The 54,122-nt window shown below is 33.2% G+C and carries 43 protein-coding genes, 2 tRNA genes and 1 riboswitch; of the genes, 33 read left to right on the top strand and 12 right to left on the bottom strand.

Going from position 1 to position 54,122, the window contains the following annotated elements:
* The 7 genes from BMX53_RS15465 to BMX53_RS15435 all read left to right on the top strand — a co-directional run bounded on the left by BMX53_RS15465 (position 1) and on the right by BMX53_RS15435 (position 9,238).
* A tRNA-Val gene (locus BMX53_RS15465) sits at positions 1-75 on the top strand.
* A 794-nt stretch (positions 76-869) separates the two neighbouring features.
* Complete coding sequence (locus BMX53_RS15460) at positions 870-1,280, top strand: hypothetical protein (RefSeq protein WP_063175396.1); 411 nt, start codon at positions 870-872, stop codon at positions 1,278-1,280.
* A 63-nt stretch (positions 1,281-1,343) separates the two neighbouring features.
* On the top strand, positions 1,344-2,567 hold the full coding sequence (locus BMX53_RS15455) for a hypothetical protein (RefSeq protein WP_063175397.1): 1,224 nt from the start codon (positions 1,344-1,346) through the stop codon (positions 2,565-2,567).
* 293 nt (positions 2,568-2,860) lie between these two features.
* Complete coding sequence (gene argS, locus BMX53_RS15450) at positions 2,861-4,639, top strand: arginine--tRNA ligase (protein WP_074747412.1); 1,779 nt, start codon at positions 2,861-2,863, stop codon at positions 4,637-4,639.
* Between the two features lie 64 nt (positions 4,640-4,703).
* On the top strand, positions 4,704-6,152 hold the full coding sequence (locus BMX53_RS15445) for an SGNH/GDSL hydrolase family protein (protein WP_074747409.1): 1,449 nt from the start codon (positions 4,704-4,706) through the stop codon (positions 6,150-6,152).
* Complete coding sequence (locus BMX53_RS15440) at positions 6,139-7,563, top strand: LysM peptidoglycan-binding domain-containing protein (RefSeq protein ID WP_074747406.1); 1,425 nt, start codon at positions 6,139-6,141, stop codon at positions 7,561-7,563. Before BMX53_RS15445 ends, BMX53_RS15440 begins: the two co-directional genes overlap by 14 nt.
* Positions 7,564-7,576: 13 nt before the next feature.
* Positions 7,577-9,238, top strand: coding sequence for an MBOAT family O-acyltransferase (locus tag BMX53_RS15435; protein ID WP_038987061.1), 1,662 nt, complete (start codon positions 7,577-7,579; stop codon positions 9,236-9,238).
* Between the two features lie 88 nt (positions 9,239-9,326).
* Here BMX53_RS15435 and BMX53_RS15430 read toward each other — a convergent pair whose 3' ends face one another.
* Together BMX53_RS15430 and BMX53_RS15425 are read right to left on the bottom strand one after the other, a co-directional pair.
* Positions 9,327-9,800, bottom strand: a complete 474-nt coding sequence (locus BMX53_RS15430) for a DUF4265 domain-containing protein (RefSeq protein ID WP_038987060.1) — start codon at positions 9,798-9,800, stop codon at positions 9,327-9,329.
* Positions 9,801-9,917: 117 nt separating this feature from the next.
* Entirely contained in the window at positions 9,918-10,889 is a 972-nt protein-coding gene (locus BMX53_RS15425) for an SMP-30/gluconolactonase/LRE family protein (protein WP_063175401.1), read from the bottom strand.
* A 200-nt stretch (positions 10,890-11,089) separates the two neighbouring features.
* Between BMX53_RS15425 and BMX53_RS15420 the strand changes: the two genes are divergently transcribed.
* The 5 genes from BMX53_RS15420 (at position 11,090) to BMX53_RS15400 (ending at position 15,092) form a co-directional block, all read left to right on the top strand.
* Entirely contained in the window at positions 11,090-12,217 is a 1,128-nt protein-coding gene (locus BMX53_RS15420; protein WP_074747403.1) for an SPFH domain-containing protein, read from the top strand.
* Between the two features lie 139 nt (positions 12,218-12,356).
* Positions 12,357-13,445, top strand: coding sequence for a TFIIB-type zinc ribbon-containing protein (locus tag BMX53_RS15415; RefSeq protein ID WP_063175403.1), 1,089 nt, complete (start codon positions 12,357-12,359; stop codon positions 13,443-13,445).
* A 30-nt stretch (positions 13,446-13,475) separates the two neighbouring features.
* Positions 13,476-13,934: a hypothetical protein gene (locus BMX53_RS15410; RefSeq protein WP_063175404.1), complete on the top strand. Its 459-nt coding sequence runs from the start codon at positions 13,476-13,478 to the stop codon at positions 13,932-13,934.
* A 143-nt stretch (positions 13,935-14,077) separates the two neighbouring features.
* The gene (locus BMX53_RS15405; RefSeq protein ID WP_063175405.1) at positions 14,078-14,374 is read left to right on the top strand and encodes a DUF6922 domain-containing protein; all 297 of its coding nucleotides are present in this window, start codon (positions 14,078-14,080) and stop codon (positions 14,372-14,374) included.
* 1 nt (position 14,375) lies between these two features.
* Entirely contained in the window at positions 14,376-15,092 is a 717-nt protein-coding gene (locus BMX53_RS15400) for a nucleotidyl transferase AbiEii/AbiGii toxin family protein (RefSeq protein ID WP_063175406.1), read from the top strand.
* Positions 15,093-15,136: 44 nt separating this feature from the next.
* On the opposite strand, the gene purL is transcribed toward BMX53_RS15400, so the two are convergent.
* Positions 15,137-18,808, bottom strand: coding sequence for a phosphoribosylformylglycinamidine synthase (purL, locus tag BMX53_RS15395; RefSeq protein WP_063175407.1), 3,672 nt, complete (start codon positions 18,806-18,808; stop codon positions 15,137-15,139).
* A gap of 194 nt (positions 18,809-19,002) precedes the next feature.
* Between purL and BMX53_RS15390 the strand changes: the two genes are divergently transcribed.
* Positions 19,003-19,707 (top strand): polysaccharide deacetylase family protein, encoded by a 705-nt coding sequence (locus tag BMX53_RS15390; RefSeq protein ID WP_074747397.1) that lies wholly within the window; start codon positions 19,003-19,005, stop codon positions 19,705-19,707.
* On the opposite strand, the gene BMX53_RS15385 is transcribed toward BMX53_RS15390, so the two are convergent.
* From BMX53_RS15385 to BMX53_RS15365, 5 genes are read right to left on the bottom strand one after another with little or no spacing between them, the layout of a single operon-like run.
* Entirely contained in the window at positions 19,699-20,784 is a 1,086-nt protein-coding gene (locus BMX53_RS15385) for a glycosyltransferase (RefSeq protein ID WP_063175409.1), read from the bottom strand. The two genes, BMX53_RS15390 and BMX53_RS15385, sit on opposite strands and share 9 nt — an antisense overlap.
* Positions 20,784-21,893, bottom strand: a complete 1,110-nt coding sequence (locus tag BMX53_RS15380) for a glycosyltransferase family 4 protein (RefSeq protein ID WP_063175410.1) — start codon at positions 21,891-21,893, stop codon at positions 20,784-20,786. The genes BMX53_RS15385 and BMX53_RS15380 overlap by 1 nt, the downstream gene beginning before the upstream one ends.
* A gap of 3 nt (positions 21,894-21,896) precedes the next feature.
* Positions 21,897-22,661 carry a glycosyltransferase family 2 protein gene (locus tag BMX53_RS15375; protein WP_038987052.1) on the bottom strand — a complete coding sequence of 255 codons (765 nt, stop codon included), beginning with the start codon at positions 22,659-22,661 and terminating at the stop codon, positions 21,897-21,899.
* A gap of 16 nt (positions 22,662-22,677) precedes the next feature.
* Positions 22,678-23,493: a 2,3,4,5-tetrahydropyridine-2,6-dicarboxylate N-succinyltransferase gene (locus tag BMX53_RS15370; protein ID WP_038987051.1), complete on the bottom strand. Its 816-nt coding sequence runs from the start codon at positions 23,491-23,493 to the stop codon at positions 22,678-22,680.
* 31 nt (positions 23,494-23,524) lie between these two features.
* Positions 23,525-24,364 carry an NAD(P)-dependent oxidoreductase gene (locus tag BMX53_RS15365; RefSeq protein ID WP_063175412.1) on the bottom strand — a complete coding sequence of 280 codons (840 nt, stop codon included), beginning with the start codon at positions 24,362-24,364 and terminating at the stop codon, positions 23,525-23,527.
* A 197-nt stretch (positions 24,365-24,561) separates the two neighbouring features.
* On the opposite strand from BMX53_RS15365, the gene BMX53_RS15360 reads away from it, so the two are divergent.
* The 4 genes from BMX53_RS15360 to BMX53_RS15345 all read left to right on the top strand — a co-directional run bounded on the left by BMX53_RS15360 (position 24,562) and on the right by BMX53_RS15345 (position 31,872).
* Positions 24,562-25,425: a helix-turn-helix domain-containing protein gene (locus BMX53_RS15360; protein WP_063175413.1), complete on the top strand. Its 864-nt coding sequence runs from the start codon at positions 24,562-24,564 to the stop codon at positions 25,423-25,425.
* 692 nt (positions 25,426-26,117) lie between these two features.
* Positions 26,118-27,239, top strand: coding sequence for an efflux RND transporter periplasmic adaptor subunit (locus BMX53_RS15355; RefSeq protein WP_074747394.1), 1,122 nt, complete (start codon positions 26,118-26,120; stop codon positions 27,237-27,239).
* 12 nt (positions 27,240-27,251) lie between these two features.
* The gene (locus BMX53_RS15350) at positions 27,252-30,386 is read left to right on the top strand and encodes an efflux RND transporter permease subunit (RefSeq protein WP_063175415.1); all 3,135 of its coding nucleotides are present in this window, start codon (positions 27,252-27,254) and stop codon (positions 30,384-30,386) included.
* 94 nt (positions 30,387-30,480) lie between these two features.
* The gene (locus BMX53_RS15345; protein WP_063175416.1) at positions 30,481-31,872 is read left to right on the top strand and encodes a TolC family protein; all 1,392 of its coding nucleotides are present in this window, start codon (positions 30,481-30,483) and stop codon (positions 31,870-31,872) included.
* 286 nt (positions 31,873-32,158) lie between these two features.
* On the opposite strand, the gene BMX53_RS15340 is transcribed toward BMX53_RS15345, so the two are convergent.
* The gene (locus BMX53_RS15340; protein WP_063175417.1) at positions 32,159-32,620 is read right to left on the bottom strand and encodes an Lrp/AsnC family transcriptional regulator; all 462 of its coding nucleotides are present in this window, start codon (positions 32,618-32,620) and stop codon (positions 32,159-32,161) included.
* Between the two features lie 162 nt (positions 32,621-32,782).
* Positions 32,783-32,970, top strand: a riboswitch (cobalamin riboswitch).
* 179 nt (positions 32,971-33,149) lie between these two features.
* On the opposite strand from BMX53_RS15340, the gene metE reads away from it, so the two are divergent.
* Positions 33,150-35,459, top strand: a complete 2,310-nt coding sequence (gene metE, locus BMX53_RS15335; protein ID WP_074747391.1) for a 5-methyltetrahydropteroyltriglutamate--homocysteine S-methyltransferase — start codon at positions 33,150-33,152, stop codon at positions 35,457-35,459.
* 55 nt (positions 35,460-35,514) lie between these two features.
* Here metE and BMX53_RS15330 read toward each other — a convergent pair whose 3' ends face one another.
* Positions 35,515-36,126 (bottom strand): hypothetical protein, encoded by a 612-nt coding sequence (locus tag BMX53_RS15330; RefSeq protein WP_038987043.1) that lies wholly within the window; start codon positions 36,124-36,126, stop codon positions 35,515-35,517.
* 124 nt (positions 36,127-36,250) lie between these two features.
* A complete protein-coding gene (locus tag BMX53_RS15325; protein ID WP_063175419.1) occupies positions 36,251-37,078 on the bottom strand; it encodes an AraC family transcriptional regulator in 828 nt (275 codons plus the stop codon).
* A 79-nt stretch (positions 37,079-37,157) separates the two neighbouring features.
* On the opposite strand from BMX53_RS15325, the gene BMX53_RS15320 reads away from it, so the two are divergent.
* The 5 genes from BMX53_RS15320 (at position 37,158) to BMX53_RS15300 (ending at position 42,484) form a co-directional block, all read left to right on the top strand.
* Complete coding sequence (locus tag BMX53_RS15320) at positions 37,158-38,108, top strand: NADP-dependent oxidoreductase (protein ID WP_074747389.1); 951 nt, start codon at positions 37,158-37,160, stop codon at positions 38,106-38,108.
* A 214-nt stretch (positions 38,109-38,322) separates the two neighbouring features.
* Complete coding sequence (locus BMX53_RS15315) at positions 38,323-40,668, top strand: WG repeat-containing protein (RefSeq protein ID WP_074747386.1); 2,346 nt, start codon at positions 38,323-38,325, stop codon at positions 40,666-40,668.
* A gap of 281 nt (positions 40,669-40,949) precedes the next feature.
* On the top strand, positions 40,950-41,384 hold the full coding sequence (locus BMX53_RS15310) for a CBS domain-containing protein (RefSeq protein ID WP_074747383.1): 435 nt from the start codon (positions 40,950-40,952) through the stop codon (positions 41,382-41,384).
* Positions 41,385-41,783: 399 nt separating this feature from the next.
* Entirely contained in the window at positions 41,784-41,984 is a 201-nt protein-coding gene (locus BMX53_RS15305) for a hypothetical protein (protein ID WP_038987038.1), read from the top strand.
* 299 nt (positions 41,985-42,283) lie between these two features.
* Positions 42,284-42,484 (top strand): hypothetical protein, encoded by a 201-nt coding sequence (locus tag BMX53_RS15300; RefSeq protein WP_038987037.1) that lies wholly within the window; start codon positions 42,284-42,286, stop codon positions 42,482-42,484.
* A 117-nt stretch (positions 42,485-42,601) separates the two neighbouring features.
* Here the strand turns inward: BMX53_RS15300 and BMX53_RS15295 are convergent, their stop codons facing one another.
* Entirely contained in the window at positions 42,602-43,528 is a 927-nt protein-coding gene (locus tag BMX53_RS15295) for a bestrophin family protein (protein ID WP_074747381.1), read from the bottom strand.
* Between the two features lie 393 nt (positions 43,529-43,921).
* Here BMX53_RS15295 and nhaC point away from each other — a divergent pair, with 393 nt between their 5' ends.
* From nhaC to BMX53_RS15245, 10 genes are all read left to right on the top strand, one after another.
* Positions 43,922-45,376 (top strand): Na+/H+ antiporter NhaC, encoded by a 1,455-nt coding sequence (gene nhaC / locus BMX53_RS15290; protein WP_074747378.1) that lies wholly within the window; start codon positions 43,922-43,924, stop codon positions 45,374-45,376.
* Positions 45,377-45,797: 421 nt separating this feature from the next.
* The gene (locus BMX53_RS15285) at positions 45,798-46,436 is read left to right on the top strand and encodes a peroxiredoxin (RefSeq protein ID WP_038987033.1); all 639 of its coding nucleotides are present in this window, start codon (positions 45,798-45,800) and stop codon (positions 46,434-46,436) included.
* Between the two features lie 36 nt (positions 46,437-46,472).
* A complete protein-coding gene (locus BMX53_RS15280; RefSeq protein WP_038987032.1) occupies positions 46,473-46,781 on the top strand; it encodes a thioredoxin family protein in 309 nt (102 codons plus the stop codon).
* 18 nt (positions 46,782-46,799) lie between these two features.
* On the top strand, positions 46,800-47,057 hold the full coding sequence (locus BMX53_RS15275) for a DUF6952 family protein (RefSeq protein WP_038987031.1): 258 nt from the start codon (positions 46,800-46,802) through the stop codon (positions 47,055-47,057).
* A 299-nt stretch (positions 47,058-47,356) separates the two neighbouring features.
* On the top strand, positions 47,357-47,857 hold the full coding sequence (tpx, locus tag BMX53_RS15270) for a thiol peroxidase (protein ID WP_074747375.1): 501 nt from the start codon (positions 47,357-47,359) through the stop codon (positions 47,855-47,857).
* Positions 47,858-47,961: 104 nt separating this feature from the next.
* Positions 47,962-50,478, top strand: coding sequence for an FtsK/SpoIIIE family DNA translocase (locus BMX53_RS15265; RefSeq protein ID WP_074747372.1), 2,517 nt, complete (start codon positions 47,962-47,964; stop codon positions 50,476-50,478).
* 9 nt (positions 50,479-50,487) lie between these two features.
* On the top strand, positions 50,488-51,135 hold the full coding sequence (locus tag BMX53_RS15260; protein ID WP_038987028.1) for an outer membrane lipoprotein periplasmic chaperone LolA1: 648 nt from the start codon (positions 50,488-50,490) through the stop codon (positions 51,133-51,135).
* Positions 51,136-51,144: 9 nt separating this feature from the next.
* Positions 51,145-52,686: an LptF/LptG family permease gene (locus tag BMX53_RS15255; protein WP_074747369.1), complete on the top strand. Its 1,542-nt coding sequence runs from the start codon at positions 51,145-51,147 to the stop codon at positions 52,684-52,686.
* Positions 52,686-53,819 carry a 3,4-dihydroxy-2-butanone-4-phosphate synthase gene (gene ribB, locus BMX53_RS15250; protein ID WP_063175428.1) on the top strand — a complete coding sequence of 378 codons (1,134 nt, stop codon included), beginning with the start codon at positions 52,686-52,688 and terminating at the stop codon, positions 53,817-53,819. The genes BMX53_RS15255 and ribB overlap by 1 nt, the downstream gene beginning before the upstream one ends.
* Before the next feature lie 217 nt (positions 53,820-54,036).
* Positions 54,037-54,121 (top strand) — tRNA-Ser (locus BMX53_RS15245).
* The last annotated feature ends 1 nt before the right edge of the window (position 54,122 follow it).

The raw sequence follows: 54,122 nt of genomic DNA, 5'->3' as shown, positions 1-54,122 counted from the left end.
GGGCGATTAGCTCAGTTGGTTCAGAGCACCTCGTTTACACCGAGGGGGTCGGGGGTTCGAATCCCTCATCGCCCACAAGATAAGCTTCACTATACAGTGAGGCTTTTTTTATACCCGTATTTTAAGGGAAACTTCTCTATTAGTAGTTTTACTATTTTTGTATTCTAATATGCTTTTATCGTATATAAGTATTTCTGTTGTAAGTATATTTATTAGCTGCTTTAAGCTGTTTTGTTAAAAGGATCTATTGCCTTATAAGATATCTCCTCTTAGTTACTAATCCTTTAGGTTGTTTAAAAAAGTATAACTGCTTTTTTGTTTTTACATCTATTATTTTGTTTTTAGATGGGATAAATCGATGCTTTTCTCGTTGTTTTTTTTAAAATAAGCCTTTATATTCATGTTATATACCTGTTTTATAAAAAAAGCAGTATCATTTTTTTATTTTATATATTTAGTTAATATATTGTAAGTTAGTTAATTAAGTGTTTTTTGACTATTTTGCTATATAGTATGAACGCTCCCTCATCCCTTATAAATACTGCTATAGAGATAGATCCTTGGACAATTCATGGACAATAAGCTGAGTTTAGTTGAGTAAGAAGGGCTTTTGTCGAAGGACTGTTCATTAATTGTCTTCTTATTGTCCTTGAAAGGGACATGAGGGGTATGAATAGATGGTCTTGGTGAATGGTGTAAGAGGTAATTTGTTGATATGTAGTGTGTTTGTTTGATTTTGTATATTTAATTAGCTGTAATAATCTTACTTTAGTATATACTAACCTTGTTATATTATGGGGGAGGTCTATTGTAAAGGAATTAGGTGTTTTGTTTTAGAGTATGGATTGAATATTTAGAATTGTATAGTTATGAGAAGGTTTTACTTAGTGATACTTGTATTTATCGGGATGTTTGCTATGCCTAGAGGATATGGGCAGACTATTAATGGGACTAGTCACTTTGCTAGTTCTGCATCAGTAGTGTATCTAAATGGAAATCCTAAAGCGTATTTAGAAGATGTGGAAGTGAGATTTTTTGCTAATTTTAAAACGAAGTACGTTCCTGTTGTATCTAAGAAATATGAAGAGTCAGATGATATAAGAGAGTTGATGCGAAATAAGTATCGCCATTTAAATAGTAATATAGTTTTTAATGGAGGAGTTGTTATAGATGTTTCTGAGTATTCTAAGAAGGAAGAGACTACTAGAGCTTGGCGTGATGATTTTACTTTTTTAGAGAACCTTTTTGTGGATCTGTTATTTGGGTTATTGTCTAATTAATTGTTGTTTATAAGATTTAGTGATTTTAAGATAAATAAGTTTAGTAAGATATGTTATTTTGTTATGAAGGTATTTAAAAGTGTTATCGTAATAGGATTAGGGTTGTTGTGTTTATTAGGATGTACTACACCTCCTAAAGATGGGTATTATAAAGCTGTATCTTTTAGTAAAGTGGATAAGACTCTTATGTGGGGGATGACTTTGGGGTATATGGAATTTATAGGAGAGACTGTACCTTATTTAAGAATCGAAAACGGAGAAGTGATAACTGATTTTCCTATAGAGCATAGAGAACCAATAGAAAGTTTTAAGACTTTTACAGGAGCCACATATGATGATGGGAGGTCTTTATTAGATAGTATTTATAAAATAGATTTAAAGAAAGATACACTTGAGATAACTTTTCATTATGCTGGAACGTCTCAGCCTACTAAAGAATTTGTTTTTAAATATTTATATATATCTAAAGAAGAGTATGATAAAGGAGTTAATAAATTATTTGCCAAACAAGAGGAAGTGAAGAATAGTTTTACTACGATGGATTTGTCTTCATTAGACTATAAACAAAAACGCCCAGCGTATTTAAAAGAATATGAGAGTATGTCAGCAATGAATAAATTGCTTAATGTAGCTAGTGATGAAGATGATCGTATGGAAATAGATTATAGACCAGAAGATTTGAGGATATTCAGAGATACTACATATAATTTCAAAAAGTTTGTAATAAAAAATAGTGATCTTATTGGTAAAACAGTTGCTAATATAGATGAATTTAAGTTTTATAGTTTTGATGTATATGTTGATGAAGAGATGAATACATTGGGAATTATGCTTGAACAGAAAGAAATGAAGAAATCAATTATCAAAGATTTGCTGAATAACCTTAAGGAAAAAAATAGCAATCTAGAGATGTCTGTTTTTGGACTTCCTGAGAAAAAGAGTGATGGAAGTTTACGTGGTCTAGCTGATATATTAGCAGTGAAGTGGTATAGTAATGATAAAGTGGTTACACTTATGATCGATAATACTTCTAATAAAATAGAAGAAGTGAGAAAAGAACAAATTATATCTCTTGTTAATGGAAAAAAAGCAAAAGGAAATATAGATGAGCTTTGGTTTTACCTAAATAAGAGAGATTTGTCTGATATAAAAGTATTTATTATGTCTTCCGATTTTGATCGTGTTATCAAGGCAAATAATATTCATAATCAACGACAAGATTTCTATGGATATCCTAATTTAAAAAGTTATGAATATGTGTGGAGGGGATATTATGATTTTGAATAGACCTTTTTATGTTTATTTAGAGAATATGGATGATTAGATATAATTATTGTACGATTATTTTTTAAAACAGTAAGACGATTTTTAGTGTGTTGTTCTTTGTATTTTAACAGTTATTTACCTGTTTTGCTAGAAAGGGTAGGTTTGTTTATGTGGTTATGTTTTTGTATTTTAGATAGTTAAATATTTTGAATGAAGTTAAATTAATTCTAAATGAAATGTTTAAATTCCTTGTATAGACTTCTTGAAATGACGAAATATAAATTATCTTTGCTTCTTTAATAAAAATAATCAAAATGACATTAAATCAGATTTTAACTCCGCAGATAGAGATGGCGATTCAACAATTATACGGTGCTACCGTAGAGAAAGTTGAGTATCAGGCGACAAGAAAAGAGTTTGAGGGTGATATTACTGTAGTTATCTTTCCTTTTTTAAGACAAATAAAAGGAAACCCGGTAGAAATTGGAACTAAAATAGGTGAGTACTTAGTAGAGAATACATCTGTAATAGAACGGTTTAATGTAGTAAAGGGTTTTTTAAATCTAGTAGTTTCAGATAGTTATTATATCGATTTCTTTAGTGCAATACGCGGTGAAGAACACTTCGGATATGTAACACCTACACCTGGTGATAAAGCAGTGTTAGTAGAATACTCTTCTCCTAATACGAATAAACCTCTTCACTTAGGACACGTTAGAAATAACTTATTGGGATATTCTGTAGCTGAAATTTTAAAGGCTTCTGGAAAAAAAGTTTACAAGACACAAATCATCAATGATAGAGGTATCCATATCTGTAAGTCAATGTTAGCTTGGCAGAAGTATAGTAATGGAGAAACTCCTGAGTCTACAGGGCTTAAAGGAGATAAATTGGTAGGAAACTACTATGTGAAGTTTGACGTAGAATACAAAAGCCAAATCAAAGAATTGATGGAGCAAGGTATGACGGAAGACGAAGCGAAGAAAGAGGCTCCAATTATCAAAGAAGCGAAGCAAATGCTTGTTGATTGGGAACACAATAAACCAGAGGTAATCGAGCTATGGAAGACGATGAACCAATGGGTATATGATGGTTTTGCGGTATCTTATAAAAACTTAGGGGTAGACTTTGATAAAGTGTACTATGAGAGCAATACTTATTTATTAGGTAAAGATGTAGTAGAACAAGGATTAGCACAAGGTGTATTCTTTAAAAAAGAGGATAACTCTGTGTGGATTGATCTTACAGAAGAAGGATTAGACGAGAAATTAGTACTTCGTGGAGATGGTACTTCTGTATATATGACTCAAGATATCGGTACAGCTATACAACGTGTGAATGATTTCGGCGATGTTGGTGGTATGGTATATACAGTAGGTAATGAGCAGGACTATCACTTTAAAGTATTATTCTTAATTCTTAAACGTCTTGGTTTTGACTGGGCAGAGAGTTTATACCACTTATCTTATGGTATGGTAGAACTTCCTTCTGGAAAAATGAAGAGTAGAGAAGGAACTGTAGTAGATGCAGATGACTTAATGCAAGAGATGACAGATACAGCTAAGTCTATATCTGAGGAATTAGGTAAACTAGAAGGATACTCTGAAGAGGAGCGTTCTCAGTTATTTACTACTATAGGATTAGGAGCTCTTAAGTACTTTATGCTTAAGGTAGATCCTCGTAAAGGAATGATGTTTAACCCTAAAGAATCAGTTGATTTCGCAGGTAATACAGGACCGTTTATCCAATATACTTATGCTCGTATTCAATCAATCTTAAGAAAAGCCGATTTTGATTATACAGCTGAGGTAAAAGGCATTACTTTAGATCCTAAAGAAAAAGAATTATTAAAATTACTAGAGGAGTTCCCTGTAGTGATTCAGGATGCTGCACGTACGCATAGCCCAGCTTTAGTGGCTAACTATGTATACGAATTAGTAAGAGAATATAACTCGTTCTACCAAACGGTATCTATCTTAGGAGAAGAAGATACAGTATTGAGAGCGTTTAGAGTACAATTGTCAGAAAAAGTAGGTATGGTGATTAAGGATGCTTTCTCTTTATTAGGGATAGCTGTACCAGACCGAATGTAATCTATTAGTATTTTTTGTGAAAGTAGAGAAATCATATATATACCAGTCACTTGCCATTATAGTAATGGCGAGTGGCTTTTTTTTGTTCTTTAAAGGGAATTTACCAGAGAAGTTATTTAGTGAAGAAGCTATAACTACTGGTAATATAGTAGTGGATAGCCTAATGCTAGAAGCAATAGGTCAAGGAGGTACTGCTGAAGTTACTAAGGATACAATTATAGAGAAGACTATAGGGGAAGGCGATGATAGAGTAATCGTGGTGCCTGAGTCTGCTGTATTGAGTACTGAAGACTCTGAATCCTTTAAAGGAATGGTATATCTAGAGAATTTCTTTGCTAGATTATATGCTCTAGAACAACAAAAAGGTGGACGTGTACGTATCGCGTACTATGGAGACTCTATGACTGATGGAGATTTAATTGTACAAGATTTACGTAAGAAGTATCAAGGTAAATACGGTGGTATGGGAGTGGGATATGTGCCTGTAATGTCTGAGTCTGCTCAGTCTAGACAGTCTGTAATCCATAAGTACTCTAACAACTTTAAGATGCTATCTTACTTAAATGTAAAGAAACCACAGAAACCATTTGGTGTATCTGGACAGGTATACTTCGTTAAAGATACAATCAAACAAAGCTGGGTTAGCTATTCTGGTGGTAAGATGCAGAATATGACAATGCTATATAATCCAACACTTTATTATGGTAGTTCTAATAATAAACGTGGAGAAGTAGTAGTTATAACTAATAAAGATACTATCGTTAGAAAGCTAAATATAAACTCAGAACTGAATAAGTTGAAATTAGCTGAAGGTAGTGTAAAAGATATTAAGGTAACTTTTAAACATGCTGATTCTATTCCTATTTATGGGTTTGACTTTAGTGGAGTAGGAGGTGTACAGGTGGATAACTTCTCTAGTAGAGGTAACTCAGGGCTTCCGCTTTCATTGTTTAAAACTAGCTTAATGCAGAAGTATCAGAATAATCTAGATTATAGTTTGATTGTTCTACATTATGGAGCTAACGTATTAAACTATGGTACATTAGATTACTCATGGTATACAAAGAAAATGGGTGCTGTAGTGCAACATTTAAAACAATGTTTTCCTAATGCTAATATATTGATTATCTCTGCTGCTGATAAATCATCTAAAGTGGATGGAGTGATGCAGACAGATAAGGCTGTAGTACCATTAGTAAAAGCTCAACGTAAGTATGCTATCGAGTCACATGCTGGATTCTTTAACCTGTATGATGATATGGGAGGTAACGGATCTATGGTGAAATGGGTAGAAGAAGGTAAGGCAAATAAAGATTATACACACTTTAATCATAAGGGAGCTACTGTAATTGCTGAAAAAGTGTTCGCTAGATTAGAGGAAGGGTATACAGAATATAAAAAGAAAAAAGGTGGGAGTGTAAGACCTGCTAATAGAACTGACTCTGTACAGCGTGCTAATAATAGTACTGTAGGAGAAAGTGCTAAACAAAAAATAGAAAATGAAAAGGAGTAAAATTGCTGTTTTTGTTGTAGGTGTTTTATTTCATATTAATTCTTTTGGTCAAACCAACTATGGAGGATCGGGTAATTATGAAGCTGATGATAGTGGATTAGTGAATAAAGAAATAATAGGAAATAAGATCTATTATACAGAACAATTAAAAGGTTTCTTTGATAAGATACAACAAGTAACTAAATCAAAGAAAGGAAAGATCAATATAGTTCATATAGGAGACTCCCATATTCAAGCTGATTTTTTTAGTGGGCGAATGAGAGTCTTGTTACAAGATAAGTTTGGTAATGGAGGATTAGGGTTTGCCTTTCCTTATAAATTAGCAAAGACTAATGGTAATGCTCTAGTTAGATATTCATCTAATGCTGAATGGAGTAGTTATAGGAATATATTTCCTGTTAAAGACGCTAATGTTGGACTGAGTGGTATAGCCTTATCTACTGTAGATAAGAATGCTGTAATAGAGCTTAGTGTACGCGATGCTAGTTATGGCTTTTCGCGCATGAAAGTGTTTACGCCTTCTAATACTAAGGACTTTAATGTAGGGACGTCAAGCAGAAAAGTGTTCTTAGAGTCTAGTGCTCCTAAAAAGATTTCACATCAAATCAAAAAAGGAGAGTCTCTGACTGGTATCGCTAATAAATACGGTACTACAGTAGGAGAAATCAAGAAGGCTAACAATATGAAAAGTACGACTATACACCCAGGAAAGAAATTAAATATTCCTAGTAACCAAAAGGTGTCTTCAGCAGTGGCAGTTGGTACAGAAATGTTTAATGAACTTTCAGGAGAGAAGAATGATGTATTTTATACTTTTGAACTAGGAGAGGAGTTAGATCGTATTTATTTCTATTCAAATAAACAGGCTGAGGCATACGATTTGAATGGGGTAGTATTAGAGAATGATAAACCAGGTATCTTATATCATACGATAGGGGTAAACGGTGCTAGGTTCTCTGACTATACAAAATACGACTTGTTCTTTAGACAGTTAAAAGGATTAGAAGCAGATTTAGTAATCGTGTCTATGGGGACTAATGAGTCTTTTGATAGAATGAATGCTAAAGACTTTCAGGCTCAAGTGAATGCTTTTTTGGCTAAGGTGAAAAGGGTAGCTCCTAATGCGAGTGTATTATTAACTACACCACCACCATCTTATTTTTCTAAAGAGAACCCGAATACTGTAGCGGCTGAGTTGTCTAATGAGTTAATCATTAACGGTATCAGTGGTAAGTATGCTATATGGGATTTATATTATAACCTAGGAGGAACGTTAGGACTTTCTTCATTGAGAGAGAACGGTTTACTATCAAAGGATTTAGTACACTATACTGTAAAAGGGTATGAATATACAGGAGACCTGTTTTATGAAGCTCTTTTAGAGGCTTATAACCAATTTGTTAAACAATAGTCTTCTTATTTAAATGAGTCTATTAAATATCGAAATACCAAGTATAACAGCTGAACAAGTTATCAGCTGGTTTACTTTTAATCCTAAAGAGCCGTTATTATTTAATTCGGCTGCGTTCTTAGGAATCTTTATAGTGTTTTATCTCTTCTATATCTTGATGAGAAAAACATTTCACGTTCGCTTGTTATATGTGACATTGTTTTCATTGTTCTTTTATTACAAGTCTAGTGGTATGTACTTTATCATTCTAATAGGATCATCGCTGATGGACTATTATTTTGCGAGTATTATTAATCACACCCATAATACAGCTAAGAAAAAACTGTTGTTGACGATTAGTATTATTGTTAACTTAGGATTGTTAGGGTACTTTAAGTATACAAACTTCTTTCTAGATGGTTTTAACTTCTTCGCTAATACTAAGCTACATTTAGATGATATTATTCTACCTGTAGGTATTTCATTCTTTACCTTCCAGTCTATAAGTTACATTATAGAGATTTATCGTAAAGAAATAGAGCCGACAAAGAATTTCTTAGACTATCTGTTCTTTATTTCGTTTTTCCCGCAGTTAGTAGCAGGGCCTATCGTACGTGCTAAGGACTTTTTGCCACAGATATATAAGAATGTATATGTGTCGAGAGAGTATGTAAATGAGGGACTATTATTAATCATAGGAGGGGTATTAAAGAAAGCTGTAATCTCTGATTATATTTCTATAAACTTTGTAGATCGTGTGTTTGATTCTCCTAATAGTTATACAGCTTTTGAGAATCTAATGGCTTCTTATGGGTATGCTATACAGATATACTGTGATTTCTCGGGATATTCAGATATGGCTATTGGTATTGCATTGTTAATGGGATATAGATTACCAGTTAACTTTAATGTACCTTATCAGTCAGAGTCTATTACAGAGTTCTGGAGAAGATGGCATATCTCACTTTCTACTTGGTTAAAGGATTTCTTATATATCTCAGTAGGAGGAAATAGAAAAGGAAGTTTCGGAGGATTCTTCTTCCCTGGATTATTCTTTGCAGGAATAGTAGGGTGGGGAGTTTATTATATGAATGAGAGTATCATTCCATTGATATTAGCTATTGCATCTATTGTTGTATTTGGACTTACTTTCCTTTTAGCTAAGGACAAGAAGAAGAATATGTACACTAACTTTAACTTATTAACGACAATGTTATTAGGTGGGTTATGGCATGGTGCAAGTTTGCGTTTTATTGTTTGGGGGGCACTTCACGGTATCGCTTTAGCAATACACAAGATTATTATGGAGTTATTCCCAAGAGCAAAAGGTGTAAAACCTAATTTCTTATGGCGTATATTCTCTATATTCTTGACGTTTAACTTTGTTACGTTTTGTTGGATATTCTTTAGAGCAAATTCATTTGATACAGCTCTAGATATTATCAATAATATCGGACAATTAGAGTTTGACTGGAATGCATGGAGTACTATAGCGATGGGGTATAAGAATGCCTTTATGTTAATCGGTATTGGGTTTGTATGGCATTATATTCCTAAGTCATGGATGGAGGTTCCTAATCAGATGTTTAATGTAGCTCCTATGTTTGTTAAAGCTGTTGTGTTAGGATTTGTATTCTGGATTGTATATGCTACAGCAACTGCAGGACCACAACCATTTATTTATTTCCAATTCTAAAGAATAGATAAGTATATATACAAAAATACCCGATTCACTGAATCGGGTATTTTTGTATTGTTACATAAGAGTTATCCTGAGTATCGGATTATTTTTGTCTTAAGTCAGCACTGTGTTTAGGAGAAAGTAATGGTTCTGCGAACTCAATTACTTTTTCTTCTTCTAAAGCTCCTAAGATTGCATATACGTTTTTGTAATCTGTCTTACTCGGAACATTGATAACGAAGTACTGGTCACTACATACTTCTATCTCTGTACCAGAGTAAAGTATTTCGTTGTATAGATCTTCTCTGTTGTATTTGTCTTTTAAGACGATAACTTGTACTGTAGTATTACCAGAAGGAGTAGCTACATGGCGATAAGTTAAACAGTCTTCTGTAGAGTCAAATTCAGCAAATACAATATCATCACATGAAAAGTCAGGACCGTAAAAAGGAATATTATCCACTTGGTATAATCCTTTTTCCTCATCTATTGTCTTTCCCCAAAAAGTCTCGACAGTATTTTCTTCTAAGACATCACTATAATATCTAACTAAGATTTGTTGATATTGCTCTTCCATTGTGTACTAGTATTTGTTTTATTTGTGTTTAATCGGTGAATAGAGAGAATTCGCTATTCGGGCTCAAAGATAAGCCAAACTAGAAAATATATGAGTAAAACAACAGTATTTGTGTGCTTAGTCTCTAAGTTTTAGTTTGAGTACTTTGTCACTGGCAGTAATGTATAGTGTTTTATAATCTTCACTAAATACACAGTCAGTAGCGATTTCTGTAAAATGTACACGAGCTATAAGTTCCATATCTTTATTAAATATCCATAGTCCATTAGGTCCAGCTGTGTATATATTACCAAATTTGTCTGTCTTTAGCCCTCTAGGTTTATCATCTATATCACTTATAAAAGGGGTGTAGTCAAAGACTTTAAATGTATCCTCATTAAGCTTTCCTTTGTTGAGTTCATATCTGTATAGATAGTCTTTTTTCTTATCAGAGTAGGTTATATATATAGCTTTATTGTCTGGAGATAAAGCTATACCTTCAGGAGATAAGTGATTTTCTAATAAGAGTTCTAGTTTATTCTTATTCGATATTCTATATAATCCATATAGAGGCTTTTTAGAAGCTTTAGATTTATTATCTGTTGCAATGGTATCAGTGAAGTAGATATTGCCTAATTTATCCTCTGTAAAGTGTAAAGGAGTGATAAGTTGGTGTTTTTGAGGATTGCTTATCCAGGTGTCAAAGTTGAACTTAGGTTCTCTAATGATGGCATTCATTTTAGCTATCTTGTCTTCTCCATAAAGCATAAGAGTTATCTCTCCAACATTGCTAAATAGGAGAGCACTAGAGTTTAGTTCGCCATTTTTAGTATTTTGACCAATGAAGTCTATATCTTCTAGATAAGTTTTAGGTTCCTTATAATGCTCTTTCCAGTAGTGAATTCGCTTGTTTGGCAAGTCTGTAAACAGTAGTAAGTTTTCGGCTTTAATCCATATTGGAGAGTCTGCGTATTTAAATCCTTGAGCGATTATTTCTACGTAGGCATTGTCCTCAAATACTAATTGAGCTATAGGGTTAATAATTTCGATTTTACCTATTCGCTTACCACTTTTAGTTTCTGTATTATTATGTTTAAGATTCTTATTCATAATAAGTTGCTTGATAGTTATAGTAAATAAATATACTAAAAAATGTTCAGGATATGATAGGATATATAGAATTTATTATAGCCCTATTTATTGTATGGATAGTATAGATTAAAATTAGAAACTATTATCTTTATAAAAATTGTAACACAAAATCTGTTACATTTACTACTGTAATACTACTAATAAGAAAAAGAAAAGATATGAACTTGTTTAGAAAATTAGCGGGTGAATTCATTGATATAATTGAATTCTTAGACCCAACACAGAATACGATAGTACACCGTTTTGAGCGTTATCAAAACGAGATTAAGAATAATGCAAAGTTAGTTGTTCGCGAAGGACAAATGGCTGTGTTTATCAATGAAGGACAATTAGCTGACGTATTTAGTCCTGGTACACATACTTTAAATACACAAAACTTACCAATACTAGCTACATTAAAAGGATGGAAGTATGGATTTAATAGTCCATTTAAGGCTGAGGTGTATTTCGTAAGTACAAAGACTTTTATCGATCAACGTTGGGGAACTAAAAACCCTATTATCTTAAATGATGACCGTTTTGGTATGATTGAAGTTAGATCGTTTGGTACGTATACTTTTAAGATTGCTGATCCAGGTAAGTTTATCAAAGAGATTGTAGGAACGTCAGGTACATTTACTACAGATCAAATTAACGATCAGTTGAGAAGTGCTATTGTTACTCGTTTTACAGATTCTATTGGTGAGGCTAATTTACCTATTGAGACATATGCTGCTAATCTGAATGAGTTGTCTAATGCGATATTCGCTTATATGAAAGACGACTTTGAGGTATATGGTATGGATGTAACGAAGTTCTTAATCGAGAACGTATCTATGCCAGAGGATATCAAAAAAGAGATCTTTGAATTAAGTAGATTAGAGCGCGTTGACTTAAATAAATTAATGCAAATGAAAGCTGCGAAAGCTATGGAAGCTGCTGCTAATAATCCATCAGGTGTAGCAGGAGCGGGAGTAGGTATGGGAGCAGGTTTTGCAATGGCTAATCAGTTTGGTCAAGCTATGGCACAAGGACAAACGTCTACTCAACAACAAGCACAGCAACCAGTAACTAATACACCTCCACCAATACCTGGTGCTGTAGTAGTAAGTTACTTTGTAGCGCTAAATGGTCAGCAAGCAGGTCCTTTTGATTTAGAAGGGTTAAAACAGATGGTTAGCAATGGACAACTGTTAAGAGATACTTTAGTGTGGAAGAACGGCATGGCTAACTGGGATAAAGCAGGAAATCAAGGTGATTTAAACGATGTATGGGGACAAACTCCTCCACCGTTACCAAATATATAGTACAATAGAGAAAGGTACTCCAGAAGGCTTTAAATCTTCTTTAGTACCTTTTTTTATATAAGTGTACAAGTTGTTTTAATGAAAGCAGGATAACTTGCAGTTTTTAAAGGGAATACAGATCTATTAATTAGTATAGAAAGTGTCGTCAGGAGAAGAAATAAAATTAAATACATCAGAGGCTACACCATGTAGTTCATGTGGTGGACCAATGTCATATAAACCAAGTGCTCAAGCTTTAGTTTGCGAGTACTGTGGTAATGTCAAAGAAATAGAGCAAGGAGAATTAGAGCTAAAAGAGCACGACTTTGTTAGCTTTATGGAGAGTTATGAGAAGGAGAGTTTTAGTACAACTAAGGTAGTGGAGTGTAGTAGTTGTCACGCTACTGCTACTGTAGATGAAAACTTAAAGTCAATGGCTTGTCCATATTGTGCTAATCCACTTGTAGAACAAGATATACATGAAGAGCGTTATATTAAACCTGAATACGTAGCTCCTTTTGCTGTGGATAGAAATCAAGTGGCAGGAATATTACAAAAGTGGATTAAAGACCTTTGGTTTGCACCAAATAAAATACAAAGAGGAATATTCTCTGCTGATAATTTAAGGGGAGTATATGTACCTTTTTGGACATATGATATGCAAACTTATACGCAGTATCGCGGAGAGCGTGGAGATGCTTATTATGTAACTGTTGGTAGTGGAGATAATAAGAGAAGAGAACGCAGAGTATCTTGGTCAAGAGTGAATGGTACAGTGTCAAACTTCTATGACGATGTATTAGTAACAGGTAGTAAAACACTTAAGATGGATTTGCTTAATTCCATTTCTACTGGATGGGATCCTAAAGCTGTACAAAAGATAAAACCTGATTATCTAAGTGGATTTATTACAGAAAAATATCAAGTTGACTTAAAAGAGGGATATGATAGAGCTCGAGATATTGTTGCTCAATATGAAAGAGAAAGCGTAAAGAGAGATATAGGAGGTGATGAGCAACGCGTACACAACATGGATACGGAGTTGTCTAATATGACATTTAAACATATTCTATTGCCTTTATACGTTAGTTCATTTGCTTATGGAAGTAAACAATATACATTCTATGTAAATGGTGTTACTGGTAGAATTACAGGAGAACGCCCTTATAGTGCGTGGAAGATCGCTTTTGCGTGTTTTATTGGTTTGGTAATACTGATATTCCTTATTTTCTTGTTTAAAGATGCTTAGTATTGAAATAAAAGAGGTAACTGGAAAGTCATGAGAAAGTTTTTAATATGGAGTATAAAGGGAGTATCTTTTTTATTACTACTGATTGTATTTGTAGTAATTGCTCGGATTGGTTATTTAGCTTATTTAGAACGTTCTATACAACCTAAAATATTATCAAATAAGGAAGAGGTTATTAATGTGATGTATGTCAACTGGGCCTGTGATTGCGCTAACTTTATTGATGTATCACTACTTCAAGAAGGAAAGGATATTGACGAAAATGATTGTATATTCATAGAGCCAAATGCAGATGAGTTAACTATAAATTCAGATACCCTATATCACAAACAGTTTGATTACTACCTAAGGCTAAAAGGTCAATATTATATCGATGAAGGTGTACCAAGTAGTTATGAACGCAAAATAGTAGAACCATTGATGGCTCCTAATAAAGCAAAGGTGTTTAGATATACAGCTTATGAGTTTATAAAAAAAGAAAAGATATAAAATAACAAAGCCTCCTATTAGGAGGCTTTGTTATAAGTGCTTGTTAATCTGTGTGTTTTGATTAAATAAGTAAAAATACTTTCATATCTTTGTATGTGTAATGTACAAGGTAGGTGACTTGTATTGTATTAAAATCAATTGTTATGAATATTACTTCTCTTAATTTAGCGGAAATGCCAAGAGTGTTTTTTTGGGATGTAGATATTGAGTCACTTGACTTAAAGCGAGATTATTTCTTTATAATATCGCGTATTTTGTCATTTACTACAGTAGAGTTTCTATGTAATAATATTGATATTATTAGAACTCAGTTTGATATGCAGATTATTCAACAGGTTTTAGAAAATACGAGTGAGATTATTAGTGAAGATATTTATAAGTTAATGTCAGAAACTTATGATATTCCAAATTATAGTCATTGTGTTAATATACCTGTTTAATATGGTTGATAAGCGAATAGTAAAAACGATAAAAGAGTTGCAAAGTCTTGGTACTTTGCAACTCTTTTTTTTGGCAGGTGGAACAAACTTAGCAATGCGATTTAATCATAGAGAAAGTGAAGATATTGACCTGTTTTGTCAAGAGAGAATAGGAGTAAAAGGCTTCAAATTAATAGAAAAAGAGGTTAAGGAGTTTTTTAAGGAAAGGGTAGTATTTACTAAGATATCATCTGAAGATAACGATGATATAGTTTTTTTAAGAGCAGTAATTCTAACCGATGGATTAAATATTAAAGTAGATATCATTCAATCACATATACTTTTATATGATATTGAGATTATTGATACTATTAGAATGGCTTCAGTTAAGGATATTGCAGTTTTTAAGATTGCAACAATATGCAATAGAAAAGCTATTAAAGATTTGTTTGATCTTGATTTTATAACAGATAAGGGGTTACCTATTGATAGAATAATGAATCTTTATTCTGAGAAAAAGACAAAGGAGAATATGGTGACTATTTTTAATTATAGGAAGGTCAATTGTCCTATAGATAACCCTGAGTTTCTATATGGTGTAATCAGCCCAATAGGAGCAAAATTACCTTATCATGAAAATCCAAATACAGTTAAAGGTGTTGAAAATAGAATTATTCTCTACGCCAAATCAAATTGGAAGATAAAAGTGAAGTCTTATATTAGAACTATTAGAAAATAACAAAGCCTCTCATTAGGAGGCTTTGTTGTATATAAGCTATTTGATTATTTAGCGTTGTTTTCTTCAATCCACTGACGTGCATTAACGAATGCTTCCATCCAAGGAGAAACTTCGTCTTTTCTTCCTTCTGGATAGTTAGCCCAGTGCCATTGGAATAATGAACGCTCAATGTGAGGCATCATTACTAAGTGGCGTCCTGTCGTATCACACATCATTGCTGTGTTGAAGTCAGAACCATTAGGGTTAGCTGGGTAAGAATCGTAAGCATATTTTGCTACGATACCGTATTTATCTTCTGTTTCAGGTAAGTTGAATTTACCTTCACCATGAGAAACCCATACTCCTAAAGTACTTCCTGCTAATGTAGAAAGCATGATAGAGTTGTTCTCTTGAATAGTTACAGAAGTAAAGATACTCTCGTGTTTTTGAGAGTCATTGTGTAGCATCTTACCGTGTACTTCGTGCTCTGGATTGATTAATTCTAATTCCATAAACAACTGACAACCGTTACAAATACCTACAGATAAAGTGTCTTTACGAGCAAAGAAGTTTTTCAATGCTGTATTTGCTTTCTCATTGTACATAAATGCACCTGCCCATCCTTTAGCAGAACCTAATACATCTGAGTTAGAGAATCCTCCTACAGCTCCAATGAATTGGATATCTTCAAGAGTTTCTCTTCCTGAGATAAGGTCTGTCATGTGAACGTCTTTTACATCAAAACCAGCTAAGAACATTGCGTTAGCAACCTCTCTTTCTGAGTTACTACCTTTCTCACGAATAATAGCAGCTTTAGGCCTTGGTTTAGAAGCATCAACTACTGGTTTTTTACCGTCAAACTGAGCTGGGAAGCTGAAGTTTAAAGGTTGTACTTTATAGTTGTTATAACGATCTGTAGCTTTGTTATTCTTTGTTTGTTTTTGGTCTAATAAGTAAGACGTCTTAGCCCAAGTATCTCTGATAGCAGGTACGCTAAATTCGAAGTGATCAGCTCCATTAGTGAACGACACTTTCTCATCCGTAGTAACAGTACCAATCTTCACAGCTTCTACTCCTTTAGCAGCTAACGCTTGTTCTAACGTAGCATCATCTTTAGCTTGAATGATAAGAGCAATGTTCTCGTTGAATAATGCTTTTACTGTATCTTTTTCGTTAAGAGCAGTTAAGTCATACTTAGCACCTAAGTTTACATCTGCAAAAGTCATTTCTAAAAGAGAAGTAACTAAACCTCCACTTCCGATATCATGTCCAGCAGCGATTTGCTCATTAGCTACTAATTCTTGTACTGCATTGAATGCATTTTTAAAGTAAGTAGCATCAGTGATAGTAGGAACCTCTTGACCAATTTTGTTTAATACTTGTGCAAAAGAAGAACCTCCTAATTTGAAGTTATCTTTAGACAAGTTGATATAATAGATAGAACCAGCGTTTTTCTTTAAAGTAGGCTCTACAATTTTAGTAATATCTGTACAGTTAGCTGCAGCAGAGATAATAACAGTACCAGGAGCGATTACTTCGTCGTTAGGGTACTTTTGCTTCATTGATAAAGAATCTTTTCCTGTAGGGATATTAATTCCTAATTCGATAGCAAAGTCAGAACAAGCTTTTACAGCTTTGTATAAACGAGCATCTTCTCCAGCATTGTTACATGCCCACATCCAGTTAGCAGATAAAGAAACGTTTTTGATTCCTTCTTTAAGAGGAGCCCAAACGATATTAGATAAAGCTTCAGCGATAGCATTTCTACTTCCTGCAGCAGGATCTACGATAGCTACGATAGGAGCGTGTCCTACTGTAGTAGCAATACCTTCTTTACCTTTATAGTCAAGTGCCATAGCACCTAAGTTGTTAAGAGGTAATTGTAATGGACCAGTACATTGCTGTTTAGCCACACGACCACCTACACAACGGTCAACTTTATTTGTTAACCAATCTTTAGAAGCAACAGCTTCTAATTGTAATAATTGGTTTAAGTATTCTTCTACTTTTGATACAGAATAATCTAAGTCAGCATATACACGGTTGATTGTTTTATCATCCATGATAGTCTTAGGAGAACTTCCGAACATATCTTCGATAGCGAAGTCCATTGGTTTAGCACCATTTGTTTTAGACTCAATAGTGAATCGGTGATCGTTAGTAATCTCACCTACAGTGTACATAGGAGCACGCTCTCTTTCTGCAATCTTAGCTAAAGTATCAATGTCTTTTTGCCCGATTACTAATCCCATTCTTTCTTGAGATTCGTTACCGATGATTTCTTTAGCAGATAGAGTAGGGTCACCTACTGGTAAGTTATCTAAGTTGATGTGTCCACCTGTTTCTTCTACTAATTCAGAAAGACAGTTTAAGTGTCCACCCGCACCGTGATCGTGAATAGATACGATAGGGTTGTGTTCAGCTTCTACCATTGCACGAATAGCATTAGCAGCACGTTTTTGCATCTCTGGGTTAGAACGTTGAATGGCGTTTAACTCAATACCAGAACCAAAAGCACCAGTATTAGCAGAAGATACCGCAGCACCACCCATACCAATTCTGTAGTTCTCACCACCTAAGATAACTACTTGGTCTCCTTCAGATGGTTTGTGTTTTAAAGCTTGGTCAAGTTTACCATATCCGATACCTCCAGCTTGCATAATTACCTTGTCAAATCCAAGTTTACGAGCGTCTTCTTCATGCTCGAAAGTAAGGATAGAACCAGTAATCAATGGTTGTCCAAATTTGTTACCAAAGTCAGAAGCACCATTAGAAGCTTTAATTAAGATATCAATAGGAGTTTGGTATAACCATGCTCTTTCGTCCATTGCTTGTTCCCAAGGACGGTTTTCTTCTAAGCGAGAGTAAGACGTCATGTAGATAGCAGTACCTGCTAATGGCAACGAACCTTGTCCACCAGCTAAACGGTCACGTATTTCTCCTCCTGATCCTGTAGCAGCACCATTAAATGGTTCTACAGTAGTAGGGAAGTTGTGTGTTTCTGCTTTTAATGAGATTACAGAGTCAAATTCAGTCTCTGCGTAGAAGTCTGGTTTGTCTGCTGATTTAGGAGCAAACTGTGTTACTTTAGGTCCTTTGACAAAAGCAACGTTATCTTTATAAGCTGAAACAATATCATTAGGATTTGTTTCAGATGTTTTTCTAATCAATTTGAATAGAGAAGTAGGTTGTTCTTCTCCATCGATGATGAAAGTACCATTGAATATCTTGTGACGGCAGTGCTCAGAGTTAACTTGAGAGAATCCGAATACTTCAGAGTCAGTTAATTTGCGTCCAAGTTTAGTTGATAATTCATTTAGGTAAGTAATCTCTTCGTCATTTAATGCTAAACCTTCTTGTTGGTTGTATTTAGCAATATCTTCAATGTAGTTAATTGCTTCTGGAGCAATATTGATTGTAAAGATGTCTTGGTGTAATGTCTCAAATTCTTGTGACAACATTGGATCAAATGTATCACAGTCTTCTGCTTTTACGAATTCCTCGATTCGGATGATACCAGCGATACCCATATTTTGAGTAATCTCTACAGCATTCGTACTCCAAGGAGTAACCATCGTAGCGCGTGGACCGACAAATTTAGCATTGATTGTTTTCTCGTTGATGTGCTTGGCATTGCCAAATAACCAATTTAACTTTTGGATATCTTCATTAGATAAGTTGTTCTCCACTTGTACAGTGTAGAACTTTCTCGAAGGGTTTTCGAAGAAATGAATCATTACGTTAAGAATATTTAGTTGTTGTTGTAATGCACAAAAATAGACTAAAAAATAAGATTTTAAAAATTATTATTTGATTTGATAAACTCTTTGTTTATAGTGTTTTAATATCTTATTTATTTCTAGAGTTTGCTTGTTTTCCGTTTTATGTTTGATACAGATTGGATTAATAGTTTATTTTTGTAAAAAAAGAGATGGCTAAACTTCCTGTTTTAATGTACCATAATGTAACAGAAGATTACACTAAGGTAGAAGGGCTAACAATACATAAAGATTTTTTAGAAGAGCAGTTTAAGTATTTAGTTTCTAAAAACTATAAAACGCATTATTTAAGTGAGTTATTAGATACTAAATCATTGAAAGGAAAGAATGTAGTTATAACATTTGATGATGTGACTGTTAATCAGTTAGCGTATGCTGTGCCTTTATTGGAGAAGTATAATTTAAAAGCAACATTCTTCATTCCTTTTGCTTATATAGGAGGTACTGATGGATGGAATGATGGAAAAGAAGCTATAATGACAGTAGAGCAATTAAAAAGCTTGCCAGATTTAGTAGAGTTAGGGCATCATTCTTATAAGCATAGAGCTTATGCTAAGTTAACTAATGAAGAAATTAAAGAGGACTTTGACGCTTGTTTTGCTATATGTGAACAACAACAATTAAGTGTATTTCCAGCAGTAGCTTATCCATATGGTAACTTTCCTAAGAAGGAACCAGCTAAATCTGTATTCTTTCAAGAGTTAGTAAAGAATAAAATTACCTATGGGCTTAGAATAGGAAATAGAGTGAATAAGTTTCCATTTAAGAATCCTTATGAAATACAAAGACTCGATATCCGAGGAAACGAGTCTATGTTTAAGTTTAAAATAAAACTACTTTTTGGTAAGTTATTTTAAGAATATATATTGTTCTAATTGGTTTAGGATATGGTTGCGTTCAAATGTTTTACTACAGTGATTGTAACCATATTCTCCAAATTTTTGACGTAAGTCTTTATCTTTTAGAAGCAAGATTTTTTCTACGGCTTGCTCTATACTGTTTTTATCTATAAGATACCCTGATTGGTTATCAATAACTAATTCTGGATTACTACTTAAGTTAAATGCAATAATAGGTTTTTTACATAGAGCAGCTTCTGCTAATACATATCCAAATCCCTCCCATAAAGAGGAAAGAAAAAAGATATCTATACGAGATAAGAAAGCTTGAATGTCTTCTTGAAAACCTTCAAAAAGAACCGTGTCCTGTGTACCTTGAGCGTTCGAGTAAGCTTTTAATTCTTCTTCAAGTTCACCAATTCCACCTATTAGAATCTTATGCTTTATATTCAACTCAGTAAGCTGTTTAGAAAGGTCTATTAGAAAGTGTTGATTTTTTTGTGGAGCCAATCTTCCTAAATTTCCTATGACTAAAGTATCTTCATCAAATTGATCATCTCTTTTAGTCTCAATAGAACTAAATTTAGCAATATCAATATGGTTATAAATTACTTTAATATCTTCTAGAGGAAATAGTTGAGCATTTTTTTCAACTATTGTTAGTTTTGTCGCTTCTGAATTAGCTAATATATCTGTTATCCAATTTTTGAAGATATAGCGATTAAGCGCTTTATTCTTAATAGGGATAGCTGATCCTCTGCGATAGATAATTCTACTAACTCCTGCTTTATGAGCAGCGTTACCAGCTATTTTTAGATCTCCAGGGTGATTGATTATCACTGTATCTATTTTGTTATCTATGAATTGTTGCTTAACCGCATTAATTTTAAAAGGATTAAGGAAGCTTAAATTAGAAGCCTTAATAGGAATAATTTTTACTTGAGGAAATTGTTTTAATTTCTCTGCAATTACTCCATCAGGGTTACAAAAAAAGAAGATGTTGTATCCTTTTTGTGCAAAATACACACTGGTTTCAAAATGCCATTTTTCTCCACCTCCCCAAGTTGCAATTGAGTTAAAAAAAGCTACGTTCATTATTCTAATATTTTTGTGTATAAATTATTCCAGTGTTTAGCTATCTGTTCATCATTAAACTTTTGAGCATACACCCTTCCTTGTTCAGCTATTTGTAATCTCGTTGTTTCATCCTTTAATAAAGTACTAATAGCATCACTTATCTGTTCTACATCATATTCATTTACATATATACTATCAGGGCCTCCTGCTTCAGGAAATACTCCAGAATTAGTAGTAATAACTGGCGTACCAGAGTACAATGCTTCAATAATAGGAATACCAAAACCTTCAAATATAGAAGGGTAAGCGAATACTGTAGCTAATTGATAAATATGGGCTAACTCTGTTAAGCTAACACCATGTAAGAAGATTACCTTATGCTCTATTTTATGCTCAGCAATGTATTGATCTATGCTTTTAGCATAGTCTGTTTTTCGACCGATTAATACTAGTTTGGTATCTAAGTCTTTTATTGCTTTTACTAAGCTTAAAGCATTTTTTCTTTCTTCTATAGTTCCTACATTCAGAACAAACTGCTCTGGAAGATTAAACTTCTCACGTGTAGTCTGTAGTTCATTAGTAGTATAATGTTCTTTAAAAGCCTGAGCGCACCCTTGATATATGACTTCTATTTTTTCTGGAGCAACTTTTAAGTAAGTAACGATATCTTGTTTGGTTTGTTCACTAATAGCGACAATAGCGTCTGCATTATCCACAGCATATTTAAACTTTTTAAAATGTGCTTTTCTATCCCATTTAGAGTATAGGTGTGGGTAACGTTCAAATATAAGATCGTGTATTGTAACTACTTTTTTTACATTAGAGGGTAATCCTACAGCTATTTCTCCAGATAGCCCGTGATAAATATCTAATTGTTTAGCAGTAGCTGTTTTAGCTATTCCATATGTTCTCCATATAAAATGAAGCTTTCTCATAAGTCCAGAGGGAGATATGATATTAAAGTTATTTTTATCAGAGAAGAAAGGTAAATCCTTCGGCTTAGGATTGTATAATATATAATCGTTATTAGGGTAATATGTTTTTAATATTCTTACTAGATCGCGACTATAGTTCCCTAAACCAGTATTATTGTGAAATAACCGTTTAGCGTCAAAACCAATTTTCATATCTTATTTTTTTCGTTGCAGTTCTATGATTTTAATATACTTTAAGAAAGTAGAATAAGCAGCCATAGAACAGATTACAAAACCATTAAATCCATCTAAGAATCCTTTCTTAATAAAGTAATTCTTAAAGAACTTCCAGAACGGGTTTATTACTATTTTGATTACAGGGATTTTTTTGTTTTTATATTTTACGAAGTTAGTAGCAGCTAATGTAGTATACCTATCATTTTTAGCATGATGTTCGCTATAGCTATCATAAGCCCAGTGAAGTAAGTCTCCCTTAAGGTGCTTAGTTTGGCTAGCTCCTTCGAATTTAATAGTCTCATGTAAATTAGTAGGACTATACCATCTCCCTTTTATTCTATTGAATAAACGAGTTTTAGTACCAGGGTACCAGTTAGAATGTTTTATCCACTGACCACAATAGTTATTTAAAATATTAAAACTATATCCTTCATATTGCTCAATATTTGGCTTGATATGAAGGATTTGTTGTTTTAGTTCATCACTTAAAGCTTCATCAGCATCTAATGATAGAATATAATCATACTGTGCTTGATCATTTGCAAAGTTTTTCTGATCAGTAAAACCAGTGAAAGGATGTTTGACAATACGAGCGTTGTATTGTTGAGCTATTTCTACTGTTTTATCAGTTGAAAAAGAGTCAATAACAACTATTTCGTCAACAACTCCTTGCATTGATTTAAGGCAGCGTTCTATATATTGTTCTTCATTAAATGCAATAATGACACCAGAGATTTTTCCCATAATAAGTTTAGATTGTTTATACAGCTACATTGTATTCTCTTAGCGCATCGTTTAGAGATGTTTTAAGATCTGTAGATGGTTTTCTCTGACCGATGATTAAAGCACAAGGTACTTGGAATTCACCAGCAGGGAATTTTTTAGTATATGAACCAGGAATCACTACAGAGCGCTCAGGTACATAACCTTTTATTTCTTTAGGAGTATCTCCTGTTACGTCTATAATTTTAGTAGAAGCAGTAAGTACAACATTAGCACCTAATACAGCCTCTTTACCTACGCGAACACCTTCTACTACGATACAACGCGATCCGATAAATGCATTGTCTTCGATGATAACTGGTGCAGCTTGTAGTGGCTCTAATACACCACCGATACCAACACCACCTGATAAGTGAACGTGTTTACCAATCTGAGCACATGATCCCACAGTAGCCCATGTGTCTACCATAGTTCCCTCATCTACATAAGCACCGATATTCACATAAGAAGGCATTAGGATAACACCAGAAGAAATATAAGCCCCATGACGAGCTACAGCATTAGGTACTACTCTGATACCTTTCTCAGCGTAGTTTTTCTTTAGAGGCATTTTATCGTGGTATTCGAATATACCAGCTTCTAAAGTTTCCATCTTTTGGATAGGGAAGTACAACACTACCGCCTTTTTTACCCATTCATTAATTTGCCATTCACTGCCTTTAGGCTCAGCCACACGCAATTTACCACTGTCAATCAGCTCTATAACTTCACGAATAGTATTTTGAGTGTTTTGATCTTGTAAAAGTGAGCGGTCATCCCACGCTTTTTCGATTACTTCTTGTAAGTGCGTCATCTGTCTTAGATTGATGTTTAGTTATATATATTTATTTAATAGCCTTGATTACAGCCATTAAGTCATTCTCTGCTAATCCATCTTCACTAGCTTTAGCATAAGCCTCTTCTGTAGACTTTACTAATGAAGTATTCCATCCTGCATCCTGTGCTAGTCTAATATCTTTTAGCATAAACTTTAAAGGAAATGCTGCAGGGTATTCTTCATTCAGGATACTAGGAGTTTTTATTTTACTCATACCAGATCCACATGCACTATCATTAATGATAGCCGTCATCATTTCTCTGTTGACTCCGTTTTCTTCAGCGAATAATACAGTTTCGGCTAGTCCCTGTACTACTACAGCCATATAATAATTGATTGCTAATTTAGCTTTACTACCACTACCTGAGTTACCTAAATAGTAATGACTTTTTCCCATTACCTCTAGGTAAGGGATGATAGCTTCATAGATAACTTTATCCCCACCTACTAAAAATAGTAAAGTACCATCTATAGCAGGCTTAACACTACCAGATACAGGAGCATCTATATAATGAGCTCCTTTAGCATGGATTAATTCGCCTAGTTTCTCTGCTAGAGTAGGCGATATAGTACTGCTATTCACAAATATCTTATCTGTTACATCTGTCTGAACAATATTTTCGAACATTTGCTCTACCACTTTATCATCAGGTAAAGTAAAAAATACGATATCAGTCTGATGAATAAAGTCTTGTAAGTTATCTATAGCCACAGCGCCTAACGCAGATAAAGGAGATACTTTAGCGATATCTCGTCTGTAAAAATTAACTGGGTATTCCGCCTTTAAAAGATTAGTTGCCATAGGTGTTCCCATATTACCAAGTCCTATCCATCCTAGTGTTTTCATCTCTTTTAAATTTGTGTGTTGAGGTATATAATTATAATAAAGCAAATATAATGATATTTTTTTTTGACCAATGAGTCTATCTCTGTCAGATTATACATTTTCTATCTATTATACGATAGGTTTTTATAATAAATAGTAGAATTATAAACTTAAAAATAATAGAATGAAAACTATATTTGCTGTATAGTATTGTCTAGATGAAAAATATAAAATGGGAAACATTAGATAGATTGAGAACAAGTTTTGAAGAATTCGAAACTCAAGAGCGCTATATCTATATTCCAGTGATTAATCTAGCCTATTATCCAGCAGAACCTTATCGCTCTAACTATTATGGTATAGGTCTTTTAGAAGAAGGAGAGATTACGTTTTACATAGATCTTACGGAATACACTATTCAGGGACCAGCTATTATCTTTGCGGATACTACATCGATTAAGCGATGGGATAAGACACGACGCTCCTATGAGATGACAACAATCCTTTTTGCGGAAGACTTTCTTCAAGATAAATTAGTAGAGAATAATGTCTTAGCTTCATTCTCAGATTTATCAAGTTTAGGAGGATGTGTTACACAGCTTAACCAAGAGGAATTTGAGAGTTTTAGAGCTATGTTTAAGGTTATAGATTTACATGCTAATTCTTCTAATTCTTATTATACAGAAGTAATACGCGGTATAGTCTACAGTATGATTAATGAAGTAGCTCATCTATACGAGAAGTATGGCAATGCTACTAAGAGTTTGCATAAGTTAGCATTAAGATTTAGAGAAGCTGTAGGAAAGTACTGTAAAGAACATAGAAGTGTACAGTACTATGCGGATTATCTACATGTACATCCTAAATACTTGAGCCAGGTTATCTCTGCTGAGACTGGGCTGACTGCCAGTGAATGGATACAAAATCAAGTGGTCTTAGAAGCAAAAATATTACTTCAGGACCAAACACTTTCTATTGGTGCCATCACTGAGATCTTACACTTTAGTGATCAGAGCACCTTTGGCAAATATTTTAAGAAATACAGCAGCATAACCCCAAGCACTTATCGTCATAATTTATAAAATACTATAGTAAAGAATTGACTGTTTATATTGTCTCTTCTTTTTGTTGTATTTGACTTTTGTATGCGGTGAGTCCATAGTGAGTCCATAATGAGTCCATAGTGACTCCATTGTTTTTAGGTAAATTAATGGAGTCACTATAGATGTATTATTGATACAATATTGATTCACTCCTAATCATTCCTAACTCCTAACATTACTATTATAAAAGAGGGGTTGAGTATTTATAAGATTAATATAAAAAGACCATATCAAGGTATTCATTGTCTAAAGAATAAATTACAATCTCTTGTTGCTACTATGTAGAACAAACTTACCTTTTGTCTAAAATCTGACTATTTAGAACGATTATAGTTAAATGTTTCAAAACCGACTTTTTGAACATCTATACCGAGTTATTGGTATTGTCTGCTACTCTTCATTAGTAGAATTTTGCCTCATGTTATTAGTGGTGTTATCACTGCGTAGTGTATCCTTATATAGGCTTAAATAGAGAGGGTTAATATAGGAGATAATACTTATTAGTATTTGAGTAAGACTCTTCTTGATTTCTAAAATCTTACCTTTTGACTAAAAAATCTCCTTTTTGTCCCTTTCTATAGCTACCAGAAGACAATACATTTGCTACCAGTAAAAATAGAAGCATTACCACTGAATAGCAATATAATTCAATATTTAATATATAGTTAGAGATGAGAAAAACATCTACTTTTTTAGGTCTTACTACAATCGCCTTATTATGGGCATGTCAAGATAAAAAACAAGGAGAAGAATGGGGGGTTGAAGGGCCTGTAGAACAATATCCTATTCTGTCTGTGAAAACAGAGAAAGCTAATTTATTTACAGATTATCCCGTAGTGTTACAAGGGATTAAGGATGTAGAAATGCGTCCAAAGATTGATGGTTTCGTAGAAGCTATCTATGTGGATGAAGGACAAACAGTAAAGAAAGGGCAAGTCTTATTCAAAATATACGCCCCTCAATATCATGAAGAGAGTATGGCCGCTTCGGCTTCTATCAAAAACGCAGAAGCAGAACTAAACAATGCTCGTATGCAAGTGGCTAAGGCTAAACCATTAGTAAAAGAGGGGATTATAAGTAATTATGAGTTAGAATCAGCTGAGTACACTCTTAGAAGTAAAGAAGCTCAATTGGCTCAAGCCAGAGCAAGTCTTAACAGTGCTCAGGCTAATGTAGGGTATACACAAGTGGTAGCTCCTTTTGATGGAGTGATAGGGCTTATCCCTTATAAAGTGGGAGCTTTAGTAAGTAGTGCATCTGCTCAACCATTAACTACTGTATCTGAGATAGGAAGTATCAATGCTTATTTCTCTATGAATGAGAAAGAGTTTATCGACTTTATGCAAAAAGGGGGAGAACAAACTCTTCAACAGCGTTTAGAAGGATTACAAGAGGTTGGTTTAATCTTAGCGAATGGAAGTGAATATAACCAAAAAGGTAAAATCAATACTGTAAGTGGACAAATAGATCCACAGACTGGTAGTGTGAATTTTAGAGCAGTATTCGCTAATCCTCAAGGGTTATTACGCAGTGGAAATAGCGCTACTATTCGTGTATATGAGGAGGTAGCAGACGCTATTTTGGTACCACAGAAAGCTACATTCGAAGTACAAGGAAAACGTTTTGTTTATGTAGCAGATGCCTCAGGAGTGGTGAAGAGTACAGAAATCAGTATTATGGATAAAGTACCTAATAGCCAATACTTCGTGGTGACAAGTGGATTAAAACGCGGAGATAAAGTGGTGAGCGAAGACATCGGAGGACTAAGAGAAGGAAGTAAGATAAAAATGTAAGAGAGAGGTATTATGCTTAGAAGATTTATAGAAAACCCTGTGTTATCTACTGTGATATCTATTATCATAGTTATACTCGGGTTGTTAGGATTATATTCATTGCCTATTACGCAGTATCCTGAGATAGCACCACCTACAGTACAGGTGACAGCTAATTATCAAGGAGCTAATGCGGAGGCTGTAATGAAGAGTGTGATTATTCCATTAGAAGAACAGATCAATGGAGTAGAAGATATGGCTTATATGAACTCAAAGGCAAGTAATGACGGTTCGGCTGTTATTACTATTACGTTTACACAAGGAGCAGATGCAGATATGGCTGCTGTAAACGTGCAAAACCGAGTGAGTCAGGCTATGAGTCAGTTGCCTGAAGAAGTTATTAAACAAGGGGTAACAACAACGAAGAGATTGAGTAGTGAGATATTTAGTTTCTTAATGTATAGTGAAGGTAATAGATATGACCAAGCGTTCTTAGAGAACTATGCTCGTATTAATCTATTACCTAAGATTAAACGTATTAATGGAGTAGGAGATGCCTCTATATATGGTGGACGTGAGTATAGTATGCGTATCTGGTTAAAACCAAATGCGATGGCTTCTTATGGATTAACACCAAGTGATATCGTACAGGCATTACAAGAACAAAACGTAGAAGCTGCTCCAGGTAAAGTAGGAGAAAACAGTAAACAGAGTTTTCAGTACGCTTTAAAATATACAGGAAGATTAGAAACTCCTGAGGAGTTCGGAGATATTATTATTAGATCTAATGGTACAGGTAAGATATTGCGTCTTAGTGATGTGGCAGAGATAGATTTAGGTGCGTATTCTTACGCAATGACTCTAACTGCTTATAAACAACATGGTACATATATAGCAGTAAACCAAACAGCAGGATCCAATGCACACGAGATTATTAAACAGTGTGAAGAGTTATTAAGAGAGGCGGAAAAAGACTTACCTGCAGGAGCGAAGTTCGAAGTATATTCTAACTCGAATGACTTCTTATTAGCATCTATTGATAAGTTGATTGCAACTTTAATCGAAGCATTTGTATTAGTGTTCATAGTTGTATTAGTGTTTTTACAAGATTGGCGATCTACTTTAATTCCAGCTATTGCTGTGCCAGTAGCTATTGTGGGTACGTTCTTTTTCTTAAACTTATTTGGGTTTTCTATTAACTTATTGACTCTTTTTGCTTTAGTACTGTCCATCGGTATTGTAGTGGATGATGCTATTATCGTAGTAGAGGCTGTACACGCTAAGCTCTATGAAGGAGCTGAGAGTGCTAAAAAAGCTACTGTAAGCGCCATGAGTGAACTTACTACTGCTATTATCTCTATTACTTTAGTGATGTCTGCGGTATTCGTACCAGTGACGTTTATTAATGGTTCAGTAGGGGTATTCTATAAAGAGTTCGGTATCACCTTAGCAGTAGCTATCTTGATTTCGGCTATTAACGCCTTGACATTAAGTCCTGCTTTATGTGCAATCATGCTTAAACCGGAGTCTGGAATACACGAAGAGAAAAGAGGTTTTGTCAATAGATTTAAGACAGCCTTTAATAGTTCTTTTGACAGAATGACTAATAGATATGTAGGTGTATTAGGTTTCTTAAATAAGAATAAGTGGTTGTCTTTAGGAAGTATAGTGGTATTTGGAGCATTGTTTGTATTCCTTACTAAGACTACACCTACGGGGTTTGTACCGAATGAAGATAGTGCTTCTATCTATGGTAACATTATTCTGGCACCATCTACTTCATTAGAAGAGACAGAGCGCATCTCTAATCAGATCGATAGTATTGCGATGAGTATTCCAGAGGTGAAGTTTACTTCTCGATTAGCAGGGATGGACTTCTTCAGTGGTAATGGTAGTTCGTACGCGGTAGAGTTTATCAAGTTAAAACACTGGAAAGATAGACCTAATCCAGAGCAAAACATACACAATGTAGTAGCTCAGTTATTTGCTAAGACAGCACATATTAAGGATGCTAATATTGTGTTTTTTGCAGCACCTACATTACAGGGATTTGGTAACAGTTCAGGTTTTGAGATACAATTACAAGATAAGACAGGTGGAGATTATAAGAAGTTTGAAGAGGTTATAGGTGGTTTCTTAGGAGCCTTAAATGAGCGTCCTGAGATTATGTATGCAACATCATCATTTAATACAAACTTCCCACAGTTTGAAGTATCTGTAAATGTAGCTAAAGCGAAAGAGGCTAATGTAAGTGTGACAGAGATATTAACTACGTTACAAGGGTACTTAGGGGGAATATATGCGACGAACTTTAATAGATTCGGTAAGCAGTATAAAGTAATGATACAAGCTGACCCTAACTTTAGAGAAAACAAAGAAGCTATAGATAGATTATATGTAAAGAATGCACAAGGGGTAATGTCTCCTATCACAGCATTTATTGACTTGAAAAAAGTATATAGTCCAGAGTTCTTGACACGTTTTAACTTGTTTAACTCTGCCTTTGTCAATGGTAGCCCTAATGCTGGGTATAGCTCAGGAGACGCTATACGTGCGATAGAGGAAGTAGCGGCTCAGAAGTTACCACAAGGTTACGGATTCGAGTATTCAGGATTGTCAAGAGAAGAGAGTGGTAGTGGTAATCAGACTGCAATAATCTTCGCTCTATCTATCTTGTTTGTATACTTCTTATTAAGCGCACAGTTTAAGAGTTATATTTTGCCATTAGCAGTATTGTTCTCATTGCCTATTGGATTGGCAGGAGCATTCATATTCGCTAAGATCTTCGGTATAGAGAATAATATATTCTTACAGATCAGTTTGATTATGTTAATTGGTTTATTGGCTAAAAACGCCATCTTGATCGTTGAGTTTGCTCTACAAAGAAGACAATCAGGACAGTCTATATCAGCCGCAGCTATTGAAGGAGCACGTATTCGATTAAGACCAATCTTGATGACTTCATTTGCTTTCATCTTTGGATTATTACCATTGATGATGGCTACAGGTGCAGGTGCATTGAGTAATAAATCGATCGGTACAGCTGCTGTAGGAGGGATGTTGATTGGAACATTGATAGGAGTGTTAGTGATACCTTCATTATTTATCCTATTCCAGTCTATACAAGAGAAGTTCACAGGAGCACCAGTTATCGAGGAAGAAGAATAAGTTTTAGTGATAAGGTTGAGGTGTAGATATACAGAGATGTTGTCTACACCTTACAAAAACGCATTGTGGATCAATGCGATAAATCAGAACAACAATGAAATGGACATATAATATATATATAGGTGTATTAGCGATAGGGATGTTGGCCTCATGTCAACCTACTAAAGACTATCACCACTTAGATATAGCTTCACAGGAGTTATATCGAGATACTAAAGAAGGGGATACCTTGAGTATCGGTATGATGCCTTGGCAATCTCTGTTTAAAGATGAACAATTGCAAAATCTTATCTCTGAGGGTATAGAGAATAACTTAGACTTAAAGATGGGGATAGAGCGTCTGCATATAGCTGAGTCTATGCTAAAACAGTCTAAGGCAGCATTCTTACCAGACTTAAATATAGGAGGAGGTGTGAAGAGATCGAGATTATCTTACCCACAGGGTTTTGGTTTTGTGAAGAATGCTACTCAATATGATGTGTTTGCGAATACTTCTTGGGAAATAGATATCTGGGGGAAATTAGCCAGTAGTAAGCGTGCAGCCTATTATAGATTACTACAATCTGAGGCTGGACAAAAAGCTGTACAAACACAGATAGTAGCACAGATAGCTGAGTATTATTATCAGTTGTTAGCTTTAGATCAACAACAAGAGATTATCGAAAAGACCATAGCGAATAGAAAAGTAGATGTAACTACTATGCAAAAGCTAAAGGAGTCTAATGTAGTGACAGGAGCCGCTGTGGTACAGAGTGAGGCTAACTACTATGATGCAGAAGCTACTCTACCAGGGGTGAAACGCCAAATTAGAGAAGTAGAGAATGCATTAAGTATTTTACTGGGGAAAACAGTAGGTACAATAGAAAGAAATAGCCTAACAGGGCAAGTATTACCTGTAGATCCTACTATAGGGATACCAGCTCATTTATTAAAGAATAGACCTGATGTGATGGCAGCAGAGTTTCAGTTAGCTGCTTACTTTGAGGATGTGAATGTTGCTAAAAGGGCGTTCTATCCTTCACTGACTATTACAGGAGGAGCGGGATTCTCAAGTTATGAGTTTAAAGATTGGTTTACTTCTACAGGATTGTTTGCTAATATAGCTGGAGGATTATTACAGCCAGTGTTTAATAAAAGATTAAACAAGACAAGGTTAGAAGTAGCTAAAGCAAGTTATCAAGAGAAGGCTTATAATTTCCAAAAAGCAATGTTAGTAGCAGGACAAGAGGTATCTGATGCACTATATGCTTATGAAATGGCTGCAGAACAGTTAACTAAAAGAGAACAACAAGTAGAGAAGTTAGCTTTAGCTGTTGATTATACCAAGAAACTGTTAGTATATCACTCTTCTACTAATTATACAGATGTATTAACATCAGAACAAGCGCACTTATATGCACAATTAGCTCAGGCGAATGACAAGCTTTTAGAATGGCAGTCAATCATTAAGCTATATAAAGCATTAGGTGGAGGTTGGAGAGAATAATTTTTTCCATTTATATATTAGCTAATCAGATGACTATAATGTTGAGGTTTGTTCATTAATCCTCTTTATTAAGCATTTGACATTGCTAACTATCAATCTATGTACTAAGACTTTACTTTTTAAACAATGATTGTTTTGCTAATTTGAAGTTGTTGCTACACCCATACCTATGTGTAGTAAGTAGAGTGTTAGTAGGTTGATGGTTAATGAGGTAATCTAACTACCTTTCGATTTTTTTACTACTTTTTAATTTGAAGCCACCCTTTTCCTGGGGTGGCTTCTTTATTTAAAATGAGACATTGTGAGCATTCTTAATTTCTCTCATCACAAATGAACTATGTGTACTTCCAATACTATCTACCATAGCTAGTTTATTAAAGACAAAATCCTGATAATGTTTCATATCATTAGCAGATACCTTTAATAAGAAATCATAATCGCCAGATATATTATAGCACTCTATTACTTCATCTATTAACATGATATCATCAACAAATTTGTTGTTTATAAAGCGTTCGTGTTGCTTTAGTTTAATATTACAGAAAACGATAAACCCTTTGTTTAGTTTTTCTGCATCTATTAAGGCAACATACTTTTTTATAAAACCTTCTTTTTCCAATCGCTTTATACGTTCAAAAACAGGTGTAGGAGATAAGTTTACCTTCTGTGCAATCTCTTTTGTAGTTAGATTAGAGTTCTCACTAAGTATTCTTAGGAGTTTTAAATCTATTTCGTCTATGTTGTGCATTAGAATAATATTTTGTTTAGAGGCATTAAATATACTTATAAAAGATATATATTCTATTTATTAATAATTGTATGGTTAAATATTCTTAATAAGTACTTTATGTTTGTTGTTATATTCTGCATATATATCTTTGGTTAGAAATAAATGAATTGTTCTTAAAATACTTCATCAAGCAAAAATAGGTTCTACTTAATTGTAGATTAAAAGGGAATCGTGTGAGAATCACGAACTGTCGCGCAACTGTAAGTAATATATAATGTTTTAGTCAAATTATGCTCACTGATATAAAATTGGGAAGGGCGATTAAAATAGTTACAAGTCAGGAGACCTGCCATTTTTGAATTGACAATGCTTTCGCGGTATAGAGCTATGGTCAGGTTTGATATTATTTGGAAGTTGTTTCTATTGTATAGAAATGACACTACCTCGTCATTGATATATCTCACCTAATCCTTATACTTAGCTATTGCATAAACGGAGAAAAAGACCTTTTTAGATTATTGATTAACCATTTAAAAAGTTTTGAAAAATGCAAACACAGGTATTGGGTTATCCGCGTATAGGTAGCCAAAGAGAGCTTAAAAAAGCAAATGAACAGTATTGGGCTGGAAAAATCAAAAAAGAAGAGTTAGAATTGGTAGCAGAAACTATTCGTTATCAAAATTGGCAGATACAAAAAAATGAAGGTATTTCACTGATTCCCTCTAATGATTTTTCTTTTTATGATCAGGTTTTAGATTGGAGTTTAACATTAGGTGCTATTCCAAAAAGATACCAACCTTTACGAACAAATGAAGGATTGTCTTTATTGGATTTATACTTTGCCATGGCAAGAGGATATCAAAAAGATGGATATGATATTACGGCTATGGAAATGACCAAATGGTTTGATACTAACTATCATTATATTGTTCCTGAGTTTTATAAAGGGCAGACATTTGAGTTAACTTCCTTAAAAGTAGTAGAAGAGTATAAAGAGGCTAAGAAATTAGGTATAAAAACTAAACCAGTAATTTTAGGATTAGTGTCTTATTTATTATTGGGAAAAGTAAAAGAAGATAGTTTTAATGTATTGAGTTTAGTAGATAATTTGCTTCCGATATATATTGAAGTAATTAAGCAATTAACTTCTGAAGGGGCAGAATACATTCAAATAGATGAACCATTCTTAGTATTAGATTTGACTGTAGAACAAAAGCAAACGATAGAGTTTTTCTATAAACACATCCAATCTTTGTTTCCTAACCTTAAAATAATTCTAGCTACTTATTTTGGAGAATTAGGGGATAATACTTCTTTGGCTGTTAGTTTACCTATAGAGGTACTGCATATTGACTTAGTGCGTGGAGAAAATGCATTAGAAAAAATACTGGATGAGGCTTCTAGTTATTTAAAGCTATCTTTAGGAATAGTAGATGGTCGTAATATTTGGAAAAATGATTATCAAAAGTCCCTTGCTTTAATCGATCAAGCTATAGCTAAAAGAGGGAAAGAAAAAATATGGATATCTACTTCTTGTTCATTATTACATTCACCTTTTGATTTAGATGGAGAAACTAAATTATCTGATGAGATTAAACAATGGTTAGCTTTTGCAAAACAAAAAATTAATGAAGTCTCAGAGTTAGCTAAGTTATCAGTAAATGTAGATAGAGAAAAAACTGTTTCTTATCAGGCTAATATTAAAGCACATAATAATAAGAGAGTATCTAAATTAATCCATAATGAGGCTGTAAAACAGAGAGTAAATAAAATAACAGAAGCTGATGCAAATAGACTAGCTCCTTTTTCTGTTCGTCAACCGTTGCAACACGCAGCATTAGAATTACCATTGTTTCCAACCACTACAATTGGATCTTTTCCACAGACTACAGAGGTAAGACAATGGCGTGCTAAATTTAAAAAGGGAGAATTAACTGCTCAAGAATATGAAGATTTATTAAAAGAAGAAACAGCGAGAGCAATTAAATGGCAAGAAGAAATAGGATTAGATGTATTAGTACATGGAGAGTTTGAAAGAAATGACATGGTAGAGTACTTTGGTGAACAATTAGAAGGGTTCACTTTTACTCAAAATGGTTGGGTACAGAGTTATGGTAGTAGATGTGTGAAACCTCCTGTTATCTATGGCGACGTGTATAGAAGTCAACCTTTGACTGTTTTTTGGTCTTCTTATGCACAATCGTTAACCGATAAACAGGTAAAAGGAATGCTAACTGGTCCAGTAACTATCCTTCAATGGTCATTTGTGAGAAATGATATTCCTCGATCAGAGACTTGTACTCAAATTGCTTTAGCTATTAGAGATGAAGTATTAGATTTAGAAAAAGAGAATATCCAAGTTATACAGATAGATGAACCTGCGATAAGAGAAGGATTACCTTTGCGTAAAGTTGAGTGGGATAGTTATTTAGAGTGGGCTGTTCGTGCATTTAGAATATCAGCTTCAGGTGTTAAAAATGAGACACAAATACATACTCATATGTGTTATTCAGAATTTAATGATATCATAGAACATATAGCAGCTATGGATGCAGATGTGATTACCATAGAGTGTTCACGTTCACAAATGGAGTTGCTAGATGCTTTTGCTGAGTTTAAGTACCCTAATGAAATAGGACCAGGAGTGTATGATATACATTCACCTCGAGTACCAACAGAAGAAGAAATGTTACATTTAATAAAGAAAGCTGAATGTTATATACCTAATAAGCAATTATGGATAAACCCTGACTGTGGTTTAAAAACACGTCATTGGGAGGAAACTGAAAAAGCACTTATAGCGATGGTTAATGTAGCTAAAGAATTAAGAAAGGAAAGTTTAATAGAGGTCGTGTAATTTATTAATATAAAAAGTCAAGGGCTGTCTTTTTGAGACAGCCCTTGACTTTTTTTTAGAAAGATAGTTTTATAATTCTATCTAGTTTCGCTTTATCTATATGTGGCGAGAACTCGTTGTATAGTTCGTGTTTAAGTAGTGATACGATAGCGAAGAAGTCTGTAGTTAGAGTTAAGTAATACTTTTCTACTCTTTCTACTGATTGATTTTCTGCTACTTTTATTTGAGTACTCTCTGTCATTAGGTTTCCTACGTGAGTTAGTATTTTATCAAATGTCTCTGCTGAGGTATGCATTTGAAGAAACCCGAACTCAAAGATAAGGTCGTGTAAGTTATTTACTTCTTTCTCTAACTTTTTGCTTGTAGCTAGATGTGGACTTAGAGATTCACGTTGTAAGATCGTATTTAACTGAGTTAAAAATTGAAAGAATACTTCTTGTTTCTTTTCAAACACGAGTAAGTGACGTTCTCTAGATTCTTCACTTTTGGTTTGCCCTTGTAGTAATAATACAGTGATAATAGCTGTAATAACTACCCCTAATAAAGTACCAAAGAATTGGGCAGGTAGAGATGATAGTTCAAAAATTTCAAACGTAATTGCTACTATAAGGAATAGTACTGTACTGGTTAAGATACCTATACGTTGCCAGTTTGTTTTGTTTTTCATAGTTTCTTTTACTTGTAATAAAACGTAATCATTTGAAGAGTAATATGGTGTGTTTGTTAATACTCTATAAAATTGATTGTTGGTATAAAGAATGAAAGTACAACTATTTTTGATATAAAGTAAGCTATAATTTGCGTTGAGCTTTTCTAAATGCAGACATACTTAACCCTTCGTGCTTTTTAAAAAACTTATTAGCATGGCTTTCATCTGTAAAATAGAACTCTTGGGCTATTTCTCCTATTCTGTAATCGCTGAATAATAATCGGTGCTTTAAAAGCTTTAATCTATATGATGTAATATACTGTTGCATTGTCTCGCCGCATTGATTAAAGAAATAAGAACCGATATAAGACGGTGCTAATCCAAATCTGTCACCTATTACTTGGGCGGTTAGTTGTTTTAGATTGTAAATATTCTGTTGGATATAAGCAACAATCTCTAGGATACGCTCATCTTTTGATTCTAATTGTTGAGGTGTATAACTAGTTAAATTACGCGTAGCAATAATCATCATAGCATTAATGTACTGTCGTTGTAAATCACAATTATATGTTTTAGGATGTTGAGTTGTTTGAACTAGACACAGTGCTAATTGTTTTACTAACTCTTTATCTTCTGAATCCGTTATAATAGAAGTAGCTAAATGAGAGGCGTAGTACAGTACACTTTCTAAATGATTAATACCATTGTACTGATTGATATATTCTGTATTTATTCTAATAACTAAGAACTCTGATAAAGAAGTAAGGTCAAAAGAGTGAGTGTCCTCAGGTGTAATAAGATAAAGATCACCTTCTTTTAAACTGTTCTTACTTTCGTTTACGATATGATATCCTTCTCCTGAGATAACAAAAACAAACTCAAAGAAGTTAAATAACCTATTCTGTAACGGACAGCAATCAACACGTTCATAGAATACTTCGAAAGGTTGGTATATGTTCTCTCTTGCCATTTATGTACTGTTTTTTGATTAAAATATACCTATTTGTAATCGGTATATCAGTTTATTTTTGTTCAAAAGTAATAAATATATGAAAGCATATGTGTTAAAAGAATTTGGAGGAGTGGATCAGCTTCAAATTCAAAATATTGATAAGCCTAAACTCGCTAGTAGTGAAGTGTTAGTAAAGGTAAAAGCATTAAGTGTTAATCCAGTAGATGCGATGACTAGAGCCGGTACGGTAGGAATGTCTAGAATAGTAGAACAGTTTAGTCCTATTATTTTAGGATGGGACTTTTCGGGTGTAATAGAAGAAGTAGGAGAGTATGTTAGAGAGTTTAAAGTAGGAGATGCTGTCTTCGGTATGGTTAATTTTCCTGGGCATGGTCAGGCTTATGCAGAGTATATTGCTGTATCGGCTAGCCATATCGCTTTAAAACCAGGTAATATTACTTATGAGGAAGCTGCCGCTTCAACATTGGCTGCATTAACAGCATGGCAGGCTTTTAATAGCTATGGTAAATTACGACCTAATGATCGTGTACTGATACATGCCGCTGCAGGTGGAGTTGGACATTATGCTGTACTAATGGCAAAGTATTTAGGTGCATATGTAATAGGTACATCATCTTCAAAAAACAAAGAGTTTGTATTGAGTCTAGGAGCAGATGAGCATATAGATTATCGCTCTGTATCATTTGAAGAAGTATTAGAGAATATTGATTTTGTATTGGATGCTATTGGTGGAGATACTTTACAAAGATCTGTGAAGGTATTAAAGGAGTTCGGTACTTTAGTTGTTTTACCTTCTGGATATACAGAAGAGGATGAAAGGGTGTTTCTAGCAAAAAAACTTCATGGGAGTTGCTTTATGAGTGTGTATTCTAGTGGTTCGGATATGAAAATCATCGCTAATCTTTTAGAAAAGGGGATTGTTAAACCCCATATTAGTCAGGTTTTTGCTTTTGAAGATATGAAAAAAGCACATTTACAGTTAGAAAGTGGCAATACAATAGGTAGGGTAGTTGTGTGTATTTCTTAAATAAAATATAATAATCAAATAATTAAAGGTATTATAATATTTAATTATAGTGTCTTTTTTGTATTTAATGTATTGGTTTAAATGCTAATATTTGTTATTTATGTTGTGATAGTTTTGTATTTATTAGTAAATAATTGTTAATTTTTTTATATTTGGTTTAACGAAAATAATATGTTTGTACTAGTTAACTAATCAAATAACCTTTCAGTATAATATGAAAAAAATTATCTTACTAATGTTTCTAGGAGCATTGTCATTCTCTTGTAGCAATGACGATGGTGGTAAGAAAGATAAACCAGCACCTAAACCTGATTATGAACCTAAGATTTTAGTACCATTCCAAGAGCGTGGCTTATGGGGATTTAGAGATCCTCAGGCTAACGTAGTAGTGGTAGTTCCTCAATATGAGGAAGTAAAGGATTTCGATAGTCATAAGATTGCACGAGTAAAGAAAACCAAACTTTGGGGATTAATCAATATGCTAGGTAAGACTGTTATTGACCCAACCTATAATAATATAGAAGACTTTAGTGGCGAGGGATATGCTACTGTGATTAAGTTAGAGAAGAGCGGTATTATCAATACTAAAGGAGAAGAGAAGGTAGAGCCTATATTTGATAAGGTATTTGGATACTATGACAAACAATATGTAAAGGTACAATCTGAAAATAAGTTTGGAATTATAGATAAAGATTGGAAGTTAGTTATTAAACCTAAATACGATTTAATAGAAGAGTCTAAGGATGAGAAGGAGGCAACTTATAAAATAGTGTTAGATGGTAAATGGGGATTGTTAAATAAAAATTGGCAAGAAGTTATATCTCCACGTTTTGACTATGATTTTAAAATATTTGAGTTTGATAAGTCAGGAGTTGCAAAACTAAAAGTCGGAGAGAAGTGGGGATTCATAGATAAGAATTATAAAGTGGTAGTAGAACCAATCTATGATGAGATTAAAGACTTCGATGAACAAAATTTTGCACGTATTAAAGTAGGTGATAAATGGGGGATATTGGGTAGAGACTACAAAGTCTTGTTAGAGCCTATATATGATGATATTACTGTATTTAATGAAGAAGGATTTGCTCGAGTACGAAAAGATAAGAAGTGGGGAGTAATCAATAAAGAATGGAAAGTAGTACTACCTACTGAATATGATAATATAGGAGAGTTACTATCATATAAAATGACTAAGTTATTTAAAGAAGGTAGAATAGGTCTAGCTGACTTAAGTTGGAAAGTAGTACTTCCTGTAAAATATGTAGACATTAATATTACAGAAGATCAAGGGACTGTTCGTATCTATGACAATATAGAAGGGTTTGGTAAGTTAGAGGGGTTATTTGATTTAACTAGTCATGTGGTGTTAGAACCTATCTACCGTAAAATAGAAAACTACGATAGAAATAACCTTGTAATTGTACAACATCCAGGTGGGATGTATAATTTATTAGACAAAAAGTTTAAGGAGAAGTTTGCAGAACCGTATTTGACTATAACGCTATTGAGTATCGAAGAAGGAGGGCATTACAAATTAGGTAGAGGAATGTATGTTGGATTAGCGGATGTGACGGCTCGTATTTTAATAGAAGCTGATAAATATTCAGATATAGCACAATTTGAAAAAGATAATAAAGCTATTGTGATGACTCCTACTTTATCTTATGGTTTAATAAATAGGGAATGGAAAGAAGTATTAGCTACTGATTATAAGAATATTTCTGCCCCAGATAGTAAGATGAATAGAATCTTAAAGGTAGATACTACTTGGTTTAATATCTATACTCAGAATGGTAAAAAGCTTGAGTCTAATTATAATCATATTATACCTGATTACACTAATGGAGTAATCTTATTAAGAAACGGAGAGGAGAAAGGCGCATTACATGGATTTGCTACAGATAATCTAAGTTATTATGAAGATGCTAAGTATAAAGAGATGTTTAATTTCTCAGGTACAGAGGTATCAGTCTTTTCTTATGATGGTTTATTTGGTTTGATGAATAAACAAGGTGTAAAAGTAATTGGAGCTACTTATGACCGTATTATTAGACATAAAGATGATGATCATACAACATTAATAAAAGGAGGCCTATATGGATTTGCCAATAGTCAAGGACTGATCAAAGTAGATGCTAGATATGAAATGCCTGATTATAATCAAGTAGTAGATGGTTTAGCAAAGGTTAGATATCAAGATCATATTACAGTAGTGAATTATGCGACTGGTGCCGAGTTATTTAAACCTGGAAGTATAGAAGATGCTGATAATTTATTCAATGGATATGCTTCTTATTTAGTAAATGGTAAATGGGGAATAGTGAATAAGTCTGGAACTGAAATAGCTAAAGCAAAATACGATAAAGTGGAACGCTTTAATAGAGAAGATAATACTGTGAGAATGACTTTAGGGTCTTATAAAGGAGTGATGAATGCAAAAGGAGTGATTATAGTAGAGGCAAATAGATATGACTACATAGGTCTATTTAAAGACGGTAGAGCTCAAGCCACAAGAGCAGGTGTAACCGTTATTTTGAATAGTGAAGGAAAAGAAATATAGCAAATTAGGTTTACAAAAAGCACTCTTTTTAGAGTGCTTTTTTTTGCTTTAGATGGTTGTATTGTTGTTCGAATTCAGAAGTATTACTATAATGAAATAATATGGCATGTAGTATTTTGTTAATGTGTTGATTGTGTTATGGTTGATTTGTTTTAAATATGGTGTTTTATTTGTTAAAGTCGATGTGTTTTATTAAATTTAGGAAAGATAAGGTCGATGATATTTTTATGTCAAAAAGTGACTTTATCACATAGTTGTTGTCTAACTAAAATCAGTTTGTTATGAAACAAAATGTTCCAGTTGCAGAAATTATGACTAAGGAGTTAATCACTCTAACGTTGTCAAATAGTCTATATGACGCTGAAAAGTTGTTTAAGAAGCATAAAATTAGGCATATTCCAATAGTTGAAGAGGATAAGCTAATAGGTGTATTGAGTTACTCGGATCTATTGAAAATTAGTTATGCTGATGTATTAGATGATGAAGATGATTTTATGGATGTGTCTTCAGTAGTATATGATATGTACTCTATTAGACAAGTAATGGCTAAAGTTGTGGTTAGTGCACTTCCTACAGCGACTATAAAAGAAGTTACTGAGATATTATCTAAGCAGAGTTTTCACTCAATACCAATTGTTGATGAAGATAATATGCTTAGAGGAATAGTAACAACAACAGATTTATTAAAATACTTCTTAAAGCAGTATTCTCAATAAAAAATAAGTAAGTGTGTATGTATAATTTTATAGATACATCTTTTAAAGTATATTAAGCAGGATTAATCGGTCGAAAAGATTTCCAAGCGAATAAAATGAGCTCTATTATAGATACTAGATGTATTTATAATCAGAGCTTTTTTTATATTTTAATATTTGAGATAAATATAGATTTGGGCATAGTATAAAAAAGGCTTAATGCATATTTTGCGAAGTTATGTTTCTGTAATTGTTATTCTGTTATAATATACGTGTGTTTGATGAGATTGTTTTGTTATTTAAGTTTTAAAAATTTATAATATATATAAATGATTAAAATTTTGATAAAAGTGTTTTTATTTTTGCTGTATTGTTGAGTATTTGTTAAGTTTGATAAAGTGATACAATAGTACTACAGATATGAAAAGAAAAACAATGTTCGACTTTGCTAGAACTATATTAGAGAATGTTAGTTTTGATCCAAAGTTGTTTTATAAAGAATTACAAAAGGCTATCCAAAATCTATTACCGTATGATTTAGAGCAATTAACTGAATGGGTAACAGGTTATGTGAAAGAGAAGCCAGAACTTGAAAAATCATTAGAATTAGTTAATGTATAATTATAGGAAGCACTTCAGTATGAGGTGCTTTTTTTTGTGCTTAAACAACATCTTAGAATTAGTTAGAGAGAATTGATCAAAAATTGCTAAGGATTTTTTAAGACAAAGAAAATAGCGTGTAATATTTAATGGAAGAAATTTAGTAAAAGAGATTGTAAGTAAATATTATTTAGTGATTATTGGTATAAAATGAGAATACAATATTAATTGCTAAAATTGTATTAAAGTCTGAGGAAAAAACGAGTAATAACTTTTTAATTGAGTATGTTTACTATGTAGTAAGATAAAAAATTACAGATATGAAAACACGTTTAATGTTTGATTTCGCTAAGACAATATTAGAAAATGTTAGCTTTGATCCTAAACTGTTTTACAAAGAACTTCACAAGGCTATTAATCAATTATTACCTTATGATGTAGAACAATTAGGGGAATGGGTGAACGGATTCGTAAAAGGAAAACCAGAATTACAAGAATCATTAAATTTAATTAACGCATAAATACAATAAGAAGCACTTCGTGAGAGGTGCTTTTTTATTTGTTTCTGTTTCTGTTTATAATAATAAAGCCCTTGTAAAAACTATAGTTACAAGGGCTTTATTATTTATAGTGTATTGTTATCTCACAATATAGTTTTTATCTGGAGTAATTAGTTCTGGTAAAGGCATATCTGATATCTCGCTTAATGAGTAAGCTATATTAGCACACATCTGATCTAAGGCTAGGTCATTCTCCTCTTCACCAAACGGTTCTGCAATCTCTGCAACTACTGCATCTAAAGCGATAAAGGTGTAAGCAACAAAAGTAACAAAGAACGGCATGGTCCAAATAATCAAATCAATAAGACCAAAAGGCAGAATAAAACAATATACATACACTGTTCTGTGTAAGATGACAAAGTAAACAAATGGAATCTTAGTATGTACGATTCGTTCACAAGCTCCCAATACAATAGATAGTTCTCCTATATTATCATCTATCTTAGACTGCATAATAGTATCTATTCGACCAGCTTTCTGTTGATCAGCAATCCACTTGGTTAATTCATTAAGTATATAAGCAGGCTTAAATTTTTTAGTAAGCATAGTTTCGTACACTTCAGGGCTAAGATATTGACGAACTGATTCGTAGTCTACCTTTTCTCTAAGTTGCTTATTTAATAAATAACAGAAGGCGATAATTAGTTTGATACCTTCTTGTTTTTCTTTTTTTGTGAATTGTGGGTTCTCTTCTATATAATTTTGGATTTGAAAAGCAAGTGAACGGGAGTGTATGACTAAACTACCCCATTGTTTTCTTCCTTCCCAAAATCGATCATAAGCAGCACTATTACAAAACCCTAAGAAGATAGCTAAGGAGATACCAACTAAAGCAAAAGCTCCTACATTAAGAGGAATAATAACATCAGGAAAGTGATAGTGAGCAAAGTAAACTATCCATGAAAAAATAAATATAGCAACTAGTGTAGGGAATATTTTTTTAAGAACAGAACCTTTCCAGATAAACAGCATCTGAAGAATATGTTTCTTGTTTCTAACGATCATAATTGTTGTTTTTATTGAAGAGAAACAAAGGTAAAGTGAAAACATAAAAAAAGCTACTTATTTAATAGATAAGTAGCTTAATATGATGTCCTCTAAAAACATCAAAACAACAATATTTTATATCTAAATACTATTCTCCTTTTAGAGATTAAGCATAAAGAATACATATAAATTACTTTATAGTATGTAGTAAATATATAAATTACTTTTGTTTTTAACAATATTTTTTAATACTTATAACCTATAATTCTATTAATGGTTTATAATAAACTAAAAATCAATATAATAAAATTTAGTTTTTTGGTAAGGAAATTGTAATAGTTTGTATTTTATAAGGGGTATGTCTCTAAATTAGTTATTTTCGCACCAAATAAATTTTAAGTTTTAAAACAAATGAGTAAAATTCAAGACAAAGTGGAAAAACCAATTACATTGTTTCAATCGCTAATACCTGTTATTATTTTAGTAGCATTATTAGCTGTGAATGTGTATGTATTCCGGGATGACGCTCTGTCTGGGACGAATCAATTCATTTTACTTATTGGAGGATCTATTGCTACATTAGTAGGGTTGTTTAACAGAGTGAGTTATGACAAAGTATTAACTCAGATTATAAACAATGTGAGAGATACTTCAAGTGCAGTATTTATTTTACTATTAGTGGGAGCTTTATCAGGGACGTGGCTATTAAGTGGAATTATTCCAACGATGATTTATTATGGTTTACAGATACTTCATCCTGCTATTTATTTACCTGCTTGTTTGATTATTACATCTATAATTTCTATTGCTACAGGAAGTTCTTGGACTACATCAGCTACTGTAGGTATTGCATTAGTAGGTATTGGTAACGCATTAGGAATGCCAATAGGTATGATAGGAGGGGCTGTAATATCAGGAGCTTACTTTGGAGATAAATTATCACCCTTATCAGATACTACTAATCTAGCACCAGTGATGGCTGGTACAGATTTGTTCACTCATATTAGATATATGTTGTTTACGACAGTACCTACTTATGTGGTTACGTTAATTATCTTTGTGATTTTAGGATTGATGTACGGTGTGAATGGAGATGTAGATACTTCAGCTACATTAAATGCTATATCAGATACCTTTAATGTTACACCTATATTATTTATAGTACCTGTGTTTGTTGTGTTTTTAATTGTTAAGAAGGTTCAACCAATCGCAGCACTATTAATAGGAACTTTACTAGGAGGGTTTTTTGCTTTAATATTCCAACCAAATATCGTAGTAGAAGTAGCAGGAGGAAATACATTTGATTTTTATACTGCTTATAAAGGTGTGATGTTAGCATTGACTACGGATATTAGAATATTATCTCCTTTAGAGAGCTTGAACGGGTTATTTGAAGCAGGAGGAATGGCAAGTATGTTAAATACTGTGTGGTTGATCTTATGTGCTATGTTCTTCGGAGGAGCAATGGAAGCTATAGGAGCTTTACAAAAAATATCACAAGCCTTATTAAATATAGCTAGTAATGTATTTGGTTTATTTGCTAGTACAGTTGCGAGTTGTTTAGCGATTAATATTATGACATCTGATCAATACTTATCTATTGTAGTACCTGGAAAGATGTTCTCTGATGCATATAAAGCTAAAGGGCTAGCACCTGAAAACTTGAGCCGTACACTAGAAGACTCTGGAACAGTGACTTCTGTGCTAATTCCATGGAATACTTGTGGAGCATATCATTCAGGAGTATTAGGTATCCCTACGATGACTTATTTACCATATGCATTCTTTAACTATCTAAGTCCATTTGTGACTTTGTTATATGCAGCATTTGATATTAAGATTAGAAAGATATTGAAGAAGGACTAATATTTCTTCTCTACCCTATATAAGGCGATGGACTCTCGATTATGAGTTCATCGCTTTTTTTGTTTAGAAATGGGGGAAGAGGGATATTAAGTAAAATTAGTAGTTAGTAATAGGTTTATTGTTGTATCTGTTATTAAGAAAATGATGAGAGGTTTTAGCAGTAAATGACTCTTGTGAATAGGAGTAAAAGGGTGTTTGAGAAATTAATTAATATTTTTATAACAAAGCGAAATTTTCTATTTCTATTTAAAATGACTATCTTTAGACATGTCTAAACTAATTAAGAGGTAATTAGACTAGCAATAGATTTTACTTATGTAAGAATAAAAAACAATAATCAACATTAATAGATTATCCCTGTTTACTGCCTTACATTTGTAAAAGAAATCAAGAAGGATTATTAACTTTAAAATAAATTATTATGTCTTTAGTAGGTAAAAAATTTCCAAACATCACAGTTGACGCAATGTCAGAAATGGGAGATGATTTAAGAATCAACATTTTCGAAGAAGCTACAAAAAACAACAAAAAAGTATTATTATTCTGGTATCCAAAAGACTTTACATTCGTATGTCCTACAGAATTACACGCTTTCCAAGCTGCTTTACCAGAGTTTGAAAAGAGAAATACTATCGTAGTTGGAGCTTCATGTGATACTAACGAAGTACACTTCGCTTGGTTAAACACAGCAAAAGACAATGGTGGTATCGAAGGAGTTACTTACCCAATCATCGCTGATACTCAAAGAAACTTATCTTCAGTATTAGGTATCTTAGATGTAGAAAACGAAGTTTACAACGAAGAATTAGATTCAGTTCAAATCGAAGGATCTAACGTAACATATAGAGCTACTTACTTAGTAGACGAGTCAGGAAAAATCTTCCACGAATCAGTTAACGATATGCCATTAGGAAGAAACGTAAACGAGTACTTAAGATTAATCGATGCATATACTCACGTACAAACTCATGGTGAAGTATGTCCAGCTAACTGGGAAGAAGGTAAAGACGCAATGAACGCAAACAGAAACGGTGTAGCTGATTACTTAAGCAAACACTAAGAACTGAATAGATTACTAACACAAAAAAATAAAAAAATGCTTTTAGAACTAGATAAAGATAATTTACAAGAGATTGTAAATTCAAATGAAAAAGTGGTTGTTCAATATGCTGCATCTTGGTGTGGTAATTGTAGAATTATGAAGCCTAAATTCAAAAAATTGGCTACAGAGAATGAGAATATGACATTTGTAATTGCAGATGCAGAGAACTTCCCTGAGTCAAGAAAATTGGCTGACGTAAGCAATTTACCAACATTCGCTACATTCGTAAATGGTAAGTTAGTAGACCAAACTCAGACTAATAAAGCTGAGGTTTTAAACGAATTAGTAAACGGAATTGTATAATTTCATAAATCATAAATAATGAAATTACCAGTTATCAGACAGTTATCTCAATTTATTGCAGATAATGACCAAGATTATATTATAGAAACTATTGAAGTATTAGAAAACCTTACAGAGGTTCCTTCTCTTAAAGATGAGGAATTAGATGTTATTGGTGAGCTTATTTCAAATATGTATGGGGCTCTAGAAGTTCAAAAGTTAGTAAAAGAAGGAGCTACCCAAAAAGAAGCATTGAATAACTTCATGCAAAGAGTTTTAGGATCAATAGATAAATAAAACAAATTAGCTATATAAAAGACCACACGTTTAGTGTGGTCTTTTTTTGTTATTAATCATTAGTAATGAGTTTTTTTAATGGATGTACAACAGTACTGTAGACTTAAAGGATAGTTAGATTAAGAACTATAAAAGTTGTATATTGATTTTTAATGAGTTGAAATTATTGAATAAATAGTTACAAGTAGAATTGAAAATCTATTTACTCAATTTGCGATTTGCTAATATATCTATCAGTATTTAGCATTATATTCTATCGAATTTTATCTATTTTTGTGTAACCTAAAAAATAAAACAATATGGCGACTGTAACATTAAAAGGTAATCCGTTCCAAACAATAGGAACTTTACCAAGTTTAAATACTAAAGCTCCTGAATTTAACTTAGTAGGAGGAAATTTAACTGATAACACTTTAGCTAGCTACAAAGGAAAAAGAGTAATTTTAAATATCTTCCCTAGTGTAGATACACCTACTTGTGCTACTTCAGTAAGACATTTTAATCAAGATGCTTCTAAATTAGAGAATACAGTAGTATTATGTATTTCTAGAGATTTACCTTTTGCACAAGGACGTTTTTGTGGTGCTGAGGGAATTGCTAATGTAGAGATGTTATCTGATTTTAGAGATGGACAATTCGGTAAAGATTATGGCGTTCTATTCACAGATGGTCCATTAAAAGGATTGTTATCTAGATCTATCGTTATAATTGACGAAGAGGGAACAGTTATCTATACAGAACAAGTAGCTGAGACAGCTGATGAACCAAATTATGAAAAAGCAATTGCTGCTTTGAAATAATAATTTAACGATGTAGACTGCCAGCATATGCTATGTGTAGGCAGTCTATATTATTGAATACTTTAGGTTAAAACAATATAGCCATATTGTCATAAAAAATAGAAATGGAAAAAGAGAGTACTACAAATAAGAAAACTACCAAAGCTAAAAGCGAACCTAAGAAGTTTGATACAACTATACATGTAAATAGTCGATTCTTAATTACTATACTATTAATTATTAGTGGTATTGCACTTACGTTGAGCTTTTTGTCTTATATGATTACAGGTATTGAAGACCAGAGTAATTTAGAATTAATAGGAGATAGACAGATAGAAGTTTCTAACTGGTTAGGTAAAGTAGGGGCCTATTTGGCTCATTTATTTGTTTACCAAGGATTCGGTGTTGCTTCCTTTTTCTTTGCAAAGATGTTAGTTCATTCTGGTATCTATGCTTTTTTTACTATACCCGCTAGAAGAATTAAGAAAGTAATTTTTTGGGATCTTTTCTCAATGTTATTATTATCTGTATTCTTAGGATTCTTTTGGAGTAGTAACCCTCTGCTAGGAGGTACTGTAGGATATGAATTGAATTTATATTTTGTTGACTATTTAGGAACAGCAGGTATAGTATTACTATTGTTTTTCTTTGCTTTAGTTTTTGCACTATTTAGATTTAAACTATCACCAGCGGCTATTCGACAAGGGTTAGAGAATATACCTTCTTTATTTAGTAAGTTTAAAAAGAAACATATAGAGACTCCTGTAGACTTTGATAATGGAGGAAATGTTGATACAGTAGAAACACAAACTAATGTGACAGAAACTGTAGAGACTCCCGTAAATCCTGTAGTTCCAGTAAGACAAGATCCTCCTGTAAAAGAAGAAGACTTTAGTGTATATATAGCTCCTGAAGCTCCAGTAGTAGAATTAAGCACATCTCCTATCGTAGAACAGAAGGATATAAAACCGACTATATTACATAGTTCTGAACCAAGTATTAGCCCTAAGAAGGATCATATAGCTCCTGTGGTAGATAATGCACCTAAGAATGACTTTGTCATAGAGGAAGTAAAAGAAGAAGGAAGCTTAGAAGAAAACTTGGCTGCTAGATTAGTACAAGACTTTGGAGAGTTTGACCCTACACTAGACTTGTCTAATTATCAGTTCCCATCTATTGAACTATTAAAAGAGTATAGTGGATCTGGAATTACAATTAATCAAGAAGAATTAGAGGAGAATAAGAATAGAATTGTAGATACACTGCGCAACTATAAAATAGAAATTGCTCAGATTAAAGCAACAGTAGGACCTACGGTTACCTTGTATGAGATTGTACCAGAAGCAGGTATTCGTATTTCGAAGATTAAAAATTTAGAGGATGATATTGCCTTATCTCTTTCTGCATTAGGAATACGTATTATCGCTCCTATACCAGGTAGAGGTACTATTGGTATTGAAGTACCTAATAATAACCCATCTATTGTATCAATGAGAAGCGTTATTGCCTCTCCTAAGTTCCAGAGTGCTGAGATGGAATTACCAGTAGCACTTGGTAAGACAATTTCTAATGAGACTTTTGTAGTAGACTTAGCTAAGATGCCTCACTTATTGATGGCAGGGGCTACAGGACAAGGTAAATCAGTAGGGTTGAATGCATTATTGACTTCATTGTTATATAAAAAGCACCCAGCAGAAGTAAAATTTGTATTAGTCGACCCTAAGAAAGTAGAATTAACTTTATTTAATAAAATAGAAAGACATTATTTAGCTAAATTGCCAAACTCAGAAGATGCAATTATAACTGATAATACAAAAGTTATTAATACACTAAACTCTTTGTGTATAGAAATGGATAATCGATATAGCTTACTAAAAGATGCTATGGTTAGAAATATCAAGGAGTACAATGAGAAGTTTAGACAACGTAAATTGAATCCTGAAAATGGACATCATTTTTTACCTTATATCGTATTGGTAGTAGATGAGTTTGCGGATTTGATTATGACAGCAGGTAAGGAGGTAGAGACACCTATCGCACGTTTAGCTCAGCTTGCTCGTGCTATTGGTATTCACTTAATTATTGCTACTCAAAGACCATCGGTGAACGTTATTACAGGTATTATTAAAGCTAACTTCCCTGCACGTGTTGCATTTAGAGTAACATCTAAAATTGACTCACGTACTATCTTAGATCAACAAGGAGCTGATCAGTTGATAGGAAGAGGAGATATGCTATATACACAAGGAAATGATTTAGTGCGTGTACAATGTGCTTTTGTTGATACTCCTGAAGTAGAGAAATTAACAGAGTATATCGGTTCACAAAAAGCATATCCAGAAGCATATATCTTACCAGAATACGTTGGAGAAGAAGGAAGCTCGAATCTGGATATAGATATTAGTGAGAGAGATCCATTGTTTAAAGAGGCTGCAGGAATTATAGTTACTGCTCAACAAGGTTCAGCATCACTATTACAACGAAAATTAAAACTAGGATATAACCGAGCAGGTAGATTAATAGATCAATTAGAAGCGGCTGGTATAGTAGGACCTTTTGAAGGAAGTAAAGCACGTAGTGTGAATGTACCTGACTTGATAGCTTTAGATCAGTTTTTTGACAGTGAGGAAAATAACAATTAATTAGAAGTAATGAAAAAGATTATTGCATTTATAGGAATTGCATTATTTGCTATTACAGCGAATGCACAAAGTAGTGAAAGAGCTAAAAATTACTTATTAGAAGTGACTAAGAAGATTAATGGATATGAAAACATGTCTATTGAGTTCTCTTTTAATCAGAAAGATGATAAGAATAATAGTAAAAACTTCGATGGTAAAGGGAAGTTAGATTTAAAGAAAGATCTATATAACCTTACGTTTATGGGAGTTCAAAAGATATATGATGGGAAGAAAATTTATACTATCTCAGAAGAAGATGAAGAGGTAACTGTATCTAAGTACGACGCTAAAGGTGTTGATGGTATATTGCCATCACAGATGCTTACTTTCTTTAATAAAGGATATACATTCCAATGGGATATTTTGCAGAATGTAAATGGGAAGAAAATACAGTATATTAAACTGATTCCTACTGATAAGAAGTCTGTAATTAAAGAGGTGTATTTAGGAGTAGACTCTAGTACTAAAAATATTTATAATAAGATTCAAGTAAATAAAGACGGTTCTAAATCTACATTGACGGTTAATTCTTTCAAAACAAATCAGTCAATGTCGAAAAATCATTTTACCTTTACACAATCGTTGTACCCTAATTATTACATCAACAATATAGATTAGTAGATTTTAGTGAAAATACTTGACCGTTACATTTTAAAAAGTTTTATATCAACACTACTTACAGTGTTTGCTATTTTATACTTCATATTTATTCTACAAGGTGTTTGGCTATTTATTTCTGAGTTAGCAGGTAAAGACCTAGACTTATTAGTAGTTGTTAAATTCCTTTTATTTTATTCACCTAAGATGGTGCCTTTAGTATTGCCTTTATCGGTTTTATTGGCATCTATTATGACATTTGGTAGTTTTGCTGAGAACTATGAATTCGCAGCTATGAAAGCATCAGGTATATCTTTAAAGAGAGCCATGCGTCCATTGTCTATTTTTATTTTTGTACTTGCTGGTGTATCATTTTGGTTTGCTAATGATGTTATTCCTAAGGCAGAGTACAAGTTTTTAAACTTAAGAAAAGAAATTATCCAGACCAAACCTGCAATGGCTATTGCTGCTGGTCAGTTTAATGATTTAGGGCAAGTTAATATCAAAGTAGATAGTAAGACTGGTGATAAAGGTGAGTATCTAGATAATGTAACGATGCACGTTAAGTCTAATTCAGGCTATGAGAATAAGACGGTGATACGTTCTGTAAATGGAGAGTTAGAAACAGAAGAATCTTCTAGTATATTAAAGCTTCATCTTTTTGATGGAAATTATTATGATGATGTTGCTGCTAAGAATTACGAAGAACAGAAGAAGCATCCTTTTATTAAAACATATTTTACTAAGTATACAATGAATATTGACTTAAGTAGTTTTCAAAATGAAGGGAAAGATGAGGAGAAAATTACTAATACTTATGGAATGCTTAATATAAAAGAACTAAACTATACTATTGATTCTCTTCAAAAAGCATTAAATACTGAAATGACCTCTAATGCAGATAACTTGACCTTAAGATTGGGTAATTTGTTATCCGTAGATAAAAATAATGCATTAAAGACTAGCCCTGCTGATACAGACTCTATTAGTAGTATAGTAAGAGATTCTTTACAAAAAGTTGAAGCTGCAAAGTATGTTGATAAGGCTGGTAAGGATATCCTTAAAGGCTTTAGTTATGATAATCAAAGCAGAATATTACAGTCAGCTGTTGATTATACTAATAATATTAGTTTTAATGCAGAGAGTAATGATTTATCTATATTAAATCAAGTAAAGAGAATTAATGATCACTGGTTAGCATTATACGAGAAATTCGTTATTGCTTTCTCTTGTTTCTTGATGTTCTATATTGGTGCACCATTAGGAGCTATTATTAGAAAGGGAGGTATTGGACTTCCAATTGTATTTGCAGTTGGTATTTTCATTACTTATCACTTTATTAATACCTTTGGTAAAAAGATGGCACAGGAAGATGGTATTACACCATTTTTAGGAGGGTGGATTGGTTCGTTGGTATTAACTCCACTGGCAATCTATCTTACATACAAAGCAACTAAGGATAATGGAGATGTAAACTTCAGTATATCATTAGACACGTTTAAAGATTTATTCGCTTCTGTAAAGGGACGTTTTAATCGTAAAAAAGAAAAATACAACAAAAAACAACTATAATGTCACATAATCACATTCAATTAAACACTATCGAAGAAGCAATCCAAGATATTAAAGCTGGAAAAGTAATCATAGTGGTAGATGATGAGGATCGTGAAAACGAAGGTGATTTTATCGCCGCTGCAGAGATGGTAACTCCAGAGATGATTAACTTTATGGCTACTCATGGACGTGGACTTATCTGTGCTCCCCTTACAAAAGAAAGATGCCAAGAGTTAGATTTACAACCGATGGTAACGAATAATACTGTATTACACCAGACTGCTTTTACAGTATCTATCGACTTAAAAGGTCATGGATGTACTACTGGTATTTCTGTATATGACCGTGCTAAGACAATAGAATCTCTTGTAAAAGAAGAAACTACAGGAGATGATTTAGGACGTCCAGGACATATTTTCCCGCTTATAGCTAAAGAAGGTGGTGTACTAAGAAGAACTGGTCATACAGAAGCTGCTGTTGACTTAGCTAGATTAGCAGGTTTTAAACCAGCTGGTATCCTAGTAGAGATTTTAAATGAAGATGGCTCTATGGCTCGTTTACCTCAGTTAATGGACGTAGCAAAGAAATGGGATTTGAAGATTATCTCTATTGAAGCTCTTGTAGCATATCGTATGAAACACGATAGCTTAATAGAAAAGAAAGAAGACTTCGAAATAGATACTAAGTACGGACAGTTTAGACTTAGAGCATATCAACAAAATACAAATGGTCAAGTACACATCGCTTTGACTAAAGGAGATTGGAATGCTGATGAGGCTGTTTTAACACGTATTAATTCTACTATTGGTAACAATGATATCCTTGATGCACTTAGTGGTAAATTAAGTATTCGTATGGAGAATACTTTTGCTAAGATTAACAAAGGTGATAAAGGAGCTATCTTATTTATCAATCAAGAAGATCACAACGCAAGTCTATTAAATAGATTAACTGCACTTAAGAATGCTGGAGCTAAGTTAGATTTAGATACTCCTAAGTTATCAGGTGATGAGAAGGACTTCGGTATTGGAGCTCAAATCTTACATGACTTAAATATCTCTAAGATTAAGTTGATGTCTAATTCTGCTCAAGGTAAAAGAGTAGGGATGACAGGATATGGTCTAGAGATTACAGAATATATCAATTACTAGTCTTTATTGAGCTTTAAAAGTTCTAAAATAGTATAATAAGTTAACCTTGATAGTACACTGTGTATTATCAAGGTTTTTTATTTATTACTAAATCTATAGTTATTAATTGATTACATATTGATGTAAAAAAAAGTGTGTTTTTTTAGTTCTAATTGTTTGCAGAATTAAATGAAGTGACTATATTTGCACTCGCAATACGGAAGTAAAGCAGACCACTGGAGAAATGGCAGAGTGGTCGATTGCGGCAGTCTTGAAAACTGTTGACTGTAACAGGTCCGGGGGTTCGAATCCCTCTTTCTCCGC

Source organism: Myroides marinus, assembly GCF_900109075.1.
Lineage (GTDB): Bacteria > Bacteroidota > Bacteroidia > Flavobacteriales > Flavobacteriaceae > Flavobacterium > Flavobacterium marinum_A.
The sequence above is the reverse complement of the archived record's forward strand: the minus strand, read 5'-3'. Positions and strand labels throughout refer to the sequence as shown.

What these genes read in the sequence shown, in the direction of transcription:
- BMX53_RS15460 (WP_063175396.1), top strand. Translation starts at nt 870, where the DNA reads ATGAGAAGGTTTTACTTAGTGATACTTGTATTTATCGGGATGTTTGCT.
- BMX53_RS15455 (WP_063175397.1), top strand. Translation starts at nt 1,344, where the DNA reads ATGAAGGTATTTAAAAGTGTTATCGTAATAGGATTAGGGTTGTTGTGT.
- argS (WP_074747412.1), top strand. Translation starts at nt 2,861, where the DNA reads ATGACATTAAATCAGATTTTAACTCCGCAGATAGAGATGGCGATTCAA.
- BMX53_RS15445 (WP_074747409.1), top strand. Translation starts at nt 4,704, where the DNA reads ATGGCGAGTGGCTTTTTTTTGTTCTTTAAAGGGAATTTACCAGAGAAG.
- BMX53_RS15440 (WP_074747406.1), top strand. Translation starts at nt 6,139, where the DNA reads ATGAAAAGGAGTAAAATTGCTGTTTTTGTTGTAGGTGTTTTATTTCAT.
- BMX53_RS15435 (WP_038987061.1), top strand. Translation starts at nt 7,577, where the DNA reads ATGAGTCTATTAAATATCGAAATACCAAGTATAACAGCTGAACAAGTT.
- BMX53_RS15430 (WP_038987060.1), bottom strand. Translation starts at nt 9,800, where the DNA reads ATGGAAGAGCAATATCAACAAATCTTAGTTAGATATTATAGTGATGTC.
- BMX53_RS15425 (WP_063175401.1), bottom strand. Translation starts at nt 10,889, where the DNA reads ATGAATAAGAATCTTAAACATAATAATACAGAAACTAAAAGTGGTAAG.
- BMX53_RS15420 (WP_074747403.1), top strand. Translation starts at nt 11,090, where the DNA reads ATGAACTTGTTTAGAAAATTAGCGGGTGAATTCATTGATATAATTGAA.
- BMX53_RS15410 (WP_063175404.1), top strand. Translation starts at nt 13,476, where the DNA reads ATGAGAAAGTTTTTAATATGGAGTATAAAGGGAGTATCTTTTTTATTA.
- BMX53_RS15405 (WP_063175405.1), top strand. Translation starts at nt 14,078, where the DNA reads ATGAATATTACTTCTCTTAATTTAGCGGAAATGCCAAGAGTGTTTTTT.
- BMX53_RS15400 (WP_063175406.1), top strand. Translation starts at nt 14,376, where the DNA reads ATGGTTGATAAGCGAATAGTAAAAACGATAAAAGAGTTGCAAAGTCTT.
- purL (WP_063175407.1), bottom strand. Translation starts at nt 18,808, where the DNA reads ATGATTCATTTCTTCGAAAACCCTTCGAGAAAGTTCTACACTGTACAA.
- BMX53_RS15390 (WP_074747397.1), top strand. Translation starts at nt 19,003, where the DNA reads ATGGCTAAACTTCCTGTTTTAATGTACCATAATGTAACAGAAGATTAC.
- BMX53_RS15385 (WP_063175409.1), bottom strand. Translation starts at nt 20,784, where the DNA reads ATGAACGTAGCTTTTTTTAACTCAATTGCAACTTGGGGAGGTGGAGAA.
- BMX53_RS15380 (WP_063175410.1), bottom strand. Translation starts at nt 21,893, where the DNA reads ATGAAAATTGGTTTTGACGCTAAACGGTTATTTCACAATAATACTGGT.
- BMX53_RS15375 (WP_038987052.1), bottom strand. Translation starts at nt 22,661, where the DNA reads ATGGGAAAAATCTCTGGTGTCATTATTGCATTTAATGAAGAACAATAT.
- BMX53_RS15370 (WP_038987051.1), bottom strand. Translation starts at nt 23,493, where the DNA reads ATGACGCACTTACAAGAAGTAATCGAAAAAGCGTGGGATGACCGCTCA.
- BMX53_RS15365 (WP_063175412.1), bottom strand. Translation starts at nt 24,364, where the DNA reads ATGAAAACACTAGGATGGATAGGACTTGGTAATATGGGAACACCTATG.
- BMX53_RS15360 (WP_063175413.1), top strand. Translation starts at nt 24,562, where the DNA reads ATGAAAAATATAAAATGGGAAACATTAGATAGATTGAGAACAAGTTTT.
- BMX53_RS15355 (WP_074747394.1), top strand. Translation starts at nt 26,118, where the DNA reads ATGAGAAAAACATCTACTTTTTTAGGTCTTACTACAATCGCCTTATTA.
- BMX53_RS15350 (WP_063175415.1), top strand. Translation starts at nt 27,252, where the DNA reads ATGCTTAGAAGATTTATAGAAAACCCTGTGTTATCTACTGTGATATCT.
- BMX53_RS15345 (WP_063175416.1), top strand. Translation starts at nt 30,481, where the DNA reads ATGAAATGGACATATAATATATATATAGGTGTATTAGCGATAGGGATG.
- BMX53_RS15340 (WP_063175417.1), bottom strand. Translation starts at nt 32,620, where the DNA reads ATGCACAACATAGACGAAATAGATTTAAAACTCCTAAGAATACTTAGT.
- metE (WP_074747391.1), top strand. Translation starts at nt 33,150, where the DNA reads ATGCAAACACAGGTATTGGGTTATCCGCGTATAGGTAGCCAAAGAGAG.
- BMX53_RS15330 (WP_038987043.1), bottom strand. Translation starts at nt 36,126, where the DNA reads ATGAAAAACAAAACAAACTGGCAACGTATAGGTATCTTAACCAGTACA.
- BMX53_RS15325 (WP_063175419.1), bottom strand. Translation starts at nt 37,078, where the DNA reads ATGGCAAGAGAGAACATATACCAACCTTTCGAAGTATTCTATGAACGT.
- BMX53_RS15320 (WP_074747389.1), top strand. Translation starts at nt 37,158, where the DNA reads ATGAAAGCATATGTGTTAAAAGAATTTGGAGGAGTGGATCAGCTTCAA.
- BMX53_RS15315 (WP_074747386.1), top strand. Translation starts at nt 38,323, where the DNA reads ATGAAAAAAATTATCTTACTAATGTTTCTAGGAGCATTGTCATTCTCT.
- BMX53_RS15310 (WP_074747383.1), top strand. Translation starts at nt 40,950, where the DNA reads ATGAAACAAAATGTTCCAGTTGCAGAAATTATGACTAAGGAGTTAATC.
- BMX53_RS15305 (WP_038987038.1), top strand. Translation starts at nt 41,784, where the DNA reads ATGAAAAGAAAAACAATGTTCGACTTTGCTAGAACTATATTAGAGAAT.
- BMX53_RS15300 (WP_038987037.1), top strand. Translation starts at nt 42,284, where the DNA reads ATGAAAACACGTTTAATGTTTGATTTCGCTAAGACAATATTAGAAAAT.
- BMX53_RS15295 (WP_074747381.1), bottom strand. Translation starts at nt 43,528, where the DNA reads ATGATCGTTAGAAACAAGAAACATATTCTTCAGATGCTGTTTATCTGG.
- nhaC (WP_074747378.1), top strand. Translation starts at nt 43,922, where the DNA reads ATGAGTAAAATTCAAGACAAAGTGGAAAAACCAATTACATTGTTTCAA.
- BMX53_RS15285 (WP_038987033.1), top strand. Translation starts at nt 45,798, where the DNA reads ATGTCTTTAGTAGGTAAAAAATTTCCAAACATCACAGTTGACGCAATG.
- BMX53_RS15280 (WP_038987032.1), top strand. Translation starts at nt 46,473, where the DNA reads ATGCTTTTAGAACTAGATAAAGATAATTTACAAGAGATTGTAAATTCA.
- BMX53_RS15275 (WP_038987031.1), top strand. Translation starts at nt 46,800, where the DNA reads ATGAAATTACCAGTTATCAGACAGTTATCTCAATTTATTGCAGATAAT.
- tpx (WP_074747375.1), top strand. Translation starts at nt 47,357, where the DNA reads ATGGCGACTGTAACATTAAAAGGTAATCCGTTCCAAACAATAGGAACT.
- BMX53_RS15265 (WP_074747372.1), top strand. Translation starts at nt 47,962, where the DNA reads ATGGAAAAAGAGAGTACTACAAATAAGAAAACTACCAAAGCTAAAAGC.
- BMX53_RS15260 (WP_038987028.1), top strand. Translation starts at nt 50,488, where the DNA reads ATGAAAAAGATTATTGCATTTATAGGAATTGCATTATTTGCTATTACA.
- ribB (WP_063175428.1), top strand. Translation starts at nt 52,686, where the DNA reads ATGTCACATAATCACATTCAATTAAACACTATCGAAGAAGCAATCCAA.